This is a genomic window from Pseudonocardia nantongensis (assembly GCF_046546495.1).
GTDB classification, from domain to species: Bacteria; Actinomycetota; Actinomycetes; order Mycobacteriales; family Pseudonocardiaceae; genus Pseudonocardia; species Pseudonocardia nantongensis.
In genome coordinates, this window is record NZ_JBKGXT010000006.1 from 173,014 (window position 1) to 228,532 (window position 55,519).

The 55,519-nt window shown below is 71.2% G+C and carries 59 protein-coding genes and 2 pseudogenes (2 of these 61 running past the window's edge); 6 read left to right on the top strand and 55 right to left on the bottom strand.

Annotated features, from left to right (window positions below):
* Positions 1-526, top strand: the 3' portion of a protein-coding gene (locus ACLFMI_RS08745) for a hypothetical protein (protein ID WP_410947337.1). The gene continues 269 nt to the left of window position 1, outside the view; the window shows 526 of its 795 coding nt (coding positions 270-795); its start codon lies off the left edge, out of view; the stop codon is at positions 524-526.
* The gene (gene mycP, locus ACLFMI_RS08750) at positions 523-1,899 is read left to right on the top strand and encodes a type VII secretion-associated serine protease mycosin (protein ID WP_410947331.1); all 1,377 of its coding nucleotides are present in this window, start codon (positions 523-525) and stop codon (positions 1,897-1,899) included. The genes ACLFMI_RS08745 and mycP overlap by 4 nt, the downstream gene beginning before the upstream one ends.
* Before the next feature lie 16 nt (positions 1,900-1,915).
* Here the strand turns inward: mycP and eccB are convergent, their stop codons facing one another.
* Positions 1,916-3,316 carry a type VII secretion protein EccB gene (eccB, locus tag ACLFMI_RS08755; protein WP_410947249.1) on the bottom strand — a complete coding sequence of 467 codons (1,401 nt, stop codon included), beginning with the start codon at positions 3,314-3,316 and terminating at the stop codon, positions 1,916-1,918.
* A gap of 259 nt (positions 3,317-3,575) precedes the next feature.
* Here eccB and ACLFMI_RS08760 point away from each other — a divergent pair.
* Positions 3,576-3,713: pseudogene (locus ACLFMI_RS08760) on the top strand (ABC transporter substrate-binding protein); the annotation flags it as partial.
* A gap of 5 nt (positions 3,714-3,718) precedes the next feature.
* Here ACLFMI_RS08760 and ACLFMI_RS08765 read toward each other — a convergent pair.
* From ACLFMI_RS08765 to infA, 9 genes are all read right to left on the bottom strand, one after another.
* Positions 3,719-4,186 (bottom strand): nucleoside deaminase, encoded by a 468-nt coding sequence (locus tag ACLFMI_RS08765; protein ID WP_410947250.1) that lies wholly within the window; start codon positions 4,184-4,186, stop codon positions 3,719-3,721.
* Positions 4,187-4,380: 194 nt separating this feature from the next.
* Complete coding sequence (gene truA, locus ACLFMI_RS08770) at positions 4,381-5,265, bottom strand: tRNA pseudouridine(38-40) synthase TruA (protein ID WP_410947332.1); 885 nt, start codon at positions 5,263-5,265, stop codon at positions 4,381-4,383.
* On the bottom strand, positions 5,262-5,975 hold the full coding sequence (gene rplQ / locus ACLFMI_RS08775) for a 50S ribosomal protein L17, sunset domain variant (protein ID WP_410947251.1): 714 nt from the start codon (positions 5,973-5,975) through the stop codon (positions 5,262-5,264). The genes truA and rplQ overlap by 4 nt, the downstream gene beginning before the upstream one ends.
* A gap of 2 nt (positions 5,976-5,977) precedes the next feature.
* Positions 5,978-7,030 carry a DNA-directed RNA polymerase subunit alpha gene (locus ACLFMI_RS08780; protein ID WP_410947252.1) on the bottom strand — a complete coding sequence of 351 codons (1,053 nt, stop codon included), beginning with the start codon at positions 7,028-7,030 and terminating at the stop codon, positions 5,978-5,980.
* A 142-nt stretch (positions 7,031-7,172) separates the two neighbouring features.
* Entirely contained in the window at positions 7,173-7,778 is a 606-nt protein-coding gene (gene rpsD, locus ACLFMI_RS08785; protein WP_410947253.1) for a 30S ribosomal protein S4, read from the bottom strand.
* A 19-nt stretch (positions 7,779-7,797) separates the two neighbouring features.
* Positions 7,798-8,205 carry a 30S ribosomal protein S11 gene (rpsK, locus tag ACLFMI_RS08790; RefSeq protein WP_410947254.1) on the bottom strand — a complete coding sequence of 136 codons (408 nt, stop codon included), beginning with the start codon at positions 8,203-8,205 and terminating at the stop codon, positions 7,798-7,800.
* Entirely contained in the window at positions 8,205-8,585 is a 381-nt protein-coding gene (rpsM, locus tag ACLFMI_RS08795) for a 30S ribosomal protein S13 (protein WP_410947255.1), read from the bottom strand. Before rpsM ends, rpsK begins: the two co-directional genes overlap by 1 nt.
* Before the next feature lie 211 nt (positions 8,586-8,796).
* Positions 8,797-8,910: a 50S ribosomal protein L36 gene (gene rpmJ, locus ACLFMI_RS08800; RefSeq protein WP_130292373.1), complete on the bottom strand. Its 114-nt coding sequence runs from the start codon at positions 8,908-8,910 to the stop codon at positions 8,797-8,799.
* 61 nt (positions 8,911-8,971) lie between these two features.
* The gene (gene infA / locus ACLFMI_RS08805) at positions 8,972-9,193 is read right to left on the bottom strand and encodes a translation initiation factor IF-1 (protein WP_010228514.1); all 222 of its coding nucleotides are present in this window, start codon (positions 9,191-9,193) and stop codon (positions 8,972-8,974) included.
* A gap of 277 nt (positions 9,194-9,470) precedes the next feature.
* Between infA and ACLFMI_RS08810 the strand changes: the two genes are divergently transcribed.
* Positions 9,471-10,892: an MFS transporter gene (locus tag ACLFMI_RS08810; protein ID WP_410947256.1), complete on the top strand. Its 1,422-nt coding sequence runs from the start codon at positions 9,471-9,473 to the stop codon at positions 10,890-10,892.
* A gap of 188 nt (positions 10,893-11,080) precedes the next feature.
* Here the strand turns inward: ACLFMI_RS08810 and ACLFMI_RS08815 are convergent, their stop codons facing one another.
* From ACLFMI_RS08815 to rpsL, 31 genes are all read right to left on the bottom strand, one after another.
* Positions 11,081-12,472: an NAD(P)(+) transhydrogenase (Re/Si-specific) subunit beta gene (locus ACLFMI_RS08815; RefSeq protein ID WP_410947257.1), complete on the bottom strand. Its 1,392-nt coding sequence runs from the start codon at positions 12,470-12,472 to the stop codon at positions 11,081-11,083.
* Positions 12,472-12,843, bottom strand: a complete 372-nt coding sequence (locus ACLFMI_RS08820) for an NAD(P) transhydrogenase subunit alpha part 2 (protein WP_410947258.1) — start codon at positions 12,841-12,843, stop codon at positions 12,472-12,474. Before ACLFMI_RS08820 ends, ACLFMI_RS08815 begins: the two co-directional genes overlap by 1 nt.
* Positions 12,843-14,039, bottom strand: a complete 1,197-nt coding sequence (locus tag ACLFMI_RS08825; RefSeq protein WP_410947259.1) for a Re/Si-specific NAD(P)(+) transhydrogenase subunit alpha — start codon at positions 14,037-14,039, stop codon at positions 12,843-12,845. The genes ACLFMI_RS08820 and ACLFMI_RS08825 overlap by 1 nt, the downstream gene beginning before the upstream one ends.
* Before the next feature lie 117 nt (positions 14,040-14,156).
* Positions 14,157-15,002 carry a type I methionyl aminopeptidase gene (gene map / locus ACLFMI_RS08830; protein ID WP_410947260.1) on the bottom strand — a complete coding sequence of 282 codons (846 nt, stop codon included), beginning with the start codon at positions 15,000-15,002 and terminating at the stop codon, positions 14,157-14,159.
* 26 nt (positions 15,003-15,028) lie between these two features.
* Entirely contained in the window at positions 15,029-15,583 is a 555-nt protein-coding gene (locus ACLFMI_RS08835) for an adenylate kinase (protein ID WP_410947261.1), read from the bottom strand.
* Positions 15,584-15,703: 120 nt separating this feature from the next.
* The gene (gene secY / locus ACLFMI_RS08840; protein ID WP_410947262.1) at positions 15,704-17,014 is read right to left on the bottom strand and encodes a preprotein translocase subunit SecY; all 1,311 of its coding nucleotides are present in this window, start codon (positions 17,012-17,014) and stop codon (positions 15,704-15,706) included.
* A gap of 289 nt (positions 17,015-17,303) precedes the next feature.
* Positions 17,304-17,744 (bottom strand): 50S ribosomal protein L15, encoded by a 441-nt coding sequence (gene rplO / locus ACLFMI_RS08845; protein ID WP_458788578.1) that lies wholly within the window; start codon positions 17,742-17,744, stop codon positions 17,304-17,306.
* A 20-nt stretch (positions 17,745-17,764) separates the two neighbouring features.
* Positions 17,765-17,950 carry a 50S ribosomal protein L30 gene (gene rpmD / locus ACLFMI_RS08850; RefSeq protein ID WP_410947264.1) on the bottom strand — a complete coding sequence of 62 codons (186 nt, stop codon included), beginning with the start codon at positions 17,948-17,950 and terminating at the stop codon, positions 17,765-17,767.
* Positions 17,951-17,955: 5 nt separating this feature from the next.
* Positions 17,956-18,588, bottom strand: coding sequence for a 30S ribosomal protein S5 (rpsE, locus tag ACLFMI_RS08855; RefSeq protein WP_410947265.1), 633 nt, complete (start codon positions 18,586-18,588; stop codon positions 17,956-17,958).
* Positions 18,589-18,628: 40 nt separating this feature from the next.
* Complete coding sequence (gene rplR, locus ACLFMI_RS08860) at positions 18,629-18,997, bottom strand: 50S ribosomal protein L18 (RefSeq protein WP_410947266.1); 369 nt, start codon at positions 18,995-18,997, stop codon at positions 18,629-18,631.
* Between the two features lie 62 nt (positions 18,998-19,059).
* A complete protein-coding gene (gene rplF, locus ACLFMI_RS08865; protein WP_410947267.1) occupies positions 19,060-19,599 on the bottom strand; it encodes a 50S ribosomal protein L6 in 540 nt (179 codons plus the stop codon).
* Between the two features lie 16 nt (positions 19,600-19,615).
* Complete coding sequence (gene rpsH / locus ACLFMI_RS08870; RefSeq protein WP_410947268.1) at positions 19,616-20,014, bottom strand: 30S ribosomal protein S8; 399 nt, start codon at positions 20,012-20,014, stop codon at positions 19,616-19,618.
* Positions 20,015-20,127: 113 nt separating this feature from the next.
* Positions 20,128-20,313: a type Z 30S ribosomal protein S14 gene (locus tag ACLFMI_RS08875; RefSeq protein WP_186357676.1), complete on the bottom strand. Its 186-nt coding sequence runs from the start codon at positions 20,311-20,313 to the stop codon at positions 20,128-20,130.
* Positions 20,314-20,317: 4 nt separating this feature from the next.
* Entirely contained in the window at positions 20,318-20,887 is a 570-nt protein-coding gene (gene rplE, locus ACLFMI_RS08880; protein WP_410947269.1) for a 50S ribosomal protein L5, read from the bottom strand.
* Between the two features lies 1 nt (position 20,888).
* A complete protein-coding gene (gene rplX, locus ACLFMI_RS08885; RefSeq protein ID WP_410947333.1) occupies positions 20,889-21,215 on the bottom strand; it encodes a 50S ribosomal protein L24 in 327 nt (108 codons plus the stop codon).
* Positions 21,216-21,228: 13 nt separating this feature from the next.
* A complete protein-coding gene (gene rplN / locus ACLFMI_RS08890) occupies positions 21,229-21,597 on the bottom strand; it encodes a 50S ribosomal protein L14 (RefSeq protein WP_410947270.1) in 369 nt (122 codons plus the stop codon).
* Positions 21,598-21,607: 10 nt separating this feature from the next.
* Complete coding sequence (gene rpsQ / locus ACLFMI_RS08895) at positions 21,608-21,919, bottom strand: 30S ribosomal protein S17 (protein WP_410947334.1); 312 nt, start codon at positions 21,917-21,919, stop codon at positions 21,608-21,610.
* 41 nt (positions 21,920-21,960) lie between these two features.
* On the bottom strand, positions 21,961-22,206 hold the full coding sequence (rpmC, locus tag ACLFMI_RS08900; RefSeq protein WP_020622931.1) for a 50S ribosomal protein L29: 246 nt from the start codon (positions 22,204-22,206) through the stop codon (positions 21,961-21,963).
* Positions 22,206-22,625: a 50S ribosomal protein L16 gene (gene rplP / locus ACLFMI_RS08905; RefSeq protein ID WP_410947271.1), complete on the bottom strand. Its 420-nt coding sequence runs from the start codon at positions 22,623-22,625 to the stop codon at positions 22,206-22,208. Before rplP ends, rpmC begins: the two co-directional genes overlap by 1 nt.
* Before the next feature lie 3 nt (positions 22,626-22,628).
* Positions 22,629-23,471 (bottom strand): 30S ribosomal protein S3, encoded by an 843-nt coding sequence (gene rpsC / locus ACLFMI_RS08910; protein ID WP_410947272.1) that lies wholly within the window; start codon positions 23,469-23,471, stop codon positions 22,629-22,631.
* Positions 23,471-23,896, bottom strand: a complete 426-nt coding sequence (gene rplV, locus ACLFMI_RS08915; RefSeq protein ID WP_410947273.1) for a 50S ribosomal protein L22 — start codon at positions 23,894-23,896, stop codon at positions 23,471-23,473. The genes rpsC and rplV overlap by 1 nt, the downstream gene beginning before the upstream one ends.
* 37 nt (positions 23,897-23,933) lie before the next feature.
* Positions 23,934-24,215 (bottom strand): 30S ribosomal protein S19, encoded by a 282-nt coding sequence (gene rpsS / locus ACLFMI_RS08920; protein WP_010232348.1) that lies wholly within the window; start codon positions 24,213-24,215, stop codon positions 23,934-23,936.
* Between the two features lie 14 nt (positions 24,216-24,229).
* Positions 24,230-25,063 carry a 50S ribosomal protein L2 gene (gene rplB, locus ACLFMI_RS08925; RefSeq protein ID WP_410947274.1) on the bottom strand — a complete coding sequence of 278 codons (834 nt, stop codon included), beginning with the start codon at positions 25,061-25,063 and terminating at the stop codon, positions 24,230-24,232.
* A 16-nt stretch (positions 25,064-25,079) separates the two neighbouring features.
* Positions 25,080-25,379 (bottom strand): 50S ribosomal protein L23, encoded by a 300-nt coding sequence (gene rplW / locus ACLFMI_RS08930; protein ID WP_410947275.1) that lies wholly within the window; start codon positions 25,377-25,379, stop codon positions 25,080-25,082.
* Positions 25,376-26,065 (bottom strand): 50S ribosomal protein L4, encoded by a 690-nt coding sequence (gene rplD / locus ACLFMI_RS08935; RefSeq protein WP_410947276.1) that lies wholly within the window; start codon positions 26,063-26,065, stop codon positions 25,376-25,378. The genes rplW and rplD overlap by 4 nt, the downstream gene beginning before the upstream one ends.
* Positions 26,062-26,748 (bottom strand): 50S ribosomal protein L3, encoded by a 687-nt coding sequence (gene rplC / locus ACLFMI_RS08940; RefSeq protein WP_410947277.1) that lies wholly within the window; start codon positions 26,746-26,748, stop codon positions 26,062-26,064. Before rplC ends, rplD begins: the two co-directional genes overlap by 4 nt.
* 17 nt (positions 26,749-26,765) lie before the next feature.
* The gene (rpsJ, locus tag ACLFMI_RS08945) at positions 26,766-27,071 is read right to left on the bottom strand and encodes a 30S ribosomal protein S10 (RefSeq protein ID WP_003938093.1); all 306 of its coding nucleotides are present in this window, start codon (positions 27,069-27,071) and stop codon (positions 26,766-26,768) included.
* Between the two features lie 473 nt (positions 27,072-27,544).
* Complete coding sequence (gene tuf / locus ACLFMI_RS08950; protein WP_410947278.1) at positions 27,545-28,738, bottom strand: elongation factor Tu; 1,194 nt, start codon at positions 28,736-28,738, stop codon at positions 27,545-27,547.
* Between the two features lie 114 nt (positions 28,739-28,852).
* Positions 28,853-30,955, bottom strand: a complete 2,103-nt coding sequence (gene fusA / locus ACLFMI_RS08955; RefSeq protein WP_410947279.1) for an elongation factor G — start codon at positions 30,953-30,955, stop codon at positions 28,853-28,855.
* A 47-nt stretch (positions 30,956-31,002) separates the two neighbouring features.
* Complete coding sequence (gene rpsG / locus ACLFMI_RS08960; RefSeq protein WP_410947280.1) at positions 31,003-31,473, bottom strand: 30S ribosomal protein S7; 471 nt, start codon at positions 31,471-31,473, stop codon at positions 31,003-31,005.
* Positions 31,473-31,847, bottom strand: a complete 375-nt coding sequence (rpsL, locus tag ACLFMI_RS08965; RefSeq protein ID WP_010232377.1) for a 30S ribosomal protein S12 — start codon at positions 31,845-31,847, stop codon at positions 31,473-31,475. The genes rpsG and rpsL overlap by 1 nt, the downstream gene beginning before the upstream one ends.
* Before the next feature lie 602 nt (positions 31,848-32,449).
* Between rpsL and ACLFMI_RS08970 the strand changes: the two genes are divergently transcribed.
* The gene (locus ACLFMI_RS08970) at positions 32,450-33,346 is read left to right on the top strand and encodes an alpha/beta hydrolase fold domain-containing protein (RefSeq protein ID WP_410947281.1); all 897 of its coding nucleotides are present in this window, start codon (positions 32,450-32,452) and stop codon (positions 33,344-33,346) included.
* 253 nt (positions 33,347-33,599) lie between these two features.
* On the opposite strand, the gene ACLFMI_RS08975 is transcribed toward ACLFMI_RS08970, so the two are convergent.
* Positions 33,600-37,511 (bottom strand): DNA-directed RNA polymerase subunit beta', encoded by a 3,912-nt coding sequence (locus ACLFMI_RS08975; protein WP_410947282.1) that lies wholly within the window; start codon positions 37,509-37,511, stop codon positions 33,600-33,602.
* Positions 37,512-37,590: 79 nt separating this feature from the next.
* The gene (gene rpoB / locus ACLFMI_RS08980) at positions 37,591-41,100 is read right to left on the bottom strand and encodes a DNA-directed RNA polymerase subunit beta (RefSeq protein ID WP_410947283.1); all 3,510 of its coding nucleotides are present in this window, start codon (positions 41,098-41,100) and stop codon (positions 37,591-37,593) included.
* Positions 41,101-41,705: 605 nt separating this feature from the next.
* Here rpoB and ACLFMI_RS08985 point away from each other — a divergent pair.
* On the top strand, positions 41,706-43,400 hold the full coding sequence (locus ACLFMI_RS08985; RefSeq protein WP_410947284.1) for an AMP-binding protein: 1,695 nt from the start codon (positions 41,706-41,708) through the stop codon (positions 43,398-43,400).
* 108 nt (positions 43,401-43,508) lie between these two features.
* Here ACLFMI_RS08985 and rplL read toward each other — a convergent pair whose 3' ends face one another.
* The 12 genes and pseudogenes from rplL to ACLFMI_RS09045 all read right to left on the bottom strand — a co-directional run.
* A complete protein-coding gene (rplL, locus tag ACLFMI_RS08990; RefSeq protein WP_410947285.1) occupies positions 43,509-43,904 on the bottom strand; it encodes a 50S ribosomal protein L7/L12 in 396 nt (131 codons plus the stop codon).
* Positions 43,905-43,947: 43 nt separating this feature from the next.
* A complete protein-coding gene (rplJ, locus tag ACLFMI_RS08995; protein WP_410947286.1) occupies positions 43,948-44,520 on the bottom strand; it encodes a 50S ribosomal protein L10 in 573 nt (190 codons plus the stop codon).
* A gap of 377 nt (positions 44,521-44,897) precedes the next feature.
* Positions 44,898-45,797, bottom strand: coding sequence for a hypothetical protein (locus ACLFMI_RS09000; RefSeq protein ID WP_410947287.1), 900 nt, complete (start codon positions 45,795-45,797; stop codon positions 44,898-44,900).
* Positions 45,798-45,876: 79 nt separating this feature from the next.
* Positions 45,877-46,464: a hypothetical protein gene (locus ACLFMI_RS09005; RefSeq protein WP_410947288.1), complete on the bottom strand. Its 588-nt coding sequence runs from the start codon at positions 46,462-46,464 to the stop codon at positions 45,877-45,879.
* A 190-nt stretch (positions 46,465-46,654) separates the two neighbouring features.
* Complete coding sequence (locus tag ACLFMI_RS09010) at positions 46,655-47,899, bottom strand: MCE family protein (protein ID WP_410947289.1); 1,245 nt, start codon at positions 47,897-47,899, stop codon at positions 46,655-46,657.
* Positions 47,896-49,212: an MCE family protein gene (locus ACLFMI_RS09015; RefSeq protein WP_410947290.1), complete on the bottom strand. Its 1,317-nt coding sequence runs from the start codon at positions 49,210-49,212 to the stop codon at positions 47,896-47,898. The genes ACLFMI_RS09010 and ACLFMI_RS09015 overlap by 4 nt, the downstream gene beginning before the upstream one ends.
* On the bottom strand, positions 49,209-50,603 hold the full coding sequence (locus ACLFMI_RS09020; protein ID WP_410947291.1) for an MCE family protein: 1,395 nt from the start codon (positions 50,601-50,603) through the stop codon (positions 49,209-49,211). The genes ACLFMI_RS09015 and ACLFMI_RS09020 overlap by 4 nt, the downstream gene beginning before the upstream one ends.
* Complete coding sequence (locus ACLFMI_RS09025; RefSeq protein ID WP_410947292.1) at positions 50,603-51,571, bottom strand: MCE family protein; 969 nt, start codon at positions 51,569-51,571, stop codon at positions 50,603-50,605. Before ACLFMI_RS09025 ends, ACLFMI_RS09020 begins: the two co-directional genes overlap by 1 nt.
* Before the next feature lie 254 nt (positions 51,572-51,825).
* Positions 51,826-52,821 (bottom strand): annotated as a pseudogene (locus ACLFMI_RS09030) (MCE family protein); the annotation flags it as partial.
* Positions 52,818-54,299, bottom strand: coding sequence for an MCE family protein (locus tag ACLFMI_RS09035; protein WP_410947293.1), 1,482 nt, complete (start codon positions 54,297-54,299; stop codon positions 52,818-52,820). The gene ACLFMI_RS09035 and the pseudogene ACLFMI_RS09030, both read right to left, overlap by 4 nt.
* Complete coding sequence (locus ACLFMI_RS09040) at positions 54,296-55,147, bottom strand: MlaE family ABC transporter permease (protein WP_410947294.1); 852 nt, start codon at positions 55,145-55,147, stop codon at positions 54,296-54,298. The genes ACLFMI_RS09035 and ACLFMI_RS09040 overlap by 4 nt, the downstream gene beginning before the upstream one ends.
* 4 nt (positions 55,148-55,151) lie before the next feature.
* On the bottom strand, positions 55,152-55,519 hold the end of the coding sequence (locus ACLFMI_RS09045) for an MlaE family ABC transporter permease (protein WP_410947295.1). The gene runs 406 nt beyond the window's last position; only the last 368 of its 774 coding nucleotides appear in the window; its start codon lies off the right edge, out of view; its stop codon occupies positions 55,152-55,154.

Consider the following 55,519-nt stretch of genomic DNA (forward strand, 5'->3'; position numbering starts at 1 on the left):
GCGCCTGGCCGGGGTGCCCGCACCGGTCGTGCCGACCGACCTGGACGGCCTGGCCGCCGCCGAGCGCGGGCCGGGCGCGGAGCTGACCGGCCGGCCCGCGCTTGCTCGCGGGCTGCACGCCGGGACGCTCGCCGGCACCGCGCTGCCGGCCGCCGGCGGGGCCGCCGTGGCCGCGTCGGGCGGCAGCTGGGCGGGCGCGCTGCTGGTCGCGGTCACCGCGTCGGTGCTGCTGCTGCGGGCTCGCGCGCTGGCCGAACCCGGTCCGGCCCGGGTGCTGTCCGGGGCGGCCGTGCTGGGGGTCGCGGCCGCCGTCGTGCCGGCCGCGCTGGCGCACGGTCCCGAGGTACGGCTGGTCGCGGCCGCGGTGCTCGGGCTCGCCGTGCCGGTGGGCGCCGCCGTCGCGCGGGTGACGCCGTCACCCCCGGCCCGGCGGGCCCTCGACGTCACGGAGCTGGTGCTGACGGCCGCGGCGATCCCGGCGGCGCTGGCCGCGATGGGCCTGTTCGCGCTGGTCCGCGGGCTGTGAACGGCCGGGCCGGCGGCCACCGCTCGGGGCCGGACCGGCCGGCGGGGGTGCGGCTGCGCGCCGGCGCGGCGGCCGCGGTCGTCGTCGGGCTGGTGGCGATCGCGGTGGCCGTCCCCGCCGTCACCGACCCGGCCGGGATCCCGGAGGGCGCATCCGGCGGCCGCACCCCGTCCGGAGGCCGGACCGCCTCCGACGGCCGGACCGCTCCGGCCGCCGCCGACCCCGGGCCGCCCGGCCCCGCGGACGGGCTGCGCCGGACCCGGCCCTGCAGCCCGCCCGGACCGGCCGGTCCCGGCGTCGCACCCGGCCTGGCGATGGGCGCGGGCGGCCCGGTGCCCGACGGGCTGGCCACCGGCGCGGGCCAGCTCGTCGCGGTGATCGACACCGGGGTGGCGGCCGTCCCCCGCCTGGCCGGCCGGCTGCGCGGCGGCGGGGACTACCTGACCGGCGGCTACGGCCTCGAGGACTGCGACGGCCACGGCACCGACGTCGCGGTCCTGCTCGCCGGTGCGGCCGACCCGGCCACCGGCACCGGGGCCGGGGCGGCGCCCGGGGCCGCCGTCGTCTCGCTGCGCCAGTCCAGCGGCCGCTACGCCGTCACCGGACCGGACGGGGCCGAGCGCCCGGCCGGTGACATCCGCACCCTGGCCGCCGCGATCCACCGGGGCGTGGCGCTCGGCGCCTCGGTGATCAACGTGTCGGAGGTGGTCTGCGTCCCGACCGAGCGGCTGGCCGACGCCGGCGCGCCGCTCGCCGACGCCGTCCGGTCCGCCGAGGCCGCCGGCGTGCTGGTGGTCGCCGCGGCCGGGAACATCAATCCGGTCGGCACCTGCACCGGGGACCCGGGGCTGCGCCCGTTGCCCGCCCTCTACGACGGGGTGCTGGCCGTCGGTGCGGTGGACGCCCGGGACCGGCCGGCACCGTTCTCGGTGAGCGGCCCGTGGGTGGACGTCGCCGCCCCGGGGGTGGACCTGCCCGCCCCCACCGGTCCGGACGGCGCGGTCGTCAGCGGGACCTCGTACGCCGTGCCGCTGGTGGCCGGGACCGCGGCGCTGCTGCGCGAGCGGTTCCCGATGCTCACCCCGCGGCAGGTGGCCGATCGGATCCGGGCGACCGCGCGGCCACCGGCCGCGGGCCGGGACGACCGGGTCGGCGACGGCGTGCTGGACCCGGCCGTGGCGCTGACCGCGGAGCCACTGTTGCTGACGCCCGGCGCCCGGGCCGCGGCGCCGGCGTCCGGACGGGCCGGGTTGCCGGAACCGGTCGCGCGACCCACCGACCTGACGCCGGCCGTCGCGGTCGGGATCGTCGCCTGCCTCGGCGGTGCGGTCGCCGCCGCACTGGCGGCGCTGCGCCGGCGCCCCCGACCGTGACCCGCCCCCGGCCTGCTCAGCCCGGGACGTCGGTCACCGCGCGGGCGGCGGCGAGGTCGAGCACCCCGGCCCGCGGCAGCAGCCGCACCATCGCGGCCGGCGCCGCCCCCGCCGCACCGATACCGAGCGCGGCGGCCGTGGGGTCGTCGGCGACACCGTGCACCGCGCCGGACGCGGTGAGCACCCGCCGGGTGCCGCCGGTGCCGCCAGGTTCCCCGTCGCGCAGCGGGCCCGGCCCGGACGCGGGCAGCACCACCTCGTCGAGCCGGGGCCCGGCGCCGTCCGCACCGGCGAGCCCGACCGGGACCGCGCCGGGCGCGACCGGCATCCGGTCGCCCACCATCACCCCGGCCCGGCCGTCCCGCCAGGTCGCGCACAGCACCGGCCCGGCCGTGCCGCCGGTGGACCGTGCGGGCGGCCACGCCTGCGCGCCCGAAACCGACGCGCTCGGCGCCGTGGCCACCCGGCCCTGCGCCAGCACCGCCGGGCGGCCCTGCCCGGTGCGGGACAGCACCGCGTCGGCGAGCGTCACCGGGATCGGCGCGAGACCACCGTCGACCACCAGGTAGTGGGCCGGCGGCGCGCCGAGCGGCTGGCTCAGCACCACCTGGCCGGCCCGTCCCAGCCCGGGGACGTCGACCGGGCCGGGTTCCGGGATCCGCAGCGGCGGCCCCTCCGGGATCGGCGACAGCAGGCCGTCGGGGATCCGGCGGACCGGGGCGCCGAGCATTCCGAGGCCGTTCAGGACGTCCCGGTCCGCGACGTCGACCCGGTGCCGGCGACCGCCGTGCAACAGGTACCCGGAGCCGCCCTCGACCGAGAGCAGCATCGGCGGAACCGCGGCGTGGGTGTCCGGTGCCAGCGAGCCGGCGAGCACGGCGAGCGGGCCGGGCCGGTCGGCCTCCCCGGCGGTGCCGCAGACCGCCCAGGCCGCCGGAACCGGGGCCCCGTCCAGCGGCACCCCCACCGTCCCTGCGACGCCGGCGGGCGGGGTCCGCGGGGCCGCGGCCAGCGCGTCGTCGGGGACCGGCACCGGCACCGCCGCGGCGCCGCCGCGACCGAGCGCGGCCAGCACCAGCCGGCCCGCCACCGGGTCCGGCACCGGCACCAACCGGGCCGGGTCGGTGGCGACGGCGTAGAGCACCCCGCTCCGCTCCCCGCGCACCAGCTCCTGGCGCCGCCAGTCGGTGGCCGGGTCGACGCGGGCGAGCAACGCGGTCACCCCGAGCGCGAGCAACCCGACGAGCATCCCGGCGAACACCGCCCGGCGCTGTGCGCGCAGCTGCTCGTGCAGCGGCACCGGGTCGCCCCGGACCAGCGCGGCCTCCAGCCGGCGCAGGCCGAACCGGTAGGCGTCGACCTGGTCCCGGGTGGCCGGCGCGCGCTGGGCGCGGGTCGGGGCGGGCTCGCTGCGCACCGCCGGGACCGTAGGAGTGCCGCCACCCGGCCGGGGCCGTTCCGGCGACGCTGCGTAGATCTACCCACCTGTCCGGACGTAGGGTTCTGCTGCCCATCCCAGGTTGCCCCGACCGTCGCCCCCGGCGAGGCCGGGACCGAGACCGGAGCGGACCCGACCTCGATGGTCCTCGCCGACGGCTACGAGCCCGACGACCTCAACCCGCTGCTCGGCTACGGCACCGAGGGCGCGAGCACGTTCTACGACGGCCTCTACGCCCGTGACGCCCGGCGCCCTGCAGCCGGCGCTGGCCGCCGGCGAGGCCACCCCGTCGGCGGACGGGCGGTCCTGGGCCGTCCCGCTGCGGCAGGGCGTGACGTTCCACGACGGCTCGTCGTTCGGGCCCGGGGACGTCGTCGAGACCTACCGGGCGATCCTGGCGCCGGACCGCGCCGCGACGCCGATGTCCTCGTTCCACAGCTCCGGGTGGTCCCGGGTGAAGGCGGTCATCAGGTCCACGCACCGCTGGTCGTCGAGAACGGTGACCCGGACGCCGTGCTCGGCGAGCCAGTCGTGCCCGCCGTGGAACGTGCGTGCCTCGCCGATCAGCACCGCCCCGATCCCGAACTGGCGCACCAGCCCGGAGCAGTACCAGCACGGCGACAGCGTGGTCACCATCGTCGTCGGGCGGTAGTCGCGCTGCCGCCCGGCGTCACGGAACGCCGCGGTCTCGGCGTGCGCCGACGGGTCGCCGTCCTGCACCCGGCGGTTGTGCCCGCGACCGAGCACCGTGCCGTCCGGACCGAGCAGGGCGGCGCCGATCGGGATGCCGCCCCCGGCCAGCCCGGCCCGGGCCTGCTCCACCGCCACGTCCAGCCAGCTCGCGTCCACCCCACGAACCTAGTGCCCCGTGGTTCTGCGGATACCCGCGGAGCGCGCGCTCGCGCAGGAGTCCGGCGTGCGGACGGGCTGGAACAGCACGCTGCAGGTCACCGCACTGCAGGTCACCGCTCTGCAGGTCACCGCGCTGCCGGGTCCTGGGCATCCATCCTCCGCCGGAGGACCGGCACAGGTCCCGGCCCGCCTCAGGAGACGCCGGGGGCCCGGATCCGGCGGGTGGTCTCGGCGCGGGCGGCGAGCGCGTCGTCGGCCGGGTAGTCGACGCCGGTCAGCGACAGCCCGTGCGCCGGCGCGACCAGGACCTCGGAGGCACGCGAGCGGCGGGTGAGCAGCCCCGCGGGCCACTCCACCGGCCGGTGCCCACGCCCCACCTCCAGCAGCGCCCCGACCAGGCTGCGGACCATCGAGTGGCAGAACGCGTCCGCGGACACCGACGCCACCAGCACACCGGGCTCGCCGGGTGCCGCGGCCCAGTCCAGGCGTTGCAGCGCCCGCACCGTGGTGGCGCCCTCGCGGCGCTTGCAGAACGCGGCGAAGTCGTGCTCGCCGAGCAGTTGCTCCGAGGCCGCGTTCATCGGGCCGAGGTCCAGCGGGTACGGCCACGCGACCGTGTCCCGGGCGCGCAGCGGTTCCGCGCCGTGCGGGGCCGTCGTGACCCGGTAGCGGTAGTGCCGCCGCAGCGCGGAGAACCGGGCGTCGAAGGCGTCCGGGACCGGGGTCACGGCCCGCACCCGGACGTCCGGCGGCAGGAACCGGTTGAGCCGCCGGAGCAGGCGGTCGACCTGCGGCTCCAGCGACACCGGGAGGTCGACGTGGGTGACCTGGCCGGAGGCGTGCACGCCGGCGTCGGTGCGTCCGGCCACGGTGAGCCGCAGCGGGGTACGCAGGACCGTCGACAGCGCGTCGGTCAGCACCCCCTGCACCGTGCGCTGGTCCGGCTGGGTCGCCCAGCCGGAGAAGTCGGTGCCGTCGTAGGCGACGTCGAGCCGGAGCCGGACATGCTCGGGAACGCCGTCGGGCCCGCCGTCCGGGTGGACGGCGGGCCCGACGGGGTGCTGCGGCTGGCTCAGGAGCCGGACTCCTGCTGGGACGCCGGCTTCGCGAAACCGGCGGCCTCGGCCGCCTCCTCGGAGGCGAACCAGACCTCGGGCACGGTCCGGTCGTAGTGCGACGAACCGGGCACGTGGTAGAGCTTCGAGTCGGCGTTGCCCTTGATCTCGAAGCCCTCCGGGGCCTGTGCCGGGTCCTCCAGCGGGGCGTGGCTGCCCTCGCCGTACGGCGCCTCGGCCGTGTCGGCGGTGGCGTCCGCGACCTCGGAGGTCTCGGTGGCCTCGTCGGCGGTGGCCTCGTCGGCGGTGTCCGCGGCCGGGGCGGCCTGCGACGCGGCCGCGCGCCGGGCGCGGTTCGCCTCGTCGGTCACCGTCTTCTGCTGGACCAGCTCGATGACCGCCATCGGGGCGTTGTCGCCCTTGCGCGGCATCGTCTTGGTGATCCGGGTGTAGCCACCGTTGCGGTCCGCGAAGAACGGACCGATCTCGGTGACCAGGCGGTGCACGACCGACTTGTCGCGGATCACCTTCATGATCTCGCGACGGTTGTGCAGGTCACCCGCCTTGGCCTTGGTGATCAGCCGCTCCGCGTACGGACGCAGCCGACGGGCCTTGGCCTCGGTGGTCGTGATCCGGCCGTGCTCGAACAGCGAGGTCGCCAGGTTGGCCAGGATCAGCCGCTGGTGCGCGGGCGACCCGCCGAGGCGGGCACCCTTGGTGGGCTGGGGCATGGCTACAACTGCTCCGTTTCTGCGTAGTCCTGACCGTCGTCACCGAAGGCGCCCGGGTCGAACCCGCCCTCACCGTCGGCACCGTACTCGGCCGCCGCCGCCGCGGGGTCGAACCCGGGCGGGCTGTCCTTGAGGGCCAGACCGAGGCCGACGAGCTTCATCTTGACCTCGTCGATCGACTTGGCACCGAAGTTGCGGATGTCGAGCAGGTCCGCCTCGCTGCGGCCGACGAGCTCGCCGACCGTGTGGATCCCCTCGCGCTTGAGGCAGTTGTAGGACCGGACCGTGAGGTCCAGCTCCTCGATCGGCATCGCGAACGCCGCGATGGTGTCCGCCTCCTGCGGGGAGGGGCCGATCTCGATGCCCTCGGCGTCGGTGTTCAGCTCGCGGGCCAGGCCGAACAGCTCGACCAGGGTCTTGCCGGACGAGGCCAGCGCGTCCCGCGGGGTGATCGATGGCTTCGACTCGACGTCGAGGACGAGCTTGTCGAAGTCGGTCCGCTGCTCGACACGGGTGGCCTCGACCTTGTAGGTCACCTTCAGCACCGGGGAGTAGATCGAGTCGACCGGGATCCGGCCGATCTCGGCCCCGGTGGCCTTGTTCTGCATCGCCGGGACGTACCCGCGGCCACGCTCGACGACGAGCTCGACCTCGAGCCGGCCCTTGTCGTTCAGCGAGGCGATGTGCAGGTCCGGGTTGTGCACGGTGACCCCGGCCGGCGGCACGATGTCGCCGGCGGTGACCGCACCCGGGCCCTGCTTGCGCAGGTACATCGTCACCGGCTCGTCCTCCTCGGAACTCACGACGAGCTCCTTGAGGTTCAGGATGATGTCGGTGACGTCCTCCTTGACCCCCGGCACGGTGGTGAACTCGTGCAGGACGCCGTCGATCCGGATGGACGTGACGGCGGCGCCGGGGATGGACGACAGCAGCGTCCGGCGCAGGGAGTTGCCGAGGGTGTAGCCGAAGCCCGGCTCGAGCGGCTCGATGACGAACCGCGACCGGGTCTCCGTGACGACGTCCTCGGTGAGTCCGGGTCGCTGAGAGATCAGCATTGACGATTCCTTCCTGGCGGCGCGGCAACCGCTATTTGATGCCGCGCCCCCGACGCAGCACTACCCGCGTCGGGGGAACGAAAGGACGGACCGGCGAAGCCGGCCCGCGCCTTCCGGGGCGACGGGGGCGGAGCCCCGTCTGTTACTTGGAGTAGAACTCGACGATGAGCTGCTCGGTGACCTGGGTGTCGATCTGAGCGCGCTCGGGCAGCTGGTGGACCAGGATCCGCAGGGTCGACGGGACGACCTGCAGCCACGACGGGATCGGACGGTCGCCGTGGGTCTCCTTGGCGATCACGAACGGGTCCATGTTCCGCGACCTCTCCCGGACATCGATGATGTCGTAGCGGGAGACCTTGAGGCTGGGGATGTCCACGTTCTTCCCGTTGACCAGGAAGTGACCGTGGTTCACCAGCTGGCGGGCCATCCGCCGGGTACGCGCCAGGCCGGCGCGGTACACGACGTTGTCCAGCCGGGACTCGAGGATCTGCAGCAGCTCGTCGCCGGTCTTGCCCTCCCGGCGGTGCGCCTCCTCGTAGTAGGAGCGCAGCTGCTTCTCCTGCAGGCCGTAGGCGAAGCGGGCCTTCTGCTTCTCCTGCAGCTGGAGCAGGTACTCGGTCTCCTTGATCCGGATCCGGCCGTGCTGGCCCGGCGGGTAAGGACGACGCTCGAACGCCTGGTCGCCACCGACGAGGTCGGTCTTCAGGCGGCGTGACTTGCGGGTGATGGGGCCGGTGTAGCGAGCCATGTGAGTACTCCCCTTCCCCTCAGACCCGGCGCCGCTTGGGCGGACGGCAGCCGTTGTGCGGCTGCGGGGTGACGTCGTTGATGGTACCGACCTCGAGGCCGGCTGCCTGCAGCGAGCGGATCGCCGTCTCGCGGCCCGAGCCCGGACCCTTGACGAAGACGTCGCACTTCTTCATGCCGTGTTCCATGGCCTTGCGGGCCGCGTTCTCGGCGGCCAGCTGGGCGGCGAACGGCGTCGACTTGCGCGAGCCCTTCAGCCCGACGTGCCCGGACGAGGCCCAGGCGATGACGGCACCGGTCGGGTCGCTGATCGACACGATCGTGTTGTTGAACGTGGACTTGATGTGGGCGTGGCCGTGGGCGACGTTCTTCTTCTCCCGACGGCGGACCTTCTTGGGTCCAGCGCCCTGACGCGTGCGGGGCGGCATTACTTCCTACCTGCCTTCTTCTTACCGGCGACGGTCTTCTTCGGGCCCTTGCGGCCGCGCGCGTTGGTCTTCGTGCGCTGGCCACGGACCGGGAGACCGCGGCGGTGGCGGATGCCCTGGTACGAGCCGATCTCGATCTTGCGGCGGATGTCCGCCTGCACCTCGCGGCGCAGGTCACCCTCGACCCGCAGGTGCTCCTCGATGTAGTCGCGGAGCGTGGCGACATCCTCGTCGGTCAGGTCCTTGGCCCGCAGGTCCGGGCTGATCGCCGTTCCCTCGAGGATCTCCGTGGATCGGGCTCGTCCGACCCCGAAAATGTAGGTGAGCGCGATCTCCATCCGCTTCTCGCGGGGAAGATCGACGCCGGCAACACGTGCCATGCGGCGTTGTCTCCTCTGCTGTTCTCGTTCCAGGTCTGCCCGGTGTCCGTCCCGTCGCCGCTGCGCCGTGCGGAACATCGTTCCGATGACGCCACTCTTCCGGGCCCCGGCCTGGTTCCGGGGGTGCAGCCGGGCCCTCGTGGCCCGGCAGGTACACCGGGGGCTTCAGTACTGCTCTGCGATCAGACGACCGCGACGCGTACCGGTGTGATCAGCCCTGGCGCTGCTTGTGGCGCAGGTTCGAGCAGATCACGATGACCCGGCCGTTGCGGCGGATCACCTGGCACTTGTCGCAGATCTTCTTGACGCTCGGCTTGACCTTCACGTCGTCTGCCTCTGTCCGTTGTTTTTCTGGGCTGTGCGACCGACTGCGGTACGCGTACCGGTCACTTGTAGCGGTAGACGATGCGGCCGCGGCTCAGGTCGTAGGGCGACAGCTCGACGACCACGCGGTCCTCCGGAAGGATCCGGATGTAGTGCTGCCGCATCTTCCCGCTGATGTGCGCGAGAACCCGGTGTCCGTTCTCCAGCTCCACGCGGAACATCGCGTTCGGCAGGGGTTCGACGACCCGGCCCTCGACCTCGATCGCCCCGTCCTTCTTGGCCATGTCCTCCGCTATCCGTGACAGGTGTCGGTTCGGTGTTGCTGACACGACCGACCGGCCCGGGGGCCGGCAGGGCGCGCGGTGCGCACACGTGGGCACGGGGCCGGAGTGCGGGAGAGCACGGCGGGACCTGCGCGGATGGCGCACCGATGGTCCAGTGTACGGAGGCCCGCGGCGAGGGATGCACGCGGGGTGACACGCGTGCGGTGCCGACACGGCCCCGGCGGCGTGTCACCGGAGGCCCGGGCCGGTTGCGCGGGTGCGGCCGCGAGGTGTTCGCATGGTCGACGTGAGGCAACAACCCGACCCGGCTGTGCCACCCGACCCCACGAGGAGACCCGACCCGACGGCATCCGGCACCGCTGACGGTACCGAACGCACCGCGTCCGGGACCAGTACCCGGCTGCCGCGGGCGTTGCGGCCGTTCCGGCACCGGGACTACCGGCTGCTGGTGGTCTCGATGGGCGCCTCGCTGTTCGCGTCCGGGGTCTGGTTGCTGGCGATCGTCTGGCAGGTCATCGGGCTCGGTGGCGGCCCGACCGCGCTGTCCGCGGTGACGGCCTCGGCCAGTGCCGGACTGCTGGTGAGCGTGCTGATCGGTGGGGTGGCCGCGGACCGGCTGCCGCGCCGTGCGGTGCTGCTCGCGGTGGAGTCGGTGCGGATCGCGGCGGCGTCGGTGGCGACCGCGCTCGCGCTGACCGGCACGCTGGGGGTCTGGCATCTGGCCGTGATCGCGTTCGTGATCGGGGCCGCCGAGGCGTTCTACTTCCCGGCCTACTCGGCCCTGCTGCCGACCCTGCTGCCGGCGGGCGAGCTGCTGGCCGCGAACGGCGTCGAGCAGACGCTGCGCCCGGTCGCCATGCAGGCCGCAGGCCCCGCACTGGCCGGCGTGCTCGTGGGCGCCTTCGTCCCCGGCGCGGGCCTGCTGGCCGCCGCGGTCGGGTACGCACTCGCGCTGCTGCCGCTGCTGTGGATCCGGATCGCGCCTCCCGGGGGGACGGTCGCCGACCTCTCCGGGCACCCGACCGGCACCGACCCGGCCGGGAGCGGGGCACCGCGCGAGGAGGAGACCCGCCGCTCGGTGCTGGCCGACCTGCGGGAGGGCTTCGCCTACCTGCTCCGGACCGGCTGGCTGTCGGCCAGCCTGGCGTTCGCGCTGCTCTACGTGCTGCTGATCATCGGCCCGATCGAGGTACTGCTGCCGTTCGCGGTGCGCGACCGGGCGGACGGCGGGCCCGGCGGGTACGCGGTCGTGCTGGCCGCGTACGGGGTCGGCGGCGCGCTCGGGTCGATCGCGGTCGCGTCCCGCCGGCTGCCCCGCCGCTACCTGACGACCATGCTGCTGCTGTGGGGGGCCGGTGCGCTGCCGCTGATGGCGCTCGGCCTGACCACCCGGATCTGGCTGATGGCGACCGCGGCGTTCCTGGTCGGAGCGACCGGGGCCGGCGCGATGGTCATCTGGGGCACGCTGCTGCAGCGCCGGGTGCCCGCTCGCCTGCTCGGCCGGGTCTCCAGTCTCGACTTCTTCGTCTCGCTCGCCCTGATGCCGGTGTCGATGGCGCTCGCCGGGCCGATCGGCGCCGCCATCGGCATCCCGACCACCTTCGTCGTCGCCGGCGCGCTACCGGTGGTGCTCGCGGTCGCCGCGATCACCCTGTGGCGGCTACCCCGCGACGAGGCCGCCCACCCCCTCACAACATGACCCTCCACGCGCCACCCTCCAACCGCGTTCGTGCTCCTCCTTGACCGCACGCAGGTGCGCCCAGGCCTCCACGGTGCGCACGCCGGGCTCGGCCCGCAGCCGCTCCAGACCGTCCGCGCGACCGGTTCGACCGCTCCGTGCGTGGTGACCGCGAAGCCGACCGTGTGCGTGCGACCCACCGGATGCAGTCAGAGGGCTTTCAGCTCGTCGCTGACCTGCTCGACCGAACTCTTCGCGTCGCCGAACAGCATCGAGGTGTTGTCCAGGAAGAACAGCGGGTTCTCGATCCCGGCGAAGCCGGAGCTCATCGACCGCTTCAGCACGATCACGTTGTGGCTCTGGTCCACGTTGAGGATCGGCATCCCGTAGATCGCCGAGTTCGGGTCGCTGCGGGCCGAGGGGTTGGTGACGTCGTTCGCCCCGATCACCAGCGTCACGTCGGTGCGGGAGAAGTCGTCGTTGATCTCGTCCATCTCCTTGAGCACGTCGTAGGAGACCTCGGCCTCGGCGAGCAACACGTTCATGTGCCCGGGCATCCGGCCGGCGACCGGGTGGATGGCGTACTTGACCTCGACGCCCTTGCTCTCCAGCAGCTTGGTCATGTCCTTGACGGCGTGCTGGGCCTGGGCCACGGCCAGGCCGTACCCCGGAACGATGATCACCTGCGACGCGTAGGCCATCTGGATCGCGGCGTCCGCGGCCGAGGTGGATTTCACGGTCCTGTCCGGGTCGTCGTCCGCCCCGGCCACCGAGGCGCCGCCGAACCCGCCCGCGACGATCGCCGGGATGGTCCGGTTCATCGCCTTGGCCATCTGGTTGGTCAGGATCGAACCGGACGCGCCGACGATCATGCCGGCGACCATCATCGCCGTGTTGTCCAGCGCCAGACCCGCGGCCGCGGCCGCGAGCCCGGTCATGGCGTTGAGCAACGAGATGACCACCGGCATGTCGGCGCCGCCGATCGGCAGCACCACCATGACGCCGAGGAGCCCGGCCAGCACCAGCACCGCGACGATCCAGAGCTGCGAGGTGTTGCCGGTCCCGGCGAACACCGCGCACACGACCGCGCCGACCAGCAGCAGCCCGTTGACGAACTGCTGCGCCTTCCCGAGCCCGATCGGCGACGAGGAGACGATCTCCTGCAGCTTGCCGAACGCGATCAGCGAGCCCCAGAACGAGATCGACCCGACGATCGCGGAGAACAGCGAGGCGACCACGAACACACCCGCGCGGCCCTGGAAGCCCGGCGTGGCCAGGAACTCCGACCACGCGATGAGCGCCACCGTGCCGCCGCCGACGCCGTTGAACAACGCCACCATCTGTGGCATCTGGGTCATCTTCACCCGGCGCGCGGACGGGACGCCGAGAAGCGTGCCGACCACCAGGCCGACGAGGATCAGGACGATGTTGTTCGCACCGTTGATGATCACGACGGCCAGCACGGTGAGCATCGCGACGGCCATGCCGACCGCGGCGATCCAGTTGCCCCGGACCGCGGTGCGCGGCCCGGTCAGGCCCATCAGGCCGTAGATGAACAGTGCGAACGCGACCAGGTAGAGGAGCGGCTCCAGGATCTCCATCAGGCGCCGCCCTTCGCTGCCTCGTCGGCGGTCAGGGTCTGGTCGTCGCCGGACTTCTTCTCTGCGCCGGGCTCCGCGGTCCGCTTGCCCTTGAACATGCCCAGCATCCGGTCGGTGACCAGGAAGCCACCCACGACGTTGATCATCCCGAACGCGATCGCGACGGTGAGCAGGATCGACTCCAGCACGGTCGCGTTCTCCAGCTCACCGAGCACGATCATCCCGCCCAGCACGACGATCCCGTGGATCGCGTTCGTCCCGGACATCAGCGGGGTGTGCAGCGTGTTCGGTACCTTCGAGATCACCGCGAACCCGACGAACCCGGCCAGCACCAGGATCGCGAGGTTCGCCAGCAGGCTTCCCGACTCCATCAGGACTCTCCCTGGCTCGTCGTGTCGTTCGTGTCGCCCGGGACCGGCTCGGCTGTGTCGATGCTCGTTCCGCCTGCGCTGCTCTCGTGCGTCACACAGGACTTGGCCAGCACCTCGTCGTCCCGGTCCGGGGACAGCTCGCCCTCGGACAGCATCAGCTCCAGCAGCGACGTGACGTTGCGCGCGTAGAGCTCCGAGGCGTGCTCGGGCATCGTGGACGGCAGGTTCAGCGGGGACACGATCGTGACGTCGTGCTTCACGACCGTCTCGCCGGGCTCGGTCAGCTCGCAGTTGCCACCGGACTCGCCGGCCATGTCCACGATCACGCTGCCCGGCCGCATGCCCTCCACCGCGGCCGCGCTGACCATCTGCGGAGCCTTCCGGCCGGGCACCAGCGCGGTGGTGACCACGATGTCGAACCCGGTGATCGCCTTCTCCAGCTGCCGCTGCTGCGTCGCGCGCTCGTCCTCGGAGAGCTCGCGGGCGTAACCGCCCTCACCGGCGGCGTCGATGCCCAGGTCGAGCCACTGCGCCCCGAGTGACTTCACCTGGTCGGCGACCTCGGGCCGGACGTCGTAGCCGGTGGTGCGGGCGCCGAGGCGTTTCGCGGTGGCCAGCGCCTGCAGGCCCGCGACGCCGACGCCGAGCACCAGCGCGGTCGCCGGCTTCACCGTGCCGGCCGCGGTGGTGAGCATCGGGAAGAACCGGGTGGAGTGCTCGGCCGCGGACAGCACCGCCTTGTACCCGGCCACGTTCGCCTGCGACGACAGCGCGTCCATGCCCTGCGCCCGGGAGATCCGCGGGATCGACTCCATCGCGAACGCGGTGACCCCGGCGTCGCGGAGCTGCTGCACCGTCTCCGGCGCGGTCAGCGGCGACAGGAACCCGATCAGCACCGCGCCCTGCCGGAGTCGCCCGATCTGCTCGGACGTCGGCGGGTTCACCACCGCGACGACGTCGCAGCCCCACGGATCGCCGATCTCGGCCCCGGCCTCGGTGAAGTCGACGTCCGGGATCAGCGCTCCCGCGCCCGCACCGGCCTCGACGACCACCCGGGCTCCCCGCCCGGACAGCTTTCCGATCACTTTCGGGACCAGCGCCACCCGGCGCTCGCCCTCGCGCACTTCCGTCGGAACGCCGACGGTGACCGTCTTCCGCGGTCCCGCGTCCCCGTCCCTGCCGGCCTCATCGCCCATGCCGGGAACCTAGACCACCACCTCGATCCGTGGTTCCGCGAGGTGATCCACACTACCCGACAGGCCGGGCTGGACCGATCATTCGCGTTCCGCTGGATCGATCAGGAGCACCCGGGGTCAGCGAGCGGGCCGGTCCGGCGCTCCCGCGGGCGCGGTCAGCAGCCACGGCCCGTCCTCGGTGACGGCCACGGTGTGCTCCCAGTGCACCGCGCGGCCGCCGGACGCGGTCACGACGGTCCAGCCGTCGTCGAGCTCCACGGTCTCCGGGACGCCGGCCACCAGCATCGGCTCGACGGCCAGCGCCATGCCCGGGCGCAGCTTCGGACCGTGGCCCGGGTCGCCGTGGTTGGGCAGGAACGGGTCCATGTGCATCGAGGTGCCGATGCCGTGCCCGCCGTACTCGGCGACGATCCCGTAGTCGGCGCCGTCGGCGCGGGCGGCCGCGGCGCACGCCTCCTGGATCGCGTACGAGACGTCGGTCAGCTTCGCCCCGGCCGTGACGGCCAGCAGCCCGGCGTCCAGCGCGCCCCGGCAGGCCGCGGACAGGGCGCGGTCCGCGGGCGCCACGTCGCCGACCGCGATCGTCACCGCGGAGTCGCCGTGCCAGCCCTCCAGGATCGCGCCGCAGTCCACCGAGAGCAGGTCACCGTCGGCGAGCACCTGGGACGGCGACGGGATGCCGTGCACGATCTGCTCGTTCACCGACGCGCAGATGCTGGCCGGGAAGCCGTGGTAGCCGAGGAACGAGGGCACCGCATCGGCGTCCCGGATCGTCTGCTCGGCGACCGCGTCCAGCTCGGCCGTGCTGACGCCCGGTTTCGCGTGCTCGGTGACGGCGGCCAGCGTGGCCGCCACCAGGGCACCCGCCGCCCGCATCGCCTCGAGCTGCGCCGGGGATTTCAGCTCGATGTCGCGCCCCCGGTAACGAGCGATGGCCCCGCGGACCCCACCCCGACCGTTCATCCGATTCCCTACGCCTCTCCGGGGTCTCAGGCGCTGCGCGCGTGCAGCGCCGAGAAGACCCGGTCGGTGATCTCGCCGACCTCGCCGACCGCGTCGACCGTGACGAGCTGGTCGCTGTAGTACCGCAGCAGCGGCGCGGTCTCGTCCCTGTAGACGCGCTGCCGGTTGCGGATCGTGTCCTCGTTGTCGTCGCTGCGCCCGCGCCCGAGCAGCCGCTGCACGACGACCTCGTCGTCGACCTCGAACTGGACGACGGCGTCGAGCTGCAGGCCCTTGTCGGCCAGGATCCCACCGAGGGATCCGGCCTGCGCGGCGTTGCGCGGGAAGCCGTCGAGGATGAAGCCCTTCGCGGTGTCCTCGTCGTCCAACCGGTCACGCACCATGCCGACCGTGACCTCGTCCGGAACCAGGTCACCGGCGTCCATGTAGCGCTTGGCCGCACGGCCCAGCTCGGTCTCGTCGCGCAGGTTCGCGCGGAACAGGTCGCCGGTCGAGATGTGCGGGACACCCAACCGTTCGGCCATCCGCTCCGCCTGCGTCCCCTTGCCCGCGCCCGGCGGTCCCACCAGAACGAGTCGCACGAACCCGACCTCCTGAAGTCTTCGTTGCTGACACCGGCGTCGTCGCCGGCGCACGGTGCCGGCGCACCGGATCCCGGGCCGGGTATCGGCTGGAGCGCGCCCGGCCGCGCTGCGGCGAGCCTAACGCAGGAAACCCTCGTAGTTCCGCTGCATGAGCTGGCTCTCGATCTGCTTCAGCGTGTCCAGGCCCACCGTGACCATGATCAGGACCGCGGTTCCGCCGAACGGGAAGTTCTGGTTCTGACCGCTACCGGTGATGCCCAGGAAGAAGTTCGGCAGCACGGCGATGATGCCCAGGTACAGCGATCCGGGCAGGGTGATCCGGCTGAGCACGAAGTTCAGGTACTCGGCGGTCGGCCGGCCGGGCCGGATGCCCGGGATGAAGCCGCCGTACTTCTTCATGTCGTCGGCCCGCTCGTCCGGGTTGAACGTGATGCCGACGTAGAAGTAGGTGAAGAAGATGATCAGCGCCATGTACAGCACGATGTGCACCCAGCTGGACTGGTCGACCAGGTAGGTCTGCACGAACTGCTGGAACCAGCCGCCGCCGTTCCCGACCATCTGCGCCACCAGGTTCGGCAGGTACAGCAACGAGCTACCGAAGATCACCGGCACGACGCCGGCCTGGTTCACCTTCAGCGGCAGGTAGGTCGACGTGCCGCCGTACATCCGGCGGCCGACCATCCGCTTGGCGTACTGCACCGGGATCCGCCGCTGGCCGTTCTCGACGAACACCACGCTGGCGATGATCGCCAGCCCGAACACGCAGACGCCGGCGAACACCAGGCCGCCGGAGCTGTCCAGGATCAGCTTGCCCTCGGCGGGAATCCGGCTCGCGATCGAGGCGAAGATCAGCAGCGACATGCCGTTGCCGATGCCGCGCTCGGTGACCTGCTCGCCCAGCCACATGACGACCGTGGTGCCCGCGGTCATCACCGTCACGATGACGATCAGGGTGAAGATCGACGAGTCCGGGATGATCGGCAGCGAGCAGCCCTGGAACAGCTGGCCGCGCTCGGCCAGCGCCACGAAGCCGGTCGCCTGCAGCACCGCGATCCCGATGGTCAGGTAGCGCGTGTACTGGGTGAGCTTGGCCTGCCCGGACTGGCCTTCCTTCTTCAGCTGCTCGAACCGCGGGATGACGACCTGCAGCAGCTGCACGATGATGCTCGCGGTGATGTAGGGCATGATGCCCAGCGCGAAGATCGACAGCTGGAGCAGCGCCCCGCCGGAGAACAGGTTGATCAGCGAGTAGATGCCGGAGTTGTCGCCGCCCTCGACCTGGCGGACGCACTCCTGGATGTTCGGGTACGACACCCCCGGCGACGGGATGTTCGCCCCGAGCCGGTACACCGCCACGATCGCCAGCGTGAAGAGGATCTTCTTGCGGAGATCCGGCGTGGTCAGGGCCGACCGGACTGCGCTGAGCACTCGGTGATCCTCCTACGACGTCGGCGGCCCGACACCGCCTGCACCGCCCCCGGGACGGGGACGGCCGGATGGGGACGCGGTCCCCGGTGCCCGGGAGACCCGGGTCGGTGGGACCGGCGGACCGGCCCGGCGGGTGCGCGCGGAGCGCAGCACCCCTCTCGCTCGGGCCGGTGACCCGACCGTGACTCTAACAGCGGCCGGGAAACGCCTCGGCGCCGCCCACGGGCCCGCCCACCGGAGGGGACGGGCACCGTGGACGGCGCCGGGGACAGCATCGCTCGGCGAGGGCTTACAGCTCGGAGACCGAGCCACCCGCCGCCGAGATCTTCTCGCGCGCGGACGCGGAGAACTTGTGCGCGGTCACGGTGAGGGCGACGCCCGAGAGCTCGCCCTCGCCCAGCACCTTCACCGGCTGGTTCTTGCGCACCGCACCGGCCTCGGCCAGCTCGGCCGGGCCGACCTCGCCGCCCTTCGGGAACAGGGCGGCCAGCTCGCCGACGTTCACGACCTGGTACTCGACCTTGAAGCGGTTCTTGAAGCCCTTGAGCTTCGGCAGCCGCATGTGCAGCGGCATCTGCCCGCCCTCGAAGCGCGGCGACACCGTCTTGCGGGCCTTGGTGCCCTTGGTGCCGCGGCCGGCCGTCTTGCCCTTCGAGCTCTCGCCCCGACCCACCCGGGTCTTGGCGGTCTTCGAGCCCGGGGCCGGACGCAGGTCGTGCAGCTTGATCACGGAGTTCTCACCCTGCTCACTCACGACTGCACCTCCTCCACGGTCACGAGGTGGCGCACCGTGTGGATGTACCCGCGGGTCTGCGGGTCGTCCGGGCGCTCCACCGACTGCCGGATCTTGCGCAGACCGAGCGAGCGCAGCGTGTTCCGCTGGTTCTGCTTGGTCCCGATCCGGCTCTTCACCTGGGTGATCTTCAACGTGGCCATGTCGCTCACACCCTCGCCGCGTCGGCCTCGGCGCGCTGACGCAGCATCCTCTGCGGCGCGACGTCCTCGATCGGCAGGCCGCGGCGGGCCGCGACCTCCTCGGGACGCTGCACCGCCTTCAGCGCCGCCACCGTGGCGTGCACGATGTTGATCGCGTTGTCGGAGCCGAGGGACTTGGACAGGATGTCCGAGATCCCCGCGCACTCCAGCACCGCGCGGACCGGGCCGCCGGCGATGACACCGGTACCCGGCGAGGCCGGACGCAGCAGGACGACGCCCGCGGCGTCCTCACCCTGCACCCGGTGCACGATCGTGCCGCCGATACGCGGGATGCGGAAGAAGTTCTTCTTCGCCTCCTCGACGCCCTTGGCGATCGCGGCCGGCACCTCCTTGGCCTTGCCGTAGCCGACGCCCACCAGGCCGTCACCGTCGCCGACGATCATCAGCGCGGTGAAGCTGAACCGGCGGCCGCCCTTGACGACCTTGGCCACGCGGTTGATCGTGACCAGCCGCTCGATGTACGGGGTCTTGTCCTGGGCCGCCCCGCCACGGCCACCGTCCCGGCGGTCCCGGCTGTTGCGGTTGTCGTTGCTACCGCCGCCCGGGGTCCCGCCGTCACGCCGCGTACGTCCCGGCATCAGACGATCCCTTCGATCTTCGTGTTGGTCATCAGAGTCATCAGAACTCCAGCCCGCCCTCGCGGGCGGCGTCGGCCAGAGCCGCGATCCGCCCGTGGTAGGTGAGGCCACCCCGGTCGAACACCACCGCGGTGATCCCGGCCTCCTTGGCGCGGGCGGCGACGAGCTCGCCGACCTTCGCGGCCTTGGCCTTCTTGTCGCCCTCGAGCCCACGCACGTCGCCGTCCAGGCTCGACGCGTGGACCAGGGTGTGCCCGGCCAGATCGTCGATCACCTGGACGCTGATGTGCCGCGAGGAGCGGTGGACCGCCAGCCGCGGACGCACGGGCGTTCCGGAGATCTTCTTGCGCAGCCGGGCGTGCCGGCGGATGCGCGACTCGCGACGCTCGCGCGCCACCTGCGACGCCATCCGGCGACGAGCCGATCCCGACACTGTGCCCGGATCCTTCTTGGCTTCGTTCGTCTCGGCCATCACTTACCCGTCTTCCCGACCTTGCGGCGGACCTGCTCGCCGGCGTAACGCACGCCCTTGCCCTTGTACGGGTCCGGACGGCGCAGCTTCCGGATGTTGGCGGCGGTCTCGCCGACGAGCTGCTTGTCGATGCCGGAGACCGAGAACCGGGTCGGCGACTCGACCGCGAAGGTGATGCCCTCCGCCGGCTCGATGACGACCGGGTGCGAGTAGCCCAGGGCGAACTCGAGGTTCTCGCCCTTGAGCTGGACCCGGTAACCCACGCCGTGGATCTCCAGCTTCTTCTCGTAGCCGGCGCTCACGCCGACCACGATGTTGTTCACGAGCGAGCGGGACAGGCCGTGGTAGGCCCGGGTCTCGCGCTCCTCGTCCGGCCGCTCGATCAGCACCGTGCCGTCGTCGTCGCGCTCGACCGTGATCGGCTCGATCACGGTGTGCGACAGGGTGCCCTTGGGGCCCTTCGCGGTGACCGTGCGGCCGTCGATGGTGACGTCGACCCCGGACGGGACGGTGATGGGCAGCTTTCCGATGCGGGACATCGTCAGTACTCCCTTCTCACCAGACGTAGGCGAGGACTTCCCCGCCCACGCCGCTCCGGTAGGCCTGCTGGTCGGTCATCAGACCCCGGGAGGTCGAGATGATCGCCACGCCGAGGCCTCCGAGGACCCGCGGCAGATTCGTCGACTTCGCGTAGACACGCAGACCGGGCTTGGAGACGCGGCGCAGGCCGGCGATGCTCCGCTCGCGGTTGCGCCCGAACTTCAGCTCGACGACCAGGGACTTGCCGACCTCGGCGTCCTCGGTGTGGTGTGCGTAGATGTAGCCCTCCTTCTGCAGGATCTCCGCGATGGAGACCTTCAGCTTGGAGTGCGGCATCACGATGCGGTCGTGGTAGGCCGAGTTCGCGTTCCGCAGACGGGTCAGCATGTCTGCGATCGGATCGGTCATCGTCATGGTGTCTGTCTCTTTCCCACCGTGGTTCCTCGTGGAGGCCTTCGGCGATCAGGCCCGTGAGTGGATATCGCGGCTACGGCCTCGACATCCGCTCACGGGCGGCGAAGCCGCCTCTACCAGCTGGACTTGCTCACACCCGGCAGCTCGCCGGCATGGGCCATGTCGCGCAGGCAGACGCGGCAGAGGCCGAACTTGCGGAAGACCGCACGCGGCCGGCCGCACTTCTGGCAGCGCGTGTAGCCACGAACGGCGAACTTCGGCTTCGCGTTCGCCTTGTTGATGAGCGCCTTCTTCGCCATTCGCTCAGCTCTCCTTGAACGGGAAGCCCAGGTGGCGCAGCAGCGCCCGGCCCTCGGCGTTCGTGGTCGCGGTGGTCACCACGGTGATGTCCATGCCTCGCGGCCGGTCGATCGTGTCCGGATCGATCTCGTGGAACATCGACTGCTCGGTCAGGCCGAACGTGTAGTTGCCGCGACCATCGAACTGGTTGCCGTTCAGCCCGCGGAAGTCGCGGATACGCGGCAGCGCGATCGTCAGCAGCCGGTCCAGGAACTCCCACATGCGGTCGCCCCGGAGGGTGACCTTGGCGCCGATCGGCATGCCCTCACGCAGCTTGAACTGCGCGATGGACTTGTTCGCCCGGCGCAGCTGCGGCTTCTGACCGGTGATGATGGCCAGGTCGCGCAGCGCCCCGTCGATCAGCTTGGAGTCCCGCGCGGCATCGCCGACGCCCATGTTGACCACGACCTTGGTCAACGCCGGGACCTGCATCACGTTCTTGTAGTCGAACTCCTCGCGCAGCGACGAGAGGATCTCCTCGCGGTAGCGCTGCTTGAGGCGCGGCAGTTCACGCGTCTCGGTCGGTGCACTCATCTCAGATCTCCTTCCCGTTGCGCTTGGAGATCCGGACGCGGCGGGAGGTGCCGTCCTCGCCCTCGACGGTCTTCTTGCCGACCCGGGTCGGCTTCCCGTCGGAGTCGACGACCATCACGTTGGAGACGTGGATGGCCGCCTCCTGGGTGACGATCCCGCCGCTCTCGGCCCCGCGCTGGTTCTGGCTGATCCGGGTGTGCTTCTTGATCCGGTTCACGCCCTCGACCAGCACGCGCTCGCGCTCCGGGTAGGCCGCGATGACCTTGCCCGTGGCGCCCTTGTCCTTGCCGGCGATCACCTGCACGGTGTCGCCCTTCTTCACCTTCATCTTCGCCTTCATCTCAGAGCACCTCCGGAGCCAGCGAGATGATCCTCATGAACTTGCGGTCGCGCAGCTCGCGCCCGACCGGGCCGAAGATGCGGGTCCCCCGGGGTCCGTTGTCCGGCTTGATCAGTACGGCGGCGTTCTCGTCGAACCGGATGTAGCTCCCGTCCGGACGGCGCTTCTCCTTCTTCGTGCGCACGATGACCGCCTTGACGACGTCACCGCGCTTCACACCGGCGCCGGGCATGGCCTCCTTGACCGTGGCGACGATGACGTCGCCGATCCCGGCGTAACGCCGCGCCGAGCCGCCCAGCACCCGGATGCACAGGATCTCCTTGGCACCGGTGTTGTCGGCGATGCGCAGCCGCGACTCCTGCTGGATCACTGTGACTCTCCTACTTGGCCTTCTCGAGGATCTCCACCAGCCGCCAGCGCTTGGTCGCCGACAGCGGACGGGTCTCCATGAGGCGGACACGGTCGCCGACACCGGCCGTGTTCTGCTCGTCGTGCGCCTTGACCTTGTTGGTCCGGCGGATGACCTTGCCGTAGAGCGGGTGCTTGACCCGGTCCTCGAGGGAGACGGTCACGGTCTTGTCCATCTTGTCGGACACGACCAGGCCCTCCCGGACCTTCCGCTCCCCGCGCTGCCCCTCGGGCTTGCGCTGCGCCGTGTGCGGCTTGGCAGCCGCCGACGCGTCGTCGCTCACGCTGCGGACGTCCGCGCTCACGCCACTGCTCACGCCGTCGCTCATGCCGCTCCCTCGCTCTCGGTCGGGGCGGCGGACAGGCCCAGCTCACGCTCGCGCATCACGGTGTAGCACCGCGCGATGTCGTGGCGGACGGCCCGCAGCCGCCGGTTGTTGTCCAGCTGCCCGGTAGCCATCTGGAAGCGGAGGTTGAACAGCTCCTCCTTGGCCTCCCGCACGCGCACGACCAGCTCCTCGTCGGAGAGCTCGCGCAGCTCGGCGGCCTTGGTGTTGCCGCTGCTCGCCATCAGATGTCACCACCCTCACGGGACACGATCCGGCACTTCATCGGCAGCTTGTGGATGGCCCGGCGCAGCGCCTCGTGGGCCACGTCGCGGTTCGGGAAGCTCATCTCGAACATCACCCGGCCCGGCTTGACGTTCGCGACCCACTTCTCCGGCGAGCCCTTGCCGGAACCCATCCGGGTCTCGGCGGGCTTCTTCGTCATCGGGATGTCCGGGAAGATGTTGATCCAGATCTTCCCGCCACGACGGATGTGCCGGTTGATCGCGATACGCGCCGACTCGATCTGCCGGTTCGTCACGTAGGCCGGCTCCAGGGCCTGGATGCCGTAGTCACCGAACGAGACGCTGGTGCCACCGCTGGCCATGCCCTTGCGCTTCGGCCGGTGCTGCTTGCGGTGCTTGACCTTGCGTGGGATCAGCACGGTTCAGCTCTCCCCACCGTTGCTCTGGTTCTCACCGGCGGCCGGCGCCTCGGCGGTCGCCGTGGCGGTGCCGCCACCCTGACCGCCCTGGGCGGCCCGGCCGGCCTCGGTGCTGGTCGCAGTGGTGCCCGAGGCACCAGAACGGCGACGGGCCGGACGCTCGCGGCGGGGGCCGCCACGACCCGGCGCCTCGGCGGCGGGCGCACCCTCACGGCGGCCACCGACGACGTCGCCCTTGTAGATCCACACCTTCACGCCGATCCGGCCGAAGGAGGTGCGGGCCTCGAACAGGCCGTAGTCGATGTCCGCGCGCAGCGTGTGCAGCGGGACCCGGCCCTCGCGGTAGAACTCGGACCGGGACATCTCGGCACCGCCGAGCCGGCCGGAGCACTGCACCCGGATGCCCTTGACCTGCGGGCTGCGCATGGCCGACTGGATCGCCTTGCGCATGGCCCGCCGGAAGGCGACCCGGTTCGACAGCTGCTCCGCCACGCCCTGCGCCACGAGCTGCGCGTCCGACTCGGAGGCCTTGACCTCGAGGATGTTGAGCTGAACCTGCTTCTTGGTCAGCTTCTCCAGGTTGCCCCGGATCCGGTCGGCCTCGGCGCCGCGGCGGCCGATCACGATGCCCGGACGGGCGGTGTGGATGTCCACCCGCACCCGGTCCCGGGTCCGCTCGATCTCGACCTTGGAGATGCCGGCCCGCTCCATGCCCTTGGAGAGCATCTTGCGGATGTCGACGTCCTCCTTCACGTACTCCGAGTACTGCTTGTCTGCGTACCAGCGCGACTTCCAGTCCGTGGTGATGCCCAGGCGGAAGCCGTGCGGGTTGATCTTCTGCCCCATCAGCGGGCCCTCCCCTTCGCACCACGACGGCCGGCCTGCTGGTTCCGCTTCGGGACCGACTCGACCTCGATGGTGATGTGGCTCGTCCGCTTGCGGATCCGGAACGCCCGCCCCTGGGCGCGCGGCCGGATCCGCTTGAGCGTCGGCCCCTCGTCGACCATCGCCACGGCCACCACGAGGGTGTCCGGGTCCAGGTCCAGGTTGTTCTCGGCGTTGGCCGCGGCGCTGGCCACGACCTTCGCCACCGGCTCGGCCGCGGAATGCGGCGAGAACCGCAGGATCGCCAGCGCCTCGCTCACCGGCAGGCCGCGGACCAGGTCCACGACGCGCCGGGTCTTCATCGGCGAGCTGCGGACGAACCGCGCCACGGCGCGCGCACGAGTCGGCTCGAGCGCAGCGCCGGTGGTCTGGGCAGTGTCTGCCATCTTCTCCACCTCTCCTTGTCGCTACTCGGGCCGGCTACTAGCGCCGACGCGCCTTGCGGTCGTCCTTGATGTGTCCCCGGAAGGTCCGGGTCGGGGCGAACTCGCCCAGCTTGTGCCCGACCATCGAGTCGGACACGAACACCGGCACGTGCTTGCGGCCGTCGTGCACCGCGATCGTGTGGCCGATCATGTCCGGGATCACGGTGGACCGCCGGGACCACGTGCGGATCACGGTCTTCTTGCCGGACTCGTTGAGGGCGTCCACCTTCTTGAGCAGGTGGTCGTCCACGAAGGGGCCCTTCTTCAGGCTGCGCGGCATCTTTACCTCCCTGCTCAGCGCTTCTTGCCGGTACGGCGCCGGCGGACGATCAACTTGTCGGAGGGCTTGTTCCTGCGGGTGCGACCCTCGGGGGTACCGGCCGGGTTGACCGGGTGCCGGCCACCGGAGGTCTTGCCCTCACCACCACCGTGCGGGTGGTCCACCGGGTTCATGACGACACCGCGGACGGTCGGGCGCCTGCCCTTCCACCGCATCCGGCCGGCCTTACCCCAGTTGATGTTGGCGTGCTCCGAGTTGCCCACCCCGCCGATCGTGGCGCGGCAGCGCACGTCGACGTAGCGGATCTCGCCGGAGGGCATGCGCAGCTGCGCGTAGGGCCCGTCCTTGGCGACCAGCTGGACGCCGACCCCCGCCGAGCGGGCGATCTTCGCGCCGCCACCGGGGCGGAGCTCGATCGCGTGCACCACGGTGCCGGTCGGGATGTTGCGCAGCGGCAGGTTGTTACCGACCTTGATGTCCGCGCGCGGCCCGTTCTCGATCCGGTCGCCCTGCTTCAGCCGGGCCGGGGCGATGATGTAGCGCTTCTCCCCGTCGGCGTAGTGCAGCAGCGCGATCCGCGAGGTGCGGTTCGGGTCGTACTCGATGTGCGCGACCTTCGCCGGCACACCGTCCTTGTCGTTGCGCCGGAAGTCGATCAGGCGGTAGGCCCGCTTGTGACCGCCGCCCTGGTGCCGGGTGGTGATCCGCCCGTGCGAGTTCCGGCCGCCCTTGCCGTGCAGCGGACGGATCAGCGACTTCTCCGGGTAGTCCCGGGTGATCTCGGCGTAGTCCGAGCCGCTCGAGAAGCGGCGGCCCGACGTCGTCGGCTTGTACTTACGAATGGCCATCGGTCAGCTCGCTCCCTCAGCTCGCCGGGCCACCGAACACGTCGATCGCCTTGCTCTCCTCGGAGAGCGTGACGACCGCGCGCTTGGTGTCCTTGCGCTTGCCGTAGCCGGTGCGGGAGCGCTTGCGCTTGCCCGGGCGGTTCAGCGTGTTCACGCTGGTCACCTTGACCCCGAACACCTTCTCCACGGCGATCTTGATCTGGGTCTTGTTCGCGTTCGGTGTGACGAGGAAGGTGTACTGGCGCTCGTCGAGCAGCCCGTAGCTCTTCTCCGAGACGACCGGCGCGAGCAGCACGTCCCGCGGGTCCGTGATCACTTGTCGGCCTCCTCAGCGGCGGCAGCCCGGCGGCTCGCGGCCTTCGGCGTGGCGATCGGGCCGGCCAGGAACTCGTCCAGCGCCGCCTGTGTGAACAGGACGACGTCGTTCACCAGCACGTCGTGCGTGTTCAGCTGGTCCGGCGCGATGAGGTGCACCTGCGGCAGGTTGCGCAGGCTCAGCAGCGCGTTCTCGGCGCTCCGCTCGACGACGGCGAGCACCCGGGCGGCGCCGGCCTCCGGGAGCACGGCCTCGAGCGCGCTGCGGGCGGCCTTGGTGGACGGGGTGTCGCCCTCGACCACCGAGGAGACGACGTGCACGCGGCCGGCCCGAGCCCGGTCGGAGAGGGCGCCACGCAGGGCGGCGGCCTTCATCTTCTTCGGGGTCCGCTGCGAGTAGTCCCGCGGCGTCGGGCCGTGCACGGTGCCACCACCGGCGAACTGCGGCGCGCGGACCGAGCCCTGGCGGGCGCGACCGGTGCCCTTCTGCCGGTAGGGCTTCGCACCGCCGCCGCGGACCTCGCCGCGGGTCTTGGTGTCGTGCGTGCCCTGGCGTGCCGCGTTCAGCTGTGCGGTCACCACCTGGTGCATGAGAGCGATGTTCGCCGTCACGTCGAAGACGTGGTCCGGCAGCTCGACGCTGCCGCTCGCGGCGCCCTTCGGCGTCTTGATCTGCACGGTGCTCACTTGCCATCACCCTTCGCGGGGGTCTTCACCACGACGAGGCCACCCCGGGGACCGGGGACCGCGCCCTTGATGAGCAGCAGGCCACGCTCGGCGTCCACCCGGTGGAGCTTCAGGTTCTGCGTGGTCTGGCGGTTGGAGCCCATCCGGCCCGGCAGCCGCACGCCCTTGAACACGCGGCCCGGGGTGGCGCAGCCACCGATCGAGCCCGGGGCGCGGTGCGTGCGGTGCGTGCCGTGCGAGGCGCCCATACCGGCGAAGCCGTAGCGCTTCATGACACCGGCGAAACCCTTGCCCTTGGTCACACCGACCACGTCGACCTCACCGGTCTCCGCGAACGCCTCGACGGTGATCTCCTGGCCCGGCGTGTAGTCGGCGGCGTCGGAGGTGCGCAGCTCCAGCAGGTGCCGACGCGGGGTGACACCGGCCTTGGCGAAGTGACCGGTCTCCGGCTTGTTCACCTTGCGCGGGTCGATCGCCCCGGAGGCCAGCTGGACGGCGGGGTAGCCGTCGGTGCCCTCGGATCGCACCTGGGTCACGACGTTCGGCCCGGCCTGGACCACCGTGACCGGCACGACGCGGTTGTTCTCGTCGAACACCTGGGTCATCCCGAGCTTGGTGCCCAGGAGCCCGGTGACCTTCTTCGTCTGCTTGGTCGCAGTCGTCTTCTTAATCGAAGCAGTCATCGTCTTCGTCCCCACGCCTACTGGATGTTGACGTCGACGCTCGCCGGGAGGTCGATGCGCATGAGCGCATCCACCGTCTTCGGCGTCGGGTCGAGAATGTCGATCAGCCGCTTGTGCGTGCGCATCTCGAAGTGCTCGCGCGAGTCCTTGTACTTGTGCGGCGAGCGGATGACGCAGTACACGTTCTTCTCGGTCGGCAGCGGCACCGGCCCGACGACCCGAGCACCGGTACGCGTCACCGTCTCCACGATCTTGCGAGCAGACGCGTCGATTGCCTCGTGGTCATAGGCCTTGAGCCTGATGCGGATCTTCTGTCCCGCCATGGTCGTCGGTCGTCCTCTTCTTCCTGCCGCGGGGGTGTCGCGGTGTCGGCCCCGCAGAACTCGCGCCGTACACCCACCGGGGGACCCGGTACTGGCCGGCTGCGGCCCGTGCTCTGTTCAGGTCTGTCGGCCGGAACCGACGCTCCAGTCACCTGGAACGGCAGGTCCTGCCGGGGCTCTCCGGTCCACGAGGTCGGGCGTGTCGCGCTCGATCCTCACAGCTGTGCCCGGGTCACCGCGTCCCACCCACTGGGGCGGGCATGTCGCTGGAACTCGACCTTGCGGCCGAGGGGGGACAACGAGCATGGCGCGTGGAACGCGACTTCGGTGCTACCGGTCGGGACCGGGCCTCCGGAGCGGCGCCTCCACGCGCCACGCTCATCGTGCAACCCGTCAAGGATGCCATACGCCAGTACGGCGCCCTCGACCGGGGTGGGGTGCGGGGTGGCCGGCGTTCCGACCACCCCGCGTCCTCACTTGCTGATCTTGGTGACCTGGCCGGCGCCCACGGTACGACCACCCTCGCGGATGGCGAACTGCAGGCCCTCCTCCATGGCGATCGGCTGGATCAGCTGAACGCTCATGCCGGTGTTGTCACCCGGCATGACCATCTCGGTGCCCTGCGGCAGGGTCACGACGCCGGTCACGTCGGTCGTCCGGAAGTAGAACTGCGGACGGTAGTTGTTGAAGAACGGGGTGTGACGGCCGCCCTCGTCCTTGCCCAGGATGTACACCTGGCCCTCGAACTCGGTGTGCGGGGTGATCGAACCCGTCTTCACGACGACCTGGCCGCGCTCGACGTCGTCCCGCTTGATGCCGCGGAGCAGCAGGCCGACGTTCTCGCCGGCACGCCCCTCGTCGAGGATCTTGCGGAACATCTCGACACCGGTGACCGTGGTCTTGGTCGACTTCGGCCGGATGCCGACGATCTCGACCTCCTCGTTCACCTTCACGATGCCGCGCTCGACGCGGCCGGTGACGACCGTGCCACGACCGGTGATCGTGAAGACGTCCTCGACCGGCATCAGGAACGGCTTCTCGATGTCGCGCTCCGGCTCCGGGATCGCGTCGTCGACCGCATCCATCAACGAGACGATGGCGTTCGCCCACTCGTCGTCGCCCTCGAGCGCCTTCAGCGCCGAGACGCGCACGATCGGGAGGTCGTCGCCCGGGTAGTCCTGCTCGGAGAGGAGCTCGCGGACCTCCATCTCGACGAGCTCCATGATCTCCTCGTCGTCGACCATGTCGGCCTTGTTCAGCGCGACGACGATGTAGGGCACGCCGACCTGACGCGCGAGCAGCACGTGCTCACGGGTCTGGGGCATCGGGCCGTCGGTCGCGGCGACCACCAGGATCGCGCCGTCCATCTGGGCGGCACCGGTGATCATGTTCTTCACGTAGTCGGCGTGCCCGGGGCAGTCGACGTGCGCGTAGTGCCGCTTCTCGGTCTGGTACTCGACGTGCGCGATGGAGATCGTGATACCGCGCTGGCGCTCCTCCGGCGCCTTGTCGATCATGTCGAATGCCGAAGCATCGTTGAGGTTCGGGAACTTGTCGTGCAGAACCTTGGTGATGGCCGCCGTCAGCGTGGTCTTGCCGTGGTCGATGTGACCAATGGTGCCGATGTTGACGTGCGGCTTGTTCCGCTCGAACTTCGCCTTCGCCACTGCAGGGTCCTCCTGGACTGAGTTTTCTTGTCCGCCGTGCTGACGGCAGGTCTGGGAATGCTCCGGTTCGAAGGGAGCGGGCCGCGGACCCTACAGGTCCGCGGCACGCGCCTCTTACTCGCCCGTCTCCTTCGCGATGATCTCCTTCGCCACGTTGGCCGGAACCTCCGCGTACGAGTCGAACACCATCGTGTAGTTCGCCCGGCCCTGGGTCCGCGACCGCAGGTCGCCGACGTAGCCGAACATCTCGGACAGCGGCACGAGCGCCTTCACGACGCGAGCGCCTGCCCGCTCCTCCATGGCCTGGACCTGGCCGCGGCGGGAGTTCAGATCGCCGATCACATCGCCCATGTAGTCCTCGGGCGTCGTGACCTCGACCGCCATCATGGGCTCGAGGATGGCGGGCTTCGCCTTGTGGGCCGCCTCCTTGAACGCCATCGAGCCGGCCACCTTGAACGCCATCTCGGACGAGTCGACCTCGTGGTACTGGCCGTCCGTCAGGGTGCACTTGACACCGACCACGGGGTAGCCCGCGAGGATGCCGTACTGCATGGCGTCCTGGACACCGGCGTCCACCGACGGGATGTACTCCCGGGGGATGCGGCCACCGGTGACCTTGTTCTCGAACTCGTACAGCGCACCGTCGCCCCCGGTGAGGGGCTCCAGGTTCATGATGACCCGGGCGAACTGGCCCGAACCACCGGTCTGCTTCTTGTGCGTGTACTCGAACTTGATGACCGGCTGCTTGATGGTCTCCCGGTAGGCGACCTGCGGCTTGCCGATGTTGGCCTCGACCTTGAAGTCGCTCTTCATCCGGTTGACGAGCACCTCGAGGTGCAGCTCGCCCATGCCCGCCAGGATGGTCTGGCCGGTCTCGTCGTCCAGGGACACCTGGAACGTCGGGTCCTCCTCGGCGAGCCGCTGGATCGCCGTGGAGAGCTTCTCCTGGTCGGCCTTCGACTTCGGCTCGACCGCTACCTGGATGACCGGTTCCGGGAAGGTCATCGACTCGAGCACGATCGGGTTCTGCGGGTCGCAGAGCGTCTCGCCGGTGGTCGTGTCCTTCATGCCGACGATCGCGTAGATGTGCCCGGCCATCGCCTCGTCGACCGGGTTCTCCTTGTTGGAGTGCATCTGGAAGATCTTCCCGATGCGCTCCTTGCGGTCCTTGGTCGAGTTCATGATCTGCGCGCCCTGCGCGACCCGCCCGGAGTAGACCCGGACGTAGGTGAGCTTGCCGTAGAACGGGTGCGCGGAGATCTTGAACGCCAGGGCGGCGAACGGCTCGTCCTTGGCCGGCTTGCGGCTGGCCGGGGTCTCCCCGTCGGTCAGGAAGCCCTCGACCGGCGGCAGGTCGTACGGCGACGGCAGGTACTCGATCACCGCGTCCAGCATCGGCTGGACACCCTTGTTCTTGAACGCCGAGCCGCACAGGACCGGGTAGGCGGCGCGGTTGGTCACCAGCGCGCGGATCCCGGCCTTGATCTGGTCGACGGTGAGCTCCTCACCGCCGAAGTAGGCCTCCATCAGGGCGTCGTCGGTCTCCGCGACGGCCTCGATGAGCTGGGTCCGGTACTCCTGGGCCCGGTCCACGAGGTCGGCCGGGATCTCCTCGACCGCGTAGTCCTCGCCCTTCTTGACCTCGCCGCGCCAGGTCAGCGCCCGCATCTGGACCAGATCGACGACGCCGATGAAGTCGCTCTCGGTGCCGATCGGCAGCTGCAGCGGCAGCGGGGTGGCGTTCAGCCGGTCCTTGATGGTCTGGACCGTGAAGTAGAAGTCCGCGCCCAGCTTGTCCATCTTGTTGACGAAGCAGATCCGCGGGACGTCGTACTTGCTCGCCTGCCGCCAGACCTGCTCGGACTGGGGCTCCACGCCTTCCTTGCCGTCGAAGACCGCGACGGCGCCGTCGAGCACCCGCAGGTTGCGCTCCACCTCGACGGTGAAGTCGACGTGCCCGGGGGTGTCGATGATGTTGATCTGGTGGTTGTCCCAGAAGCAGGTCGTCGCGGCCGACGTGATCGTGATGCCGCGCTTCTGCTCCTCCTCCATCCAGTCCATGGTGGCGGCGCCGTCGTGCACCTCACCGAGCTTGTAGTTGATCCCGGTGTAGTACAGGATCCGCTCGGTCGTGGTGGTCTTACCGGCGTCGATGTGGGCCATGATGCCGATGTTGCGGACCTTCGTGAGGTCCGTCAGCACGTCCTGTGCTGCCACTGCTCAGCTCTCCCTCGATCGCGAGATGGCACCCGACGGTCGGCCGGTCACCAGCGGTAGTGGGCGAAGGCGCGGTTCGACTCCGCCATCTTGTGGATGTCCTCGCGCCGCTTGACGCTGGCACCCAGGCCGTTGCTGGCGTCGAGCAGCTCGTTCATCAGGCGGTCGACCATGGTCTTCTCCCGGCGCTGCCCGGAGTAGGTGACCAGCCAGCGCAGGCCCAGGGTGGTCTGCCGGGATGCGCGCACCTCGACCGGGACCTGGTAGGTCGCGCCACCGACCCGGCGGCTGCGGACCTCGAGGGCCGGCTTCACGTTGTCCAGCGCACGCTTCAGCGTGACGACCGGGTCGGTGCCGGTCTTGTCGCGGGTGCCCTCGAGCGCGGCGTAGACGATCCGCTCGGCCAGCGAGCGCTTACCGTCCTTGAGAACCTTGTTCACCAGCTGCGTGACCAGCGGCGAGCCGTAGACCGGGTCCGAGACCAACGGACGCTTCGGGGCGGGGCCCTTGCGGGGCATCAGCTCTTCTCCTTCTTCGCGCCGTAGCGGCTACGGGACTGCTTGCGGTTCTTCACGCCCTGGGTGTCCAGCGAGCCGCGGATCACCTTGTAGCGCACGCCCGGGAGGTCCTTCACACGGCCGCCGCGCACCAGCACGATGGAGTGCTCCTGCAGGTTGTGGCCCTCACCCGGGATGTACGCGGTCACCTCGATGCCGCTCGACAGCCGGACGCGGGCGACCTTGCGCAGCGCGGAGTTGGGCTTCTTCGGGGTGGTCGTGTACACGCGGGTGCAGACCCCGCGGCGCTGGGGGCTGCCCTTGAGCGCTGCGGTCTTGGTCTTCGCGACCTTGTCCTCGCGGCCCTTGCGGACCAGCTGCTGGATCGTGGGCATGAACCGTCTACTTCTTCCCGTCGACGTGGCTCGACTGTGTCGCTGTAGTCGCTGTCTCGTGTTCAAGTCCGGGGTTCGGGCGCCGGCATGGCCACTGGCTCCACCGCCGTCGCGCCGAACCCCGAGGTCGGGCGTGTCGCCCCGGCACGCCGGAGCGGGAAACCCCGCCGAGGCTTTCGGGACGTCCGCCGTGCCCTTCACCGGACCGCCTCACGACCCGTCCGGCGAGCGCCGGGACCCTGACGGGTCCCCGACCACGATCCTGCCGTGTGGGTCCGGGCGCTACGAAGCACGCGGATTGGCCCGACCGAGGTCGGGCGCAAGGCATAAGAGTACTCGGCCCTCTGAGAGACGGTCAAAGCGGGTCCGTTCGGGGCCCCACCTGCGGGACTTCCGGGGGCTGCGGAAGTCCTCTGCGATCCTCCGGGACCCGCCGTGGCGGCATCCGGAGGAGACCTGCTGGTCCCGACACTGCCGTACGACGAGGCGTGAGGCAAGGCGACTCACCCGCTCGTCGCAGATCGGCGTCCGCTCGTCGCGGTCGGCCGGGGTTGGGCGACGTCGTGCACCGGACGGGCTCCGGCCGGTGGTTACCGTCCGGTATGCACCTGCCGACGGCGGTCAACCGCCTCGCCACCCGGGCGCTCGTCGCGCCGCTGCTGTCCTCGACCCTACCCCTCCCGTTCCGCCGCCGTGGGCTCGACCTCGTCGGGGCCGGGCTGCCGCTCCCCCGCGGCACCCGGCGGGCCCGGGGCGAGCTCGGCGGGGTGCCCACCGAGGTGCTGGCCCCGCCCGGCCCGTTCGGCCCGCACCGGGTCCTGTACCTGCACGGGGGCGGGTACCTGGTCGGGTCGTCCGCCTCGCACCGCCCGCTGCTCGCCGGGCTGGCGCACGCCACCGGCACGCCGGTGCACGCCCCGGCCTACCGGCTCGCCCCGGAACACCCGTTCCCGGCCGGGCTGGACGACGCCCTGGCCGCGTGGCGCGCGCTGCGGGCGGCCGGCCACCCGGCCCGGCGGATCGCGCTCGCCGGTGACTCGGCCGGCGGCGGGCTGGCACTGGCGTTGCTGCTGCGGCTGCGCGCCGAAGGCGAGGACCTGCCGGGCGCGATCGGGCTGATCTCCCCGTGGGTGGACCTCTCGTGCACCGCGGACGCGCTGTCCCGCAACGCCGCGAGCGACGCGATGCTCGACCCGGCCTGGCTCGCGGCGGCGGTCGCCGACTACGCACCCGACGGCACCGGCGCGCCCGAGCTGCGCCCGCTGGACGCCGACCTGTCCGGGCTGCCGCCGCTGCACGTGGTCGCCGGCGCGGACGAGGTGCTGGTCGACGACGCCGACGCGCTCGTCGAGCGGGCCCGGGCCGCCGGCACCCCGGTCAGCTACCACCGGGCCGAGGGCATGTGGCACGCGTTCCCGACGCTGGCCGGGTCGCTCGCCGAGGCCGACGACGCGCTGCGCGCCCTGGGCCTGGCCCTGCGGGCCGCCTGCGCCCGCTGATCCCGGCCGCACCCGGTCCGTCCGGCCGCGTTCCCCGCCGAGATGCGGTTCAGCGGGGGTCCTCGATCTCCAGGGCCCGCTGAGCTGCATCTCGGCGGGAAAGTCAGCGCGCGGGGGCGGCCCGGCGGCGCTGGGGGCGAACGCACGAACGGGGCCGGTCACCGCCACGGGAGAGCGGTGTCCGGCCCCGTCCGGGACCCTCCGGGCCGTCCCGGGCCCACCGTCGCGGGCCCGGGACGTGTCGCGACGACGCCTAGCGGTAGTCGCGCCCGAAGTCGTAGTCGTCCAGCGGCACCGCGGCACCGGTGCCCGTGCCGAACACGTCGGGGCCGTAGTAGCCGTCGTCGTAGCTCGGCAGCGCGTAGGCGGCCGCGCGGGCCTCCTCGGTCGGCTGGACCTGGATGTTGCGGTACCGGTTGATGCCGGTACCGGCCGGGATCAGCTTGCCGATGATCACGTTCTCCTTCAGCCCGACGAGCTTGTCGCGCTTTCCGTTGATCGCGGCATCGGTGAGGATCCGGGTGGTCTCCTGGAACGAGGCCGCGGACAGCCACGACTCCGTCGCCAGCGAGGCCTTCGTGATCCCCATCAGCACCGGGCGACCGGAGGCCGGCTCGTGCCCCTCGGCGACGACCCGGCGGTTCTCCGACTCGAACTCGCCCCGCTCGGCCAGCGCGCCGGGCAGGAACTCGGTCGCGCCCGAGTCGATGATCGTCACCCGGCGCAGCATCTGCCGGACGATCACCTCGATGTGCTTGTCGTGGATGTCCACGCTCTGCGTGCGGTAGACCTTCTGCACCTCACGCGTGAGGAACAGCTGCACCTCGCGCGGGCCCATGACGCGCAGCACCTCGTGCGGGTCGGCGGTGCCCTCCAGGAGCAGCTGCCCGACGTGCACGTGGTCGCCGTCGGCCAGCGGCCGCTCGACGCCGTCGACCGAGGTCATCCCGAGCCACTGCCGCTTGGACAGCTTCTCGTAGACGATTTCCTCGCCGCCGTCGTCCGGAACCAGCGTGATCTTCCAGAAGCGGTCGCCGTCCTCGATCCGGATCCGGCCGTCGACGTCGGCGATCGGCGCCTTGCCGCGCGGGACCCGGGCCTCGAAGAGCTCGGTGACACGCGGCAGACCGGTCGTGATGTCGTCGCCGGCCACGCCGCCGATGTGGAAGGTACGCATCGTCAGCTGGGTGCCCGGCTCACCGATGGACTGCGCGGCCACGATGCCGACGGCCTCGCCGACGTCCACCAGCTGGCCGGTGGCCATCGAGCGACCGTAGCAGCGCCCGCAGATGCCGGTGGCCGAGGCGCAGGTCAGCGCCGAGCGCACCCGGATCTGCCGGATGCCGGCCTCGACCAGCGCGTCCAGCGCCGGGTCGCCGAGGTCGTCGCCCTTGCCGACGATCACCGTGCCGTCCGGCGCCGTGACGTCCTCGGCGGAGGACCGGGCGTACACCGAGGTACGCAGGTAGCGGTGCGGGATCAGCCGCCCGTCGCTGGTCTCCTCGGTGACCGGCATGGTGACCGCGCGCTCGGTGCCGCAGTCGACCTCCCGGACGATGACGTCCTGCGAGACGTCGACCAGGCGGCGGGTCAGGTAGCCCGAGTCGGCGGTCCGCAGGGCGGTGTCCGCCAGACCCTTCCGGGTGCCGTGCGTGGAGATGAAGTACTCCAGCACCGACAGGCCCTCGCGGAAGTTCGACTTGATCGGCCGCGGGATGTACTCGCCCTTGGGGTTGGCCACCAGGCCCTTCATGCCCGCCAGCTGGCGGACCTGGGCCATGTTCCCGGCGGCACCGGACTGCACGATCGTCGGGATCGGGTTCTCCTGGGGGAAGTTCTCCTCCATGGACCGCGCGACCTCCTCGGAGGCCTGCGACCAGATCTTGACCATCTCGTCGTTGCGTTCCTGGTGCGACAGGGCACCGCGCTGGTAGCGCTTGTTGATCTGGTCGGCCTTGGCCTCGTACGAGTCGAGGATCTCCTGCTTGTTCGGCGGGACCACGACGTCGTCGATCGCGAGGGTCACGCCCGAGCGGGTCGCCCAGTAGAAGCCGGCGTCCTTGAGCCGGTCCAGCACCTGCGCGACCTCGGTCATCGAGTACCGCTCGGCCAGGTCGTTGATGATCATCGCCTGGCGCTTCTTCGGCAGCGGCTCGTTGATGAACGGGTAGTCCGCCGGGAGCAGCTCGTTGAACAGCACCCGGCCCAGGGTCGTCTCGGCCCGCCAGACGCCGTCCTCGGACACCGCCTCGGCCGGCGCCCCGGGGGTCGGGGTCACGTCCGGGAGCCGGATCTTGATCGGCGCCTGCAGGTGCAGCACCTTGCGGTCGTAGGCCATGATCGCCTCGGCCGAGGAGCCGTAGTAGTTGCCGTTGCCCTCGGCCTCGTCGCGCTGCCGGGTCAGGTGGAACAGACCCGTCACCATGTCCAGGCGGGGCATCGCCAGCGGCCGGCCGGACGCCGGGGACAGGATGTTGTTCGACGACAGCATCAGGACCCGGGCCTCGGACTGCGCCTCGGCCGACAGCGGCAGGTGCACCGCCATCTGGTCACCGTCGAAGTCCGCGTTGAACGCCTCGCAGACCAGCGGGTGCAGCTGGATGGCCTTGCCCTCCACCAGCTGCGGCTCGAAGGCCTGGATGCCGAGGCGGTGCAGCGTCGGTGCCCGGTTCAGCAGCACCGGGTGCTCGGAGATGACCTCCTCGAGCACGTCCCACACCTGCGAACGGCCGCGCTCGACCATCCGCTTGGCCGACTTGATGTTCTGCGCGTGGTTGAGATCCACCAGGCGCTTCATCACGAACGGCTTGAACAGCTCCAGGGCCATCTGCTTGGGCAGGCCGCACTGGTGCAGCTGCAGCTGCGGGCCGACGACGATGACCGAGCGGCCCGAGTAGTCGACGCGCTTGCCGAGCAGGTTCTGGCGGAACCGGCCCTGCTTGCCCTTCAGCAGGTCGGACAGGGACTTGAGCGGGCGGTTGCCGGGTCCCGTAACAGGGCGGCCTCGACGGCCGTTGTCGAACAGCGCGTCGACGGACTCCTGCAGCATCCGCTTCTCGTTGTTGACGATGATCTCGGGCGCGCCGAGGTCGATCAGTCGCTTGAGGCGGTTGTTGCGGTTGATGACCCGGCGGTACAGGTCGTTCAGGTCCGACGTGGCGAACCGGCCGCCGTCGAGCTGCACCATCGGGCGCAGGTCCGGCGGGATGACCGGCACGCAGTCGAGCACCATGCCCATCGGCGAGTTGCCGGTGGACTGGAACGCCGCGACGACCTTGAGCCGCTTGAGCGCGCGCAGCTTCTTCTGGCCCTTGCCGGACCGGATGATCTCGCGCAGCTTCTCGGCCTCGGCCTCGATGTCGAAGTTCTCCAGCAGCTTCTGGATCGCCTCGGCACCCATGGCGCCGGTGAAGTAGTCGCCGTAGCGGTCGTACAGCTCGCGGTAGATCGACTCGTCCGAGATCAGCTGCTGCACGTCGAGCTTGGTGAAGGTGTTCCAGATCTCCTCGAGCCGGTCCAGGTCACGCTGGGCCCGTTCCCGGAGCTGGCGCATCTCCCGTTCGCCGCCGTCCTTGACCTTGCGGCGCACGTCGCCCTTGGCGCCCTCGGCCTCGAGCTCGGCGATGTCCTGCTCGAGCTTCTGGGCGCGGGCCTCCAGGTCGGCGTCGCGGGTCTGCTCGATCCGCTTGCGCTCCACGCTCATCTCGTTCTCGAGCGTGGACATGTCGTTGTGCCGCAGCTCGGTGTTCACCGAGGTGATCACGTACGCCGCGAAGTAGATGATCTTCTCGAGGTCCTTGGGGGCCAGGTCGAGCAGGTAGCCCAGCCGGCTCGGGACGCCCTTGAAGTACCAGATGTGGGTGACCGGGGCGGCCAGCTCGATGTGGCCCATCCGCTCACGGCGCACCTTGGCGCGGGTGACCTCCACGCCGCAGCGCTCGCAGATGATGCCCTTGAAGCGGACGCGCTTGTACTTGCCGCAGTAGCACTCCCAGTCCCGGGTCGGACCGAAGATCTTCTCGCAGAAGAGCCCGTCCTTCTCCGGCTTCAGGGTGCGGTAGTTGATGGTCTCCGGCTTCTTGACCTCGCCGTGCGACCACTGGCGGATGCCCTCGGCGGTGGCCAGGCCGATGCGCAGTTCGTCGAAGAAGTTGACGTCGAGCACGTATGTCCTCTAATCCCGTTAGAAGCGGTTCAGCTAGTTGCTTTTCGGGGGGTCGTCGGGGGGCGGAGCCCCCCGACTCTCAATTGACGACGTCGTCGACGGTCATCGACTCCGAGCCCGGACGACTGGACAGGTTGATGCCCAGATTCGCCGCGGCCCGCTCGAGGTCCTCGTCGTCGGCGTCCCGCATCTCGATCGCCGCACCGTCGCTGGAGAGCACCTCGACGTTCAGGCACAGCGACTGCAGCTCCTTGAGCAGCACCTTGAACGACTCGGGGATCCCCGGCTCCGGGATGTTCTCGCCCTTGACGATCGCCTCGTAGACCTTGACCCGGCCCACGACGTCGTCGGACTTGATCGTCAGCAGCTCCTGCAGGGTGTAGGCCGCGCCGTAGGCCTGCATCGCCCAGCACTCCATCTCGCCGAAGCGCTGACCACCGAACTGCGCCTTACCGCCCAGCGGCTGCTGGGTGATCATCGAGTACGGGCCGGTCGACCGGGCGTGGATCTTGTCGTCCACCAGGTGGGCCAGCTTCAGGATGTACATGTAGCCGACCGCGACCGGGAACGGGTACGGCTCGCCCGAGCGCCCGTCCAGCAGCTGCGCCTTGCCGTCCGCCTTGACCATCCGCTCGCCGTCCCGGTTCGGCAGGGTGCTGCCGAGCAGGCCGGTGATCTCGTTCTCCCGGGCACCGTCGAACACCGGGGTGGCGGTCTTGGTGTCGGCGGAGACCGAGTACAGCTCCTCGGGAATCTGGGACGCCCAGTCCGGCTCGCCCTCGATCTCCCAGCCGGTCTTGGCGATCCACCCGAGGTGGGTCTCCAGGATCTGGCCGATGTTCATCCGGCGCGGCACACCGTGGGTGTTCAGGATGATGTCGAGCGGCGTGCCGTCCTCGAGGAACGGCATGTCCTCGACCGGCAGGATCTTGCCGATGACGCCCTTGTTGCCGTGCCGGCCGGCGAGCTTGTCGCCGTCCGAGATCTTCCGCTTCTGGGCCACGTAGACGCGGACCAGCTCGTTCACGCCGGGGGCCAGCTCGTCGTCGTCGTCCCGGGAGAACACCCGGATGCCGATGACCTTGCCGTTCTCGCCGTGCGGCACCTTCAGCGAGGTATCGCGCACCTCGCGCGCCTTCTCACCGAAGATCGCGCGCAGCAGCCGCTCCTCCGGGGTCAGCTCGGTCTCGCCCTTCGGCGTCACCTTGCCGACCAGGATGTCGCCGGGCTGGACCTCGGCACCGATCCGGATGATGCCGCGCTCGTCGAGGTCGGCGAGCACGTCCTCGGAGACGTTCGGGATGTCCCGGGTGATCTCCTCGGCGCCCAGCTTGGTGTCCCGGGCGTCGACCTCGTGCTCCTCGATGTGGATCGACGTCAGCACGTCGTCCTGCACCAGGCGCTGCGAGAGGATGATCGCGTCCTCGTAGTTGTGCCCCTCCCACGGCATGATGCCGACCAGGAGGTTCTTGCCCAGCGCCATCTCGCCGTTCTCGGTGCACGGCCCGTCGGCGAGCACCTGGCCCACCTCGACCCGGGCGCCCTCGTCGACGATCGGCTTGTGGTTGTTGCAGGTGCCCTGGTTGGAGCGGCGGAACTTGTTGAGGCGGTAGGTCTCGCGCTGCCCCTCGTCGTCCATCACCGTGATGTAGTCGGCGCACAGCTCCTCGACCACACCGGCCCGCTGGGCCACCACGACGTCACCCGCGTCGACCGCGGCGCGCAGCTCCATGCCGGTGCCGACCAGCGGCGACTCGGAGCGCAGCAGCGGCACCGACTGGCGCTGCATGTTCGCGCCCATCAGCGCGCGGTTCGCGTCGTCGTGCTCCAGGAACGGGATCATCGCGGTCGCGACCGACACCATCTGACGCGGCGAGACGTCCATGTACTCGACCCCGGACGGCGAGATCAGGTCGACCTCGCCACCCTTGCGGCGCACCAGGATCCGGTCCTCGGCGAAGGAGCCGTCCGCGTTCAGCCGGGCGTTCGCCTGTGCGACGACGAACCGGTCCTCCTCGTCCGCGGTCAGGTAGTCGATCTGCTCGGTGACGACACCCTCGGTGACCTTGCGGTACGGGGTCTCGATGAAGCCGAACGGGTTGACCCGCGCGAACGACGACAGCGACCCGATCAGGCCGATGTTCGGGCCCTCCGGGGTCTCGATCGGGCACATCCGGCCGTAGTGCGACGGGTGCACGTCCCGGACCTCCATGCCGGCCCGCTCCCGGGACAGGCCGCCCGGGCCGAGCGCCGACAGGCGGCGCTTGTGGGTCAGGCCGGCGAGGGGGTTGTGCTGGTCCATGAACTGGGACAGCTGCGAGGTGCCGAAGAACTCCCGGATCGCGGCCGTGATCGGCCGGGTGTTGATCAGGGTCTGCGGCGTGATGGCCTCGACGTCCTGCGTGGTCATCCGCTCGCGGACGACGCGCTCGGTGCGGGACAGGCCGACCCGGACCTGGTTCTGGATCAGCTCACCGACGGTGCGCAGACGCCGGTTGCCGAAGTGGTCGATGTCGTCGGTCTCGACCGGGATCTCGACGGCCGCGTCCCCCGAGCCGACCGTCATCGCGGTCTCGCCGGCGTGCAGCCGCACGAGGTACTCGATGGTGGTGGCGACGTCGTCCTCGGTCAGCGTGCCGATCGTGGTGTCGACGTCCAGGCCCAGCTTCTTGTTGGCCTTGTAGCGCCCGACCTTGGCCATGTCGTAGCGCTTGTCCTTGAAGAACAGGTTCTCCAGCAGGGCCTGGGCGCTCTCCCGGGTCGGCGGCTCGCCGGGGCGCAGCTTGCGGTAGATGTCGAGCAGCGCCTCGTCCTGACCCGCGGTGTTGTCCTTCTCCAGCGTGGTCATGATCGTCTCGGAGAACCCGAAGCGCTCGCCGATCTGCTCGGCGGTCCAGCCCAGTGCCTTCAGCAGGACGGTCACCGGCTGGCGGCGCTTGCGGTCGATCCGGACGCCGACGGTGTCCCGCTTGTCGACGTCGAACTCCAGCCACGCACCCCGGCTCGGGATGAGCTTGACCGAGTAGACGTCCTTCTCCGTCGTCTTGTCGATCGAGTGGTCGAAGTACACCCCCGGCGACCGCACGAGCTGCGACACGACGACGCGCTCGGTGCCGTTGATGATGAACGTGCCCTTGTCGGTCATCACCGGGAACTCACCCATGAAGACCGTCTGGGACTTGATCTCGCCGGTGGTGTTGTTCGTGAACTCCGCCGTGACGAACAGCGGGGCACCGTAGGTCATGTCCTTGTCCCGGCACTCCTCGACCGAGGCCTTGACCTCGTCGAAGCGGGGGTCGGAGAAGGACAGCGACATCGAGCCGGAGAAGTCCTCGATCGGCGAGATCTCGGTGAGGATCTCCTCCAGCCCGCTGACCGGGAGCTCGTCCCCGGCGTCGATCCGCCGCTGGAACCACGGCTCGCTGCCGACCAGCCACTCGTAGGACTGGATCTGCAGATCCAGTAGATCCGGAACCTCCAGTGGCTCGGAGATCTTCGCGAAGGTGACCCGGTTGGGGGCGCCGGGGTAGTTCGGGTTTGCCGAAGCGGCGAGGGTCGAGGTGGTCGCGGCGGCGCGGGAGACAGCCAAGATGCGTCCTTCCGAGAACTGCGCTTCTCGTCTGGCGTACGCCGTTGGCGAGCGCTACCGTCGCCCTCGATCCGTACGGGGTCCCCCCGGATCGGCACCGGCAGCCGGCCACGTCGCACGCCGTCTGTTGTCATGCACTGAACGGCGCGCCCGGACCACGTACCCGGCTCCGCCGGACCCTCTCCGACGGCCCACCCGCGAGGACACCTCCCCGGAGGCCGGCCCGGATACTTCCCGGTAGCAGGCACGCAATGCTGGACGCAGACAGCGCAAAGAATGACTATAGACGCTGCGAGCGCAGCTGTCGAGACAGGTCGCCGATTCCAGCATTCAGGCAACCACCGTTGCCCAAGGGTGACCTCCCCGGCGCACCGAGTCAAGTCCTTCCTCGTCGATGAACGGTCACTCCCCCGGGACGACCGGTCGTCCCGCGCCGTCCCGGTGCCGGTTGACACGGCCGCACCGCGCGCCAACGATCACCTCGCGGATCGCGAGACCCGCCGACGACGACGTTGTGGAGGACGAGGATGTCCGACGGTAGTGCCGTGCCCGCCGTGCGCGGGGCCGACCCGATCCCGATCCGCTAGACCACGGGAGACGCAGACATGGCCTATGCCGACCGCCCGTGGCTGACCCGGTACGCCGAGGGCCAGCCGCACGACATCGTCCCGGACTTCACCGACGCGCTGTCGATGTTCACCGACGCGGCCGCGCGCAACCCCGACGGGGACGCGCTGCGCTACTTCGACGGCCGGATCACCTACCGCGAGCTGGACCGGCTGACCGACGCCCTGGCCGTCGGGCTGCGCGACGCCGGGTTCGCCCCCGGCGACCGGCTGGCGATGTACCTGCAGAACGTGCCGCAGTTCGTGATCGGCCTGGTCGGTACCTGGAAGGCCGGCGGGATCGCGGTGTCGATCAACCCGATGAACCGGGAGCGCGAGCTGGAACTGCTGCTCGACGACTCCGGCGCGACGGCGCTGCTCTGCCTGGAGGGCCTCTACGCCGACGTCGCGGCGTCGGTGCTGCCGCGGACCGCGGTCCGCACGGTGCTCACCACCTCCGAGCGGGACTTCCAGGGCCGCGACGACCCGCGGGCCTTCCCGGCCGGACGACGTCCGGACCTCGGCGGCATGGAGCCCGGCGGCGCCGACGTCACCGACCTGGTCGCGCTGCTCGAGCGGTTCCGCGGCGCGACGCCGCCGCCGGTGTCGTTCGACGCAGGCGACACCGCGTTCCTGACCTACACCTCCGGCACCACCGGCCCGCCCAAGGGCGCGATGAACACGCACGGCAACGTGGTGTTCAACAGCCAGGCCTACGCCGCGTGGTGCAGCCTCGGCCGCCACGACGTGCTGCTCGGCATCGCACCGCTGTTCCACATCACCGGCCTGATCGGGCACGTCACGCTGGCCCAGTACCTGGCCGCGCCGCTGGTGCTGTTCCACCGGTTCGAGCCCGCACTCGGGATCGACGTGATCCGCGAGGAGCGCCCGACCTTCACCGTCGGCGCGATCACCGTGTTCATCGCGCTGATGAACGCGCCGAACGCCGATCGGGACGCGCTGGCGAGCCTCACCACGATCACCTCCGGCGGGGCGCCGATCCCGCCGTCCACGGTGACCGCGTTCCACGACATGTTCGGCATCTGGATCCACAACATCTACGGCCTGACCGAGACGACCTCGCCGTCGCACGGCACCCCGATCGGCACCCAGGGCCCGGTCGACCCCGCGTCCGGGGCGCTCTCGGTCGGCGTCCCGATCTACAACACGGTGGTCCGGATCCTGGACGACGACGGCGGCGAGCTGCCGCCCGGCGAGGTCGGCGAGATCTGCACCAGCGGCCCGCAGGTCGTGGCCGGCTACTGGAACAAGCCGGAGGAGACCGCGAACGGCCTGCTCCGGGATCCGACACGGCCGCCCGAGCTGCACACCGGCGATGTCGGGTACATGGACGCCGAGGGCTGGTTCTACATCGTCGACCGGAAGAAGGACCAGATCAACGCGGGCGGCTACAAGGTCTGGCCGCGCGAGGTGGAGGACGTGCTCTACGAGCACGAGGCGGTACGGGAGGCCGCCGTCGTCGGGGTGCCCGACGAGTACCGCGGGGAGACGGTGAAGGCCTTCGTGTCGCTCAAGGGCGGGGCCGGCACCACCCCGGACGAGCTCATCGCGTTCGCCAAGGAGCGGATGGCGGCCTACAAGTACCCGCGACAGGTGGAGATCCTGGACGAGGTGCCGAAGACGGTCACCGGCAAGGTGCTGCGCCGCGAGCTCCGGGGCCGCACCCGGGACTGACCGCTCCGGAAACACCCCCGGAGACACCGAAGGGCGGGACCCCCGACCGGGGATCCCGCCCTTCGGCGCTGCTGGTGGGCCGTACGGGCCCGGCTCAGCGGGCCAGGGTCACTTGATGGTGACCGAGGCGCCGGCCTCCTCCAGCTTGGCCTTGGCCGCGTCGGCGGCCTCCTTGTTGACGGCCTCGAGCAGCGCCTTCGGGGCCGACTCGACGAGGTCCTTGGCCTCCTTCAGGCCCAGGCCCGAGACGACCTCGCGGACGACCTTGATGACCTGGATCTTCTTGTCGCCCGCGGAGTCGATGACGACGTCGAACTCGTCCTGCTCCTCCTCGACCGGGGCGGCCTCGCCGCCGGCGGCCGGGGCACCCGCGGCCGCGACGGCGACCGGGGCGGCGGCGGTGACGTCGAAGGTCTCCTCGAACTTCTTCACGAAGTCCGACAGCTCGATGAGCGTGAGCTCCTTGAAGGCGTCGAGCAGCTCGTCGGTGGACAGCTTCGCCATGGTGGCGGTCCCTTCTCTACGGAAAGACGGTGGGTGGTGGTGATCAGCTCTCGGCGGAGTCGCCGTCGGCCGGAGCGGACTCGGCCGGGGCGGGCTCGCCGCCGTCGGCCTGCTTGTCGGCCAGCGCCTGGGCCATCCGCGCGACCTGGGAGGCCGGCTGGTTGAACAGGCTCGCGGCCTTCGACAGGTTCGCCTTCATGGCGCCCGCCAGCTGGGCCAGCAGGACCTCGCGGGACTCGAGGTCCGCGAGCTGCTCGATCTCGGACGTGGACAGGGCGCGCCCGTCCATGTACCCGCCCTTGATCTTCAGGCCGGGGTTCTCCCTGGCGAACTTCTTGATCGCCTTCGCCGCGTCGACGGGCTCGCCGTCGACGAAGGCGATGGCGGTCGGGCCGGCGAGCAGGTCGTCCAGACCCTGCACCCCGGCGTCCGCAGCCGCGCGCTTGACGAGGGTGTTCTTGGCGACGCGGAACTTCGCGGCCTCACCCAGGTCCCAGCGCAGCTGGGTCAGCTTGGCCACGCTGAGCCCGCGGTACTCGGTGACCACCGACGCGGACGAGTCGCGGAACCGGTTGGCGATCTCGTCGACCGCCGAAACCTTGTCGGCACGTGCCATCGCTGCCCTCCTCTCGGGTGGTTGCTACCGGCGCCTCGGCTGTTGCCTCGGCGATGTTGCAGTGGTGCGCCACCGCTTCTCGCAGACCCCGGGAACGACGAACGCCCCGTGCGCAGGGCACGGGGCGTGAACGGCAGCGGGACGCGTGTGGGCGCCCGGCCGGGCCTCGTCCTCCTGCGCGGGTCGCCCGGAGAACTCCGGGACCTTCGTGCACCCGGGGCCGTGCAGAACACGGAACCGGACGCAGACCTGCGGTCTTCGGTGGATCGGCGACCACGATACGCCTGTGCCCCGCGCACCCCGGCGCGGGGGTGGGCGGGGCGCGGGCGGCGGGTGCTCCCGGGCCCGACCGGAATCAGGCCGGGATCAGGCCGGGATCAGGCCGGCGTCATGCTCGCGATCTTCCAACGACCGTCGAGGTACTCCGCCTCGACCCGCAGCCGGGCCGCGGCCGACCCCTCCTGCGGGGCGCCGCCGTCGGCCTGCCGGCGGATCACCTGGTTCACGAACAGGTAGACCGAGGCCCGGTCGCCCTGCACGCTCTGCACCGCGGACTTCGGGATCGTCGCGGTGACCACGGCCTGCTGCTGCGGCGCGAGCTCCCGGACGCTGCCGAAGATCCGCTCGAACTCGGGCGCGAAGGCCGGGGTGATCACCGCGCGGGCATCGGCCTCGGCCTGTTCGAGCCGGGTGTGGTCGAACGAGTAGACCTTCGTGACCGCCTCGCCGATCTGCTCGTTGATCTGCGCGGTGGCCCCGACGTCGGTGAGCGCGGCGTTGGCCGAGGCGCCGGTGAACTCGGCGCGGTACCAGGAGACGCCGAAGAACACCGCAGCCGCGGTGAGCAGCACCGTCACCGCGAGCAGCGCAGCGGTCCCGGCCCGGGAGGCGGGCGCGGGCGGCAGCCGGAACCGGCGGCGCGCACCCGCGGAGCCGTGCTCGTCGGCGTCCTGCTTCCCGGCGTCCTCCTCCCCGGCGTCGTCCTCCCCGAAGTCGGACGGGGCGCTGCCGGATGCCGAGCCGTCGGACGGGCCGGCACGGCCCGGGCGGTCGTCGTCCGCGGCGCCGGAACGGACCGGCTTCGCCGCGGGCGCGGCGCCCGTCACGTCGTTCCCGGTCTCCGCGGACGCCGCGGCACGCTCGTCGACGGCGACGCCGCCGGTGCGGGACTGCTCGGTGGCCTCGGTGCCCTCGTCATCGGCGTGGCCGGTGCGGGGGCGCCCGGCGACCTGGGGCTTACGGATTCCGCCGGTCGGCCGGCGGCGCGGGGTGGACATCTGCGGTGACCTCCTGGGTGGGTCGACCTGGGGGCGAGCGGCCGGGACTCCGGCCGCGGGGGCGGTCCGTGCGTCCGGCTCAGCCACCGCCGCCGGGGGTCAGCAGGGGCTCCAGGGCGTCGACCTTCCAGCCCTCGTCGGTGCGGGTCATCCCGGCCTCGATCCGCTGCCGGGTGACGGCAGGCTCCTGCCCCTCTGGGGTGACGGTGACGTCCACCCCGAGCAGCACCCGGGCGGTGCCCGCCCGCGGGTCGACCTCGGAGACCGCCGCGTCGCTGACCGCCGCGGTGGTGGTCCGCTTCTGCTGGGTGACCAGGTCGGCGTAGGCGTCCCGGTTCTTCACGAACTCGTCGCGGACCGACCCGCTGGAGGACTGGATCCACAGGTCCAGGCCACGCTGGGCGTCCTTGTGGTCGAGCGTGTTCAGGTTGATCACGGCCTGCCGGGCGTCCTGCAGGGCCTCGTCGCGGGCCTGGGCGACCTGCACCGAGTCGCTGTTGAGCGCGAACAGCCACAGCGCCCCGAGCAGCAGGGCGAGCACGGCGGCCAGCACGGCGGCGATCGGCAGGATCCGGGCGAGCCGGCCCGGGGCACCGGGCCCGCTGTCCGGCTCCTCCGGCCCGGGGCCGTCGGAGGCGGCCGGGCGTTCGTCGAGGGTCGCGTTCATGGGGAGCGTTCCTCCTCCCGGCTGCGGGGGCACAGCCGCTCGGCGGCTGCGGCGGCCGCAGCCGGTGAACCGCCCGGGGAACGCCGGCCGCGGTCGCGGCCACGCCTCCCCCGGTCGTCGTACCGGTCGCACCCGCAGTTCGGGCACGGCCGTCGTGCCGGTCGCGCCCGTGTCGACGCGACCACAGGGCTCACCCGCCCATCAGGATCTGGGCGGCGTCTCCGACCAGGCCCGGTGTCGCGACCCGCTCGCCGGCGGTGGAGCCGGGCGAGCCCGCCGCGGGCGGCGGGGCCGGGGTGTCCCCCGCGTCCGCAGGCGGCATCGGGGTCGCCGCCCGCGGCACATTCTGCATACCGCGGACGGCGGTTCCGGTGCCGGGGGGCTCGGCGCAGGCGGCCGCGGAGTTCACCGGCGTCTCGGCGACGTCCTGGCCCGGCCGGTTGACCGTGCCCTCGTAGCCGCGGGTGCAGACCGGTGGGTCGGCGATGTTGACGACCAGGCCGAGGTGCGCGGTCCCGTCGCCCGGCACCACCTTCGGCGCCAGCGCGACCAGGCCCGGGTAGGTCACCAACAGCTGGCGGAACCCGGCCTGGCGCGGTTCCAGCACGTCGCTGACCGTGCGCAGGTTCGCCACCGACTCGCCGAGCCCGGGACCGCTCTCCCGGAGCAGCCCGCTGACCTCGTCGCCGGCCCGGGGGCCGTCGTCGATGATCCGGCGGATGTCCGGGTCGGACTGCGCGAGCTGCTCGGTCACCTCACGCAGCCCCCGGCTGAACTCCTGGAACTGCGGTGCCACGTCGTTCTGCGTGGCCAGCACGGGCCGGGCGTCCTCGATCAGCGCGGTGGTCTGCGGCAGCGCGTCGGTCGCGGCCTGAGTGAACTGGCCGGTGGTGTCGAGCAGCTGCTGCAACGGCTGCGCGGTTCCCGCGAAGCCCTGACCCAGCTCGTCGACGACGGTGCGCAGCGAGTCCAGCGGGACGGTGGAGACGAACCGGTCCAGGTCGACCAGCAGGGTCTGGACCTGCACCGGGGTCTGGGTCCGTTCCTGCGGGATGACCGATCCCGCGGCGAGCGTCTCGCCGCCGGGGCCGACCGGCTGCAGGTCGACGTACTGCTCGCCGATCGGCGACAGGTTCCCGACGACGGCCCGGGTGTCCGCGGGGATCTCCGGGGCGCCGTTGTCGATGTCCAGCTGGACGTCGACGCCGGCGTCGGTCAGCGTCAGCGGCCCCACCCGCCCGACGCTGACGCCGCGGTAGGTCACGTCGGCGCCGGAGAAGATGCCGCCGGACTCGGCCAGCTGCACGGTCACCGGGTAGCTGGTCGCCCCGAAGACCCGGTCCAGCCCGGCGTAGCGGAAGCCGGCGTAGCCGACCCCGAGCAGCGTCACCACCAGCAGCGCGATGAGCTGCCAGCGCACGGTGCGGGTGATCACGATCCACCTCCGAAGAGTCCGCCGAGCAGCCCGCCGCGCCCACCGGACTGCTCCGGCGTCGAGGACGGTTCGGGGGTCTCGGTCGCGTCCGGTGTGGCGGTGGCGCCCTCGGGGGCCTGCGGTGCGGGCGTCGGGGCCGGGGTCGCGGTCTCCGGGCCGAGCAGCGGCAGCTGCGGCACCCCGGGGGCCTGCGGGGCCGGCTCGTTCGGCGCGCCACCGCCGAGCAGCGGCGCGAGCAGCTGCCCGGTGGGGGGCAGCTGCAGCAGCTGGGTCGGGTCCAGCGGGAGACCGAGCTGGTTGCTGCGCAGGACGTTGTCCAGCACCGACCGCAGGTCCAGGTCGGCCTTGATGTAGAGGTTCGCGTAGTCGCCGGCGACCGCGTCGGTGGAGGCGTCGGTGAACGGGATCGTCAGCAGCAGCTGCAGCGAGTTCGGCAGGTCCTGGCCGGAGTCGGCCAGGTTGCGCAGGACCGGCCGCAGCGCCTCCAGATCGGCGATCAGGTCGTCCCGGGACCGGTTGACCACGTTGGTGGCGACCCCGGAGAGCCGGTCGAGGGCCTGCAGCATGCCGACCAGCTGGGTCCGCTGGGACTCCAGCTCACGCAGCCCGGGGCTGATGTCGTTCAGCGCGGTCCGGATCTGCGGGCGCCGCTCGACGAGCGTGGCGGAGAGCCGGTTCAGCCCGTCGAGCGCCCGGTTGATGTCGTCCTTGGAGTCGTCCAGCGAGCCGACCAGCTGGTCCAGGTTGCCCAGCAGCTCGCGCACCTGCGGCTCCCGGCCGGACAGCGCGTTGTTCAGCTCGGTCGAGATCGTCCGGATCTGCGCGACGCCGCCGCCGTTGAGCAGCATCGACAGCGCCCCGAGGACCTCCTCGACCTCGGCCGCGCGCCCGGTGCTCTGCAGCCCGATCGTCCCGGCCCGGGCCAGCGAGCCCTCGGCCGGTACGCCCTGTGGCGAGGCCAGCTCGACGAACTTCTCGCCGAGCAGCGACGTGGACCGGACCCGCGCCGTCGAGTTCGCCGGCAGCTCGACGTCCCGGTTCACCTGCACCGTGACCTGCGCGTTCCAGCTCTGCGGCGCGACCGTCACGGTCTCGACCGTGCCGACCGGGACGTCGCCGACCCGGACGATCGACTGCGGGACCAGGTCCACCACGTCCGGGAACTCGATCTGCACCGAGTACGGGTCGTCACCGAGGTTCGCGCCACCGGGCAGCGACACCCCGCGCAGGCCGCCGTCCAGCGTGCCGCACCCGGCCGCCGACACCGCGACGGTGGTGAGCAGCGCGGCCACCCGCGCCGTCCGGCCGGTCATGAGCCACCTCCGAACAGGCCGCCGAGGAGACCGCCGCCGCTCTCGCGCTCCGGCGTGGCCGGGGTCGAGGAGGGCGCCGGGGTGGCCGGCGTCGAGGACCCGGCGTCCGGGGCCGGGGCAGGTGCTCCCGGCGCGGGCGCGGCCGGGGCCTGCGGGGCCGGGGTGCCGGGGGCACGCAGCTGCGAGCCGGGGTCGGTCAGCGAGAGCGGCGAGCCGGGCATCAGGTTCGGCGCCACCGGGCTCGAGGGCGCACCGCCCGACGAGAGCTGGCCGACGATGTCGGTCACCGACGGCAACGGCACCGCGCCGTCCAGGACCGGGGCCAGGCCGTCACAGATCGGCGCGATCGCCGCGTCCGGCGCGGGCAGCGGGCCCTCCTGCGGCCGGCTGCGCAGCAGCTCGCACACCGCCAGCACCGGCGGGTAGGCCAGCTCGTTCAGGTTCGCCCGGGTGTCCAGCGTCTCCGAGGAACCGTTGTAGATGTTGGCCAGGTTGTTCAGCGCGGCCGGGGCGAGGTCCGCCACCTCGGCCAGCGCCTGCTGGTGGTCGACGATCTCCTGGCTCACCCCGGCCAGCTTGTCCACGTTGGAGTTCAGCGTGTCCCGGTTGTCCCGCACGAAGCTCGCGACGTCGCCGAGGGCGTAGGAGAGCTCGTTCAGCGAGCCACCGAGCTCCTCGCGCTGGCCGGCCAGGAAGCCGGTGACGTCGGCGAGCCTGCCGTTCAGCTCACGCACGCCCGCGTCGTTCTCGCGCAGCGTGCCGACGAACTTCTGCAGCTCGGTGATGGTGCCGAAGAGGTCCTTGCTGGACCCGTTCAGCGTCGCGGAGAGGCCGCCCAGGTTACGGACGGTGTCGTTGAGCGCGCGGCCGTTGCCGTCCAGGTTCTGCGCGCCGACGTCGAGCACGTCGCTCAGCGCGCCGGTGGAGTTGGCTCCTTCCGGACCGAGCGCGCGGGACAGCTCGCTCGCCGTCCGGCTCAGGTCGTCCACCCCGAGCGGCACCGCGGTGCGCTCGACCGGGATCTCCTGGCCGGCCCACTCCGGTCCGCCGGTCCAGGGCGGAGTCAGCTGGACGTAGCGGCCGGTGACCAGGCTCGGCGAGACCACCGCGGCCCGCAGATCGGCCGGGAACCGCACGTCGTCATCGGTGACGGTCATGTCGACCCGCACCCGGTCGCCCTGCGGCGTGATCCGGTCGATCTTGCCGACGGGCACGCCGAGCACGCGCACGTCGTTGTCCGGGAACAGCCCCGCGGCACTGGTGAAGTACGCGGTGACCGGTCGCCCGCCACCGGTGGTGATCAGCCAGAACCCGGAGGCCAGCAGCACCGCCACGATGGCGATCAGCGCTCCGAGCTGGAGCAGGCGGCGGTCGTGCGCCCAGCTGCCCATCAGCAGTCACCCCCCAGCGGCGAGGTGGCCGGCGGGAGCAGGCCACAGGCGTAGTTGTCGAACCAGCGGCCGGAACCGAGTGCGTTGCCGAACACGCGGATGAAGACCGCTTCCTTGTCCAGGATCTCGCCGAGGTTGTCGCGGTTCTGCTCGAGCACGGCGAGCACCTTGTCCAGCGTCTCCAGGGTCGGGCGGAGCTGCTCCTGGTTGTCCGCGACCAGCCCGCGCAGCTGGATCGACAGCTTCTGCACGCCGTCCAGCAGGTTCGCGATGGCGTCCTTGCGCTTCTGCAGCTCGCCGAGCAGCTTGTTGCCGTCCTCGATCAGCTTGACGACGTCACCGCGCCGCTCGGCCAGCGTGCCGGACAGCTGCCGGGTGTTCGCCAGCAGCTGCTTGAGCTCGCCGTCCCGGCTGGAGATCGTGTTCGACAACCGGGACAGGCCGTCGAGCGCCCCGCGGATCTCCGGCGGGGTGTCCCGGAAGGTGTCGGACAGCGTGTCCAGGCTGGTCGCGAGCTGGTCGGTGTCGAGCTGGTCGATCGTGCCGGACAGCCCGTTGAACGCGTCGACGACGTCGAACGGGGACTTGGTGCGGTCCCGCCCGATCGCCTGGTCCGGGTCCTGCTCGCCGTCCCCGCGCGGGTCCAGCGCCAGGTACTTCGCCCCCAGCAGGGTGGCGATCTCGATCGACGCGGTCGTCCGGTTGCCCACCCAGGCGTCGGTCACCGTGAACTCGACGAGCACGTGGTCGCCATCGAGCTCGACGCTGGAGACCCGGCCCGCCTCGACCCCGGCCACGGTGACCCGGTCGTCGGCCTGCAGGCCGGCGCCCTCCGGGAACTCGGCCTCGTAGGTCGTCGCGCCGGAGAACAACGTCTCGAAGTTGAACGCCGCCAGGGTCAGGGCCACGATCGTCACGATCGCGACCGTGGCCAGCATCACCGGTCGCCTCTCACCGGCCCGTGCCATCAGTTGCCTCCCGGCTGGAGCGGGGCGGTGGGGTCGGAGCTCGAGTCGGCCGGACCCGCCTGCCCGAGCGGGTTCAGCAGCCGCTCGGCGGACTCCGACGTCGGTTCCCGCATCCGCGGGTTGTCCTCGGCGCCCTCGTCCGGCCCGGCCTCCGAGCCGTCGGTCGGCACCGTGTTGCCGGCGCCGATGCCGGACGGGTCCGGCCCGCAGCGCCGTGCGGAGTTCGTCGTCAGCCCGTCGAGCCCGAGGTCCTCCAGCGAGACCGGGTCGACCAGGCCGGAGATGCCGACCTGCCCGTCCAGGCCGCAGACGTAGAAGTTGAACCAGCTGCCGTAGGAGCCGACCCGGGAGATCCGGTTCAGCTTGAACGGCGAGTACTGCAGGAACCTCTCGACCGCCGGGCGGCCCTTGTCCAGCTCGGTGGCCAGGTCGCCGAGGTTGCGGATGTCGTCGCGCAGCGGCGGGCGGGCGTCTTCCAGGAACGAGCCGGTGACCTGGGTCAGCGTCCCGATGGACTGGATCGCGTTGCCGATCGGCTCACGGTCCTGGGCCAGCCCGGACACCAGCGCCCGCAACGAGCTGATCAGTTCGTTGAGGCCCTGGTCGTTCTGGTTGACCGTCTGCAGCACCAGGTTCAGGTTGTCGATCACTTGACCGATCACCTCGTCCCGGTCGGCGACGCTGTTGGTCAGCGACGACGTCGAGGCCAGCAGGCTCTGCACCGTCCCGGCCTCGCCCTGCAGGACCTGGACGATCTCCATCGAGAGCTTGTTGATCTGGTCCGGGTCGAGGCCCTGGAACAGCGGCTGGAAGCCGTTGAACAGCACGGTGAGGTTCAGCGCCGGGCGGGTCCGCTCCAGCGGGATCTGGGCGCCCGCGGCCAGCGTCTCGCCGGTCGGACCGGCGCCCTGGTCGAGTGCCAGGTAGCGCTGCCCGATCAGGTTCTTGTACTTCAGGGTCGCGTTCACCGACGCCGGCAGCGGGGTCGAGGCGTCGACGTCGAACGCGACCTCGGCGACCCGCCGGTCGACGATCCGGATGTCCTTGACCGCTCCGACGACGACCCCGGCGATCCGGACGTCGTCGCCGGGCAGCAGCCCGGCGACGTCGGTGAACCGGGCGGTGTAGTCCATGGTCCCGCTCCCGCTGCGGGTGTTGGCGATCGTCATCCCGAGCACCGTGGTGGCCAGGGCGGTGATCACGGCCAGGACCAGGAACTTGGTGAGCGCGGAGATCGGCAGCCTGCTCACGTCAACGTCACCTCCGTGCCGCGTAGCAGCGGGCCGACCATCGTGCTGCTCCAGGCGGGGACGGCCTCCGGGGAGCCGCCCTGCTGGGCGGCCAGCAGCTGCGCGACGACCTGCCGCTCGCCGGGCGAGTTCGCGACCCCCATGTCGACCCGGCCGGCCTGCTGCTCGGCCTCGGCCGGTTCGCCGGCGGACTGACCGGGGCTGTGCGACGACGGCTGGACACCGAGGTTGCCCAGCGTCGAGGTCAGCGGCGGCAGCACGCCGGCGCCGTTCTGGCCGCTCTGGTCCTCGATCTGCCCGAAGGTGTCCGTGCCGTCGTAGGTGCCGAAGGTGTCCACCCCGAACTCCTCGGGGTCGCCCATCGGCTGGCCCTGCGGCGCAGGCCCGGGCACCGACCCGTCCCGGAACGGGCCGTCGGGCGCGTACTGGCTGCCCTCCGGGGCCGGGATCGGGTAGCAGCGCGGGCCGCGGTCGTCGTTGTACTCGGGCTCGTCCTGGTTCGGCAGGTACTTGCCCTTGCTCGCGACGATCTCCAGCGTGATGTTCACGCCGACCCGGTCGGTACCCGGCCGGATCGCGTTATTGATCTTCGGGATCAGGTCGACGAGCTGGCCGGTCAGGCACGGGAACTCGGGCGAGTACCGGGCCAGCGTCTCCAGCGTCGGGCGGCTGGACCGGGACAGGCCGATGATGTTGTCGCCGTTGGCGTCCAGGAACGCTCGCAGGTCGTCGGACGCGCCGGTGATCGAGCGGTAGAGGTTCCGCAGGCCCTCACGCTTCTCGACGACCGTCCGGCTGGTCACGGCCAGGTTGTCGACGGCGTCGAGCAGGTCCGGGGCCGCCTGGTTCAGGTTGTCCGAGAACGTCGCCAGCTGCCGGATGTCCTCCTGCAGGTCCGGGACGGCCGGGTTGAGCCCGCGGGTCAGCGTGTTCAGCTGCTCGAGGGTGGTGCCCAGCTGCTCGCCGCGACCCCGCAGGGCCGACGACAGCGACCCGAGGGTGGAGGCCAGGTCCTGCGGCTGGACGGCCTGCAGCAGCGGCAGCAGCTCGTCGAGCACCCGCTCGACCTCCACCGCGGCCCGGCTGCGGTCCTCCGGGATCGTGGCCCCGGCGGCCAGCGGGGAGCCGGACGGCGCCGGCGGCGGGATCAGCGACACGAACTTCTCGCCGAACAGCGTCTTGGGCAGCAGCTGCGCGCTGACGTTCTGCGGGACCTGGTCGATCAGGTCCGGGTTCATCGACATCTCGATGCTGGTGTTCGAGCCGTCGGTGCTGACCTCCTCGACCTCACCCACGATCAGACCGCGGACCTTGACGTCGGCACGTTCCTGCATCTGGGTGCCGACCCGCGCCACGTCCAGCGTCACCGGGACGCCGGGCTTGAACAGGCCGGCGTACTGCCCGATCGCCAGGCCGATCAGCAGCACGATGACGGTGACGAACGCCAGCCCCTGCAGGACCTTCTTCGTGGACCTCATCCGGCCACCCGCACAGACGTGTCGGTGCCGAACATGACCAGGGTGAGGAAGAAGTCCAGGATCGCGGTGCTGACGATCGACAGCCGCACCGCGCGCCCCACCGCCACGCCCACCCCGGCCGGGCCGCCCTTGGCGGAGTAGCCGTAGTGGCAGTGGATCAGGATGATCACGGCCGCGAAGACGATGACCTTGACGTAGGACAGCAGCACGTCGCTGACCGGTAGGAACAGGTCGAAGTAGTGATCGTAGGTGCCACCCGGCAGCCCGTTGATCAGCGTCACGTTCAGCCGGGAGGCAGCGAAGCTGGCGAGCAGGCCGATCGTGTAGATCGGGATGACCGCGATGATCCCGGCGACCACCCGGGTGGTGACCAGGTAGGGCACCGAGGGCACCGCCATGACCTCCAGCGCGTCGATCTCCTCGGAGATCCGCATCGCGCCGAGCTGGGCGGTGAAGCCGGCACCGAGGGTCGCGGTCAGCGCCGACGCCGCGACCAGCGGGGCGATGTCGCGGGTGTTGAAGTAGGCGGTGATGAAGCCGGTCAGCGCCTCGACGCCGAGGGCGTCGAGTGCCCGGAAGCCCTGCAGGCCGACCAGCGAACCGACGAACAGCGACAGCGACGCCATCACCCCGGCGGTGCCCAGGATGACGATCAGCGCACCGGAGCCGAAGGAGACCTCGGCCAGCAGCCGGGCGACCTCCTTGCGGTAGCTGGTGAGCGTCTTCGGGATCCAGACGATCGCGCGCGAGTAGAGCGACAGCTGGTCACCGAGCTCCTCGAGCTGGTCCAGCGGTGCCTGCGCGGCGCGGCGTGTGCGCGCACCGATCGACGACGTGGGGACGGCCATGTGTCTAGAAGCCCTTCGGCGGGACGAGCTCGAGGTACAGGGCGGTGAGCACCAGGTTGATCAAGAACACCAGGACGAAGGAGATGACGACCGACTGGTTCACCGCGTCGCCCACGCCCTTCGCACCGGGCGGCGGGTTCAGGCCGCGGTACGCGGCCACCACGCCGGCGACGATGCCGAACAGGAACGCCTTGAACTCGGAGACGAGGATGTCCGAGACCTGGGCGATCGCCGAGAAGCTGTTGATGTACGCGCCCGGCGAGCCGCCCTGGATGATCACGTTGAAGAAGTAGCCGCCGGAGACCCCGACCACGGTGGCCAGGCCGTTCAGCACCACCGCGGTGACGCCCATGGCCAGCACCCGGGGCACCA

Excerpts from the sequence above, each read along its gene's own strand:
- ACLFMI_RS09035 (WP_410947293.1), bottom strand. The coding sequence starts at position 54,299 with ATGAGGTCCACGAAGAAGGTCCTGCAGGGGCTGGCGTTCGTCACCGTC.
- rplV (WP_410947273.1), bottom strand. The coding sequence starts at position 23,896 with ATGGCAGACACTGCCCAGACCACCGGCGCTGCGCTCGAGCCGACTCGT.
- rpsL (WP_010232377.1), bottom strand. The coding sequence starts at position 31,847 with ATGCCCACGATCCAGCAGCTGGTCCGCAAGGGCCGCGAGGACAAGGTC.
- map (WP_410947260.1), bottom strand. The coding sequence starts at position 15,002 with ATGAACGGTCGGGGTGGGGTCCGCGGGGCCATCGCTCGTTACCGGGGG.
- rplX (WP_410947333.1), bottom strand. The coding sequence starts at position 21,215 with ATGAAGGTGAAGAAGGGCGACACCGTGCAGGTGATCGCCGGCAAGGAC.
- rplF (WP_410947267.1), bottom strand. The coding sequence starts at position 19,599 with ATGTCCCGCATCGGAAAGCTGCCCATCACCGTCCCGTCCGGGGTCGAC.
- ACLFMI_RS09015 (WP_410947290.1), bottom strand. The coding sequence starts at position 49,212 with ATGACCGGCCGGACGGCGCGGGTGGCCGCGCTGCTCACCACCGTCGCG.
- ACLFMI_RS09000 (WP_410947287.1), bottom strand. The coding sequence starts at position 45,797 with ATGTCCACCCCGCGCCGCCGGCCGACCGGCGGAATCCGTAAGCCCCAG.
- rpmC (WP_020622931.1), bottom strand. The coding sequence starts at position 22,206 with ATGGCGAGCAGCGGCAACACCAAGGCCGCCGAGCTGCGCGAGCTCTCC.
- rpsH (WP_410947268.1), bottom strand. The coding sequence starts at position 20,014 with ATGACGATGACCGATCCGATCGCAGACATGCTGACCCGTCTGCGGAAC.
- rpsJ (WP_003938093.1), bottom strand. The coding sequence starts at position 27,071 with ATGGCGGGACAGAAGATCCGCATCAGGCTCAAGGCCTATGACCACGAG.
- rpsS (WP_010232348.1), bottom strand. The coding sequence starts at position 24,215 with ATGCCGCGCAGCCTGAAGAAGGGCCCCTTCGTGGACGACCACCTGCTC.
- ACLFMI_RS09005 (WP_410947288.1), bottom strand. The coding sequence starts at position 46,464 with ATGAACGCGACCCTCGACGAACGCCCGGCCGCCTCCGACGGCCCCGGG.
- ACLFMI_RS08780 (WP_410947252.1), bottom strand. The coding sequence starts at position 7,030 with ATGCTGATCTCTCAGCGACCCGGACTCACCGAGGACGTCGTCACGGAG.
- rpsM (WP_410947255.1), bottom strand. The coding sequence starts at position 8,585 with ATGGCACGTGTTGCCGGCGTCGATCTTCCCCGCGAGAAGCGGATGGAG.
- ACLFMI_RS08815 (WP_410947257.1), bottom strand. The coding sequence starts at position 12,472 with ATGGAGATCCTGGAGCCGCTCCTCTACCTGGTCGCGTTCGCACTGTTC.
- rpsK (WP_410947254.1), bottom strand. The coding sequence starts at position 8,205 with ATGCCGCCCCGCACGCGTCAGGGCGCTGGACCCAAGAAGGTCCGCCGT.
- rplJ (WP_410947286.1), bottom strand. The coding sequence starts at position 44,520 with ATGGCACGTGCCGACAAGGTTTCGGCGGTCGACGAGATCGCCAACCGG.
- ACLFMI_RS09040 (WP_410947294.1), bottom strand. The coding sequence starts at position 55,147 with ATGGCCGTCCCCACGTCGTCGATCGGTGCGCGCACACGCCGCGCCGCG.
- ACLFMI_RS08875 (WP_186357676.1), bottom strand. The coding sequence starts at position 20,313 with ATGGCGAAGAAGGCGCTCATCAACAAGGCGAACGCGAAGCCGAAGTTC.
- rplR (WP_410947266.1), bottom strand. The coding sequence starts at position 18,997 with ATGGCGTCGCAGGTGGCGCGCGAGCGTCGCGAGTCGCGCATCCGCCGG.
- rplE (WP_410947269.1), bottom strand. The coding sequence starts at position 20,887 with ATGAGTGCACCGACCGAGACGCGTGAACTGCCGCGCCTCAAGCAGCGC.
- rpsG (WP_410947280.1), bottom strand. The coding sequence starts at position 31,473 with ATGCCCCGCAAGGGCCCCGCCCCGAAGCGTCCGTTGGTCTCGGACCCG.
- ACLFMI_RS08810 (WP_410947256.1), top strand. The coding sequence starts at position 9,471 with ATGGTCGACGTGAGGCAACAACCCGACCCGGCTGTGCCACCCGACCCC.
- ACLFMI_RS08985 (WP_410947284.1), top strand. The coding sequence starts at position 41,706 with ATGGCCTATGCCGACCGCCCGTGGCTGACCCGGTACGCCGAGGGCCAG.
- ACLFMI_RS08820 (WP_410947258.1), bottom strand. The coding sequence starts at position 12,843 with ATGGAGTCGGGAAGCCTGCTGGCGAACCTCGCGATCCTGGTGCTGGCC.
- infA (WP_010228514.1), bottom strand. The coding sequence starts at position 9,193 with ATGGCCAAGAAGGACGGGGCGATCGAGGTCGAGGGCCGGGTCGTCGAA.
- rpmD (WP_410947264.1), bottom strand. The coding sequence starts at position 17,950 with ATGGCCACGTTGAAGATCACCCAGGTGAAGAGCCGGATCGGGACCAAG.
- ACLFMI_RS08825 (WP_410947259.1), bottom strand. The coding sequence starts at position 14,039 with ATGGGCGATGAGGCCGGCAGGGACGGGGACGCGGGACCGCGGAAGACG.
- rplC (WP_410947277.1), bottom strand. The coding sequence starts at position 26,748 with ATGACTGCTTCGATTAAGAAGACGACTGCGACCAAGCAGACGAAGAAG.
- ACLFMI_RS08970 (WP_410947281.1), top strand. The coding sequence starts at position 32,450 with ATGCACCTGCCGACGGCGGTCAACCGCCTCGCCACCCGGGCGCTCGTC.
- ACLFMI_RS09025 (WP_410947292.1), bottom strand. The coding sequence starts at position 51,571 with ATGGCACGGGCCGGTGAGAGGCGACCGGTGATGCTGGCCACGGTCGCG.
- rplB (WP_410947274.1), bottom strand. The coding sequence starts at position 25,063 with ATGGCCATTCGTAAGTACAAGCCGACGACGTCGGGCCGCCGCTTCTCG.
- rpsC (WP_410947272.1), bottom strand. The coding sequence starts at position 23,471 with ATGGGGCAGAAGATCAACCCGCACGGCTTCCGCCTGGGCATCACCACG.
- rpsD (WP_410947253.1), bottom strand. The coding sequence starts at position 7,778 with ATGGCTCGCTACACCGGCCCCATCACCCGCAAGTCACGCCGCCTGAAG.
- rpsE (WP_410947265.1), bottom strand. The coding sequence starts at position 18,588 with ATGCCGGGACGTACGCGGCGTGACGGCGGGACCCCGGGCGGCGGTAGC.
- rplQ (WP_410947251.1), bottom strand. The coding sequence starts at position 5,975 with ATGCCCCAGCCCACCAAGGGTGCCCGCCTCGGCGGGTCGCCCGCGCAC.
- ACLFMI_RS09020 (WP_410947291.1), bottom strand. The coding sequence starts at position 50,603 with ATGGGCAGCTGGGCGCACGACCGCCGCCTGCTCCAGCTCGGAGCGCTG.
- rplL (WP_410947285.1), bottom strand. The coding sequence starts at position 43,904 with ATGGCGAAGCTGTCCACCGACGAGCTGCTCGACGCCTTCAAGGAGCTC.